The 56694-nt window shown below is 64.9% G+C and carries 53 protein-coding genes and 1 pseudogene (2 of these 54 running past the window's edge); 28 read left to right on the top strand and 26 right to left on the bottom strand.

What is annotated here, in order from left to right; all coding sequences use genetic code 11:
• The 4 genes in view from ruvB to ruvA are tightly spaced (at most 43 nt apart) and all read right to left on the bottom strand, a layout consistent with a single transcriptional unit that may run on beyond the window.
• On the bottom strand, positions 1–595 hold the 5' portion of the coding sequence (ruvB, locus tag DM806_RS23065; RefSeq protein ID WP_179045499.1) for a Holliday junction branch migration DNA helicase RuvB. 425 nt of this gene lie to the left of the window's left edge; only the first 595 of its 1020 coding nucleotides appear in the window; the start codon lies at positions 593–595; the stop codon falls past the left edge of the window.
• On the bottom strand, positions 592–897 hold the full coding sequence (locus DM806_RS23060; protein ID WP_179045498.1) for a type II toxin-antitoxin system RelE/ParE family toxin: 306 nt from the start codon (positions 895–897) through the stop codon (positions 592–594). The genes ruvB and DM806_RS23060 overlap by 4 nt, the downstream gene beginning before the upstream one ends.
• A complete protein-coding gene (locus tag DM806_RS23055) occupies positions 890–1135 on the bottom strand; it encodes a type II toxin-antitoxin system ParD family antitoxin (RefSeq protein WP_179045497.1) in 246 nt (81 codons plus the stop codon). Before DM806_RS23055 ends, DM806_RS23060 begins: the two co-directional genes overlap by 8 nt.
• A 43-nt stretch (positions 1136–1178) precedes the next feature.
• Positions 1179–1787 (bottom strand): Holliday junction branch migration protein RuvA, encoded by a 609-nt coding sequence (gene ruvA / locus DM806_RS23050; protein WP_179045496.1) that lies wholly within the window; start codon positions 1785–1787, stop codon positions 1179–1181.
• Positions 1788–1992: 205 nt separating this feature from the next.
• On the opposite strand from ruvA, the gene DM806_RS23045 reads away from it, so the two are divergent.
• Complete coding sequence (locus DM806_RS23045) at positions 1993–2568, top strand: peptidase S14 (RefSeq protein WP_179045495.1); 576 nt, start codon at positions 1993–1995, stop codon at positions 2566–2568.
• 96 nt (positions 2569–2664) lie between these two features.
• On the opposite strand, the gene DM806_RS23040 is transcribed toward DM806_RS23045, so the two are convergent.
• Complete coding sequence (locus DM806_RS23040; protein ID WP_179045494.1) at positions 2665–3384, bottom strand: hypothetical protein; 720 nt, start codon at positions 3382–3384, stop codon at positions 2665–2667.
• A 253-nt stretch (positions 3385–3637) separates the two neighbouring features.
• Between DM806_RS23040 and DM806_RS23035 the strand changes: the two genes are divergently transcribed.
• The 6 genes from DM806_RS23035 (at position 3638) to DM806_RS23010 (ending at position 11068) form a co-directional block, all read left to right on the top strand.
• Complete coding sequence (locus tag DM806_RS23035; RefSeq protein WP_179045493.1) at positions 3638–4087, top strand: DUF3576 domain-containing protein; 450 nt, start codon at positions 3638–3640, stop codon at positions 4085–4087.
• A gap of 98 nt (positions 4088–4185) precedes the next feature.
• On the top strand, positions 4186–6723 hold the full coding sequence (gene leuS / locus DM806_RS23030) for a leucine--tRNA ligase (protein WP_179045492.1): 2538 nt from the start codon (positions 4186–4188) through the stop codon (positions 6721–6723).
• 60 nt (positions 6724–6783) lie between these two features.
• Positions 6784–7284 (top strand): LPS assembly lipoprotein LptE, encoded by a 501-nt coding sequence (gene lptE, locus DM806_RS23025; protein ID WP_179045491.1) that lies wholly within the window; start codon positions 6784–6786, stop codon positions 7282–7284.
• The gene (holA, locus tag DM806_RS23020) at positions 7281–8321 is read left to right on the top strand and encodes a DNA polymerase III subunit delta (protein ID WP_179045490.1); all 1041 of its coding nucleotides are present in this window, start codon (positions 7281–7283) and stop codon (positions 8319–8321) included. Before lptE ends, holA begins: the two co-directional genes overlap by 4 nt.
• A gap of 31 nt (positions 8322–8352) precedes the next feature.
• Positions 8353–8757: a peptide-methionine (R)-S-oxide reductase MsrB gene (msrB, locus tag DM806_RS23015; RefSeq protein WP_179045489.1), complete on the top strand. Its 405-nt coding sequence runs from the start codon at positions 8353–8355 to the stop codon at positions 8755–8757.
• A 208-nt stretch (positions 8758–8965) separates the two neighbouring features.
• A complete protein-coding gene (locus DM806_RS23010; protein WP_179045488.1) occupies positions 8966–11068 on the top strand; it encodes a transglycosylase domain-containing protein in 2103 nt (700 codons plus the stop codon).
• Between the two features lie 16 nt (positions 11069–11084).
• Here the strand turns inward: DM806_RS23010 and DM806_RS23005 are convergent, their stop codons facing one another.
• Entirely contained in the window at positions 11085–12077 is a 993-nt protein-coding gene (locus DM806_RS23005) for a retroviral-like aspartic protease family protein (protein ID WP_179045487.1), read from the bottom strand.
• A gap of 265 nt (positions 12078–12342) precedes the next feature.
• Between DM806_RS23005 and rho the strand changes: the two genes are divergently transcribed.
• Positions 12343–13599, top strand: coding sequence for a transcription termination factor Rho (rho, locus tag DM806_RS23000; protein WP_179045486.1), 1257 nt, complete (start codon positions 12343–12345; stop codon positions 13597–13599).
• Between the two features lie 115 nt (positions 13600–13714).
• Complete coding sequence (locus DM806_RS22995; RefSeq protein ID WP_179045485.1) at positions 13715–14437, top strand: YjbE family putative metal transport protein; 723 nt, start codon at positions 13715–13717, stop codon at positions 14435–14437.
• Between the two features lie 19 nt (positions 14438–14456).
• Here the strand turns inward: DM806_RS22995 and DM806_RS22990 are convergent, their stop codons facing one another.
• The 3 genes from DM806_RS22990 to DM806_RS22980 form a co-directional block, all read right to left on the bottom strand.
• On the bottom strand, positions 14457–15476 hold the full coding sequence (locus DM806_RS22990) for a phytanoyl-CoA dioxygenase family protein (RefSeq protein ID WP_179045484.1): 1020 nt from the start codon (positions 15474–15476) through the stop codon (positions 14457–14459).
• A gap of 67 nt (positions 15477–15543) precedes the next feature.
• Positions 15544–16512, bottom strand: a complete 969-nt coding sequence (locus tag DM806_RS22985; RefSeq protein WP_218647619.1) for a quinone oxidoreductase family protein — start codon at positions 16510–16512, stop codon at positions 15544–15546.
• Positions 16512–17213, bottom strand: a complete 702-nt coding sequence (locus DM806_RS22980) for a dienelactone hydrolase family protein (protein WP_179045483.1) — start codon at positions 17211–17213, stop codon at positions 16512–16514. The genes DM806_RS22985 and DM806_RS22980 overlap by 1 nt, the downstream gene beginning before the upstream one ends.
• 156 nt (positions 17214–17369) lie before the next feature.
• Between DM806_RS22980 and DM806_RS22975 the strand changes: the two genes are divergently transcribed.
• The 7 genes from DM806_RS22975 to pepN all read left to right on the top strand — a co-directional run bounded on the left by DM806_RS22975 (position 17370) and on the right by pepN (position 25888).
• Positions 17370–17624, top strand: a complete 255-nt coding sequence (locus DM806_RS22975) for a DUF6489 family protein (RefSeq protein ID WP_179045482.1) — start codon at positions 17370–17372, stop codon at positions 17622–17624.
• Between the two features lie 5 nt (positions 17625–17629).
• Positions 17630–18928 (top strand): tRNA uridine-5-carboxymethylaminomethyl(34) synthesis GTPase MnmE, encoded by a 1299-nt coding sequence (gene mnmE / locus DM806_RS22970; RefSeq protein WP_179045481.1) that lies wholly within the window; start codon positions 17630–17632, stop codon positions 18926–18928.
• Positions 18929–18986: 58 nt separating this feature from the next.
• Positions 18987–20837 carry a tRNA uridine-5-carboxymethylaminomethyl(34) synthesis enzyme MnmG gene (gene mnmG / locus DM806_RS22965; protein WP_179045480.1) on the top strand — a complete coding sequence of 617 codons (1851 nt, stop codon included), beginning with the start codon at positions 18987–18989 and terminating at the stop codon, positions 20835–20837.
• Positions 20834–21478, top strand: a complete 645-nt coding sequence (gene rsmG, locus DM806_RS22960) for a 16S rRNA (guanine(527)-N(7))-methyltransferase RsmG (RefSeq protein WP_179045479.1) — start codon at positions 20834–20836, stop codon at positions 21476–21478. Before mnmG ends, rsmG begins: the two co-directional genes overlap by 4 nt.
• Positions 21475–22257: a ParA family protein gene (locus DM806_RS22955; protein ID WP_179045478.1), complete on the top strand. Its 783-nt coding sequence runs from the start codon at positions 21475–21477 to the stop codon at positions 22255–22257. The genes rsmG and DM806_RS22955 overlap by 4 nt, the downstream gene beginning before the upstream one ends.
• Positions 22254–23186 carry a ParB/RepB/Spo0J family partition protein gene (locus DM806_RS22950; RefSeq protein WP_179045477.1) on the top strand — a complete coding sequence of 311 codons (933 nt, stop codon included), beginning with the start codon at positions 22254–22256 and terminating at the stop codon, positions 23184–23186. Before DM806_RS22955 ends, DM806_RS22950 begins: the two co-directional genes overlap by 4 nt.
• 101 nt (positions 23187–23287) lie before the next feature.
• Positions 23288–25888: an aminopeptidase N gene (pepN, locus tag DM806_RS22945; RefSeq protein WP_179045476.1), complete on the top strand. Its 2601-nt coding sequence runs from the start codon at positions 23288–23290 to the stop codon at positions 25886–25888.
• A gap of 57 nt (positions 25889–25945) precedes the next feature.
• On the opposite strand, the gene DM806_RS22940 is transcribed toward pepN, so the two are convergent.
• From DM806_RS22940 to DM806_RS22925, 4 genes are read right to left on the bottom strand one after another with little or no spacing between them, the layout of a single operon-like run.
• Entirely contained in the window at positions 25946–26557 is a 612-nt protein-coding gene (locus DM806_RS22940) for an ABC-type transport auxiliary lipoprotein family protein (protein WP_179045475.1), read from the bottom strand.
• Between the two features lie 47 nt (positions 26558–26604).
• On the bottom strand, positions 26605–27567 hold the full coding sequence (locus DM806_RS22935; RefSeq protein ID WP_179045474.1) for an MlaD family protein: 963 nt from the start codon (positions 27565–27567) through the stop codon (positions 26605–26607).
• A 3-nt stretch (positions 27568–27570) separates the two neighbouring features.
• The gene (locus DM806_RS22930; protein WP_179045473.1) at positions 27571–28443 is read right to left on the bottom strand and encodes an ABC transporter ATP-binding protein; all 873 of its coding nucleotides are present in this window, start codon (positions 28441–28443) and stop codon (positions 27571–27573) included.
• The gene (locus DM806_RS22925) at positions 28443–29552 is read right to left on the bottom strand and encodes an MlaE family lipid ABC transporter permease subunit (RefSeq protein ID WP_179045472.1); all 1110 of its coding nucleotides are present in this window, start codon (positions 29550–29552) and stop codon (positions 28443–28445) included. Before DM806_RS22925 ends, DM806_RS22930 begins: the two co-directional genes overlap by 1 nt.
• A gap of 98 nt (positions 29553–29650) precedes the next feature.
• Here DM806_RS22925 and DM806_RS22920 point away from each other — a divergent pair, with 98 nt between their 5' ends.
• Positions 29651–30328, top strand: coding sequence for an HAD family hydrolase (locus DM806_RS22920; protein ID WP_179045471.1), 678 nt, complete (start codon positions 29651–29653; stop codon positions 30326–30328).
• Here DM806_RS22920 and DM806_RS22915 read toward each other — a convergent pair.
• The 3 genes from DM806_RS22915 to DM806_RS22905 form a co-directional block, all read right to left on the bottom strand.
• A complete protein-coding gene (locus DM806_RS22915; protein ID WP_179045470.1) occupies positions 30325–31257 on the bottom strand; it encodes a 2-hydroxyacid dehydrogenase in 933 nt (310 codons plus the stop codon). The two genes, DM806_RS22920 and DM806_RS22915, sit on opposite strands and share 4 nt — an antisense overlap.
• Positions 31254–32579 (bottom strand): cystathionine gamma-synthase family protein, encoded by a 1326-nt coding sequence (locus tag DM806_RS22910; RefSeq protein WP_179045469.1) that lies wholly within the window; start codon positions 32577–32579, stop codon positions 31254–31256. The genes DM806_RS22915 and DM806_RS22910 overlap by 4 nt, the downstream gene beginning before the upstream one ends.
• A gap of 142 nt (positions 32580–32721) precedes the next feature.
• A complete protein-coding gene (locus tag DM806_RS22905) occupies positions 32722–32928 on the bottom strand; it encodes a hypothetical protein (protein WP_179045468.1) in 207 nt (68 codons plus the stop codon).
• A 123-nt stretch (positions 32929–33051) separates the two neighbouring features.
• Between DM806_RS22905 and DM806_RS22900 the strand changes: the two genes are divergently transcribed.
• Positions 33052–35463 (top strand): ligase-associated DNA damage response DEXH box helicase, encoded by a 2412-nt coding sequence (locus DM806_RS22900; protein ID WP_179045602.1) that lies wholly within the window; start codon positions 33052–33054, stop codon positions 35461–35463.
• 520 nt (positions 35464–35983) lie between these two features.
• Here DM806_RS22900 and DM806_RS22895 read toward each other — a convergent pair.
• The 3 genes and pseudogenes from DM806_RS22895 to gyrB form a co-directional block, all read right to left on the bottom strand.
• Positions 35984–36487 carry a COG3650 family protein gene (locus DM806_RS22895; protein WP_372859736.1) on the bottom strand — a complete coding sequence of 168 codons (504 nt, stop codon included), beginning with the start codon at positions 36485–36487 and terminating at the stop codon, positions 35984–35986.
• An 8-nt stretch (positions 36488–36495) separates the two neighbouring features.
• Positions 36496–37061 (bottom strand): annotated as a pseudogene (locus DM806_RS22890) (DNA-3-methyladenine glycosylase I).
• Between the two features lie 3 nt (positions 37062–37064).
• Positions 37065–39587: a DNA topoisomerase (ATP-hydrolyzing) subunit B gene (gyrB, locus tag DM806_RS22885; protein ID WP_179045467.1), complete on the bottom strand. Its 2523-nt coding sequence runs from the start codon at positions 39585–39587 to the stop codon at positions 37065–37067.
• An 86-nt stretch (positions 39588–39673) separates the two neighbouring features.
• On the opposite strand from gyrB, the gene DM806_RS22880 reads away from it, so the two are divergent.
• Positions 39674–40168, top strand: coding sequence for a hypothetical protein (locus DM806_RS22880; RefSeq protein ID WP_179045466.1), 495 nt, complete (start codon positions 39674–39676; stop codon positions 40166–40168).
• 3 nt (positions 40169–40171) lie between these two features.
• Here the strand turns inward: DM806_RS22880 and DM806_RS22875 are convergent, their stop codons facing one another.
• Both DM806_RS22875 and yczE read right to left on the bottom strand, forming a co-directional pair.
• Positions 40172–40312, bottom strand: a complete 141-nt coding sequence (locus DM806_RS22875; protein WP_179045451.1) for a hypothetical protein — start codon at positions 40310–40312, stop codon at positions 40172–40174.
• Positions 40313–40399: 87 nt separating this feature from the next.
• Positions 40400–41002, bottom strand: a complete 603-nt coding sequence (yczE, locus tag DM806_RS22870) for a membrane protein YczE (RefSeq protein ID WP_179045465.1) — start codon at positions 41000–41002, stop codon at positions 40400–40402.
• An 89-nt stretch (positions 41003–41091) separates the two neighbouring features.
• Here yczE and yczR point away from each other — a divergent pair, with 89 nt between their 5' ends.
• Positions 41092–42555 carry a MocR-like transcription factor YczR gene (gene yczR / locus DM806_RS22865; RefSeq protein WP_179045464.1) on the top strand — a complete coding sequence of 488 codons (1464 nt, stop codon included), beginning with the start codon at positions 41092–41094 and terminating at the stop codon, positions 42553–42555.
• A 101-nt stretch (positions 42556–42656) separates the two neighbouring features.
• Here yczR and ppa read toward each other — a convergent pair whose 3' ends face one another.
• Positions 42657–43199, bottom strand: coding sequence for an inorganic diphosphatase (gene ppa / locus DM806_RS22860; protein WP_179045463.1), 543 nt, complete (start codon positions 43197–43199; stop codon positions 42657–42659).
• Between the two features lie 37 nt (positions 43200–43236).
• Complete coding sequence (locus DM806_RS22855) at positions 43237–45156, bottom strand: M61 family metallopeptidase (protein ID WP_179045462.1); 1920 nt, start codon at positions 45154–45156, stop codon at positions 43237–43239.
• A 225-nt stretch (positions 45157–45381) separates the two neighbouring features.
• On the opposite strand from DM806_RS22855, the gene DM806_RS22850 reads away from it, so the two are divergent.
• From DM806_RS22850 to DM806_RS22820, 7 genes are all read left to right on the top strand, one after another.
• Positions 45382–46731 carry an alginate export family protein gene (locus DM806_RS22850; RefSeq protein WP_372859723.1) on the top strand — a complete coding sequence of 450 codons (1350 nt, stop codon included), beginning with the start codon at positions 45382–45384 and terminating at the stop codon, positions 46729–46731.
• A gap of 60 nt (positions 46732–46791) precedes the next feature.
• Complete coding sequence (hisS, locus tag DM806_RS22845) at positions 46792–48144, top strand: histidine--tRNA ligase (protein WP_179045460.1); 1353 nt, start codon at positions 46792–46794, stop codon at positions 48142–48144.
• The gene (gene prfA / locus DM806_RS22840) at positions 48144–49229 is read left to right on the top strand and encodes a peptide chain release factor 1 (protein ID WP_372859722.1); all 1086 of its coding nucleotides are present in this window, start codon (positions 48144–48146) and stop codon (positions 49227–49229) included. Before hisS ends, prfA begins: the two co-directional genes overlap by 1 nt.
• 2 nt (positions 49230–49231) lie before the next feature.
• Positions 49232–50047 carry a peptide chain release factor N(5)-glutamine methyltransferase gene (gene prmC, locus DM806_RS22835; RefSeq protein WP_372859734.1) on the top strand — a complete coding sequence of 272 codons (816 nt, stop codon included), beginning with the start codon at positions 49232–49234 and terminating at the stop codon, positions 50045–50047.
• Positions 50048–50357: 310 nt separating this feature from the next.
• Entirely contained in the window at positions 50358–51266 is a 909-nt protein-coding gene (locus tag DM806_RS22830; protein ID WP_179045458.1) for a DUF4167 domain-containing protein, read from the top strand.
• Positions 51267–51384: 118 nt separating this feature from the next.
• Positions 51385–52800 (top strand): DUF4139 domain-containing protein, encoded by a 1416-nt coding sequence (locus tag DM806_RS22825; protein ID WP_179045457.1) that lies wholly within the window; start codon positions 51385–51387, stop codon positions 52798–52800.
• Positions 52801–52814: 14 nt separating this feature from the next.
• On the top strand, positions 52815–54368 hold the full coding sequence (locus tag DM806_RS22820) for a DUF4139 domain-containing protein (protein WP_179045456.1): 1554 nt from the start codon (positions 52815–52817) through the stop codon (positions 54366–54368).
• 4 nt (positions 54369–54372) lie between these two features.
• Here the strand turns inward: DM806_RS22820 and DM806_RS22815 are convergent, their stop codons facing one another.
• Together DM806_RS22815 and DM806_RS22810 are read right to left on the bottom strand one after the other, a co-directional pair.
• Positions 54373–54750 carry an acyl-CoA thioesterase gene (locus tag DM806_RS22815; protein ID WP_179045455.1) on the bottom strand — a complete coding sequence of 126 codons (378 nt, stop codon included), beginning with the start codon at positions 54748–54750 and terminating at the stop codon, positions 54373–54375.
• Complete coding sequence (locus DM806_RS22810) at positions 54740–55039, bottom strand: hypothetical protein (RefSeq protein ID WP_179045454.1); 300 nt, start codon at positions 55037–55039, stop codon at positions 54740–54742. Before DM806_RS22810 ends, DM806_RS22815 begins: the two co-directional genes overlap by 11 nt.
• A 76-nt stretch (positions 55040–55115) precedes the next feature.
• Here DM806_RS22810 and DM806_RS22805 point away from each other — a divergent pair, with 76 nt between their 5' ends.
• Positions 55116–55544, top strand: coding sequence for a CBS domain-containing protein (locus DM806_RS22805; protein WP_179045453.1), 429 nt, complete (start codon positions 55116–55118; stop codon positions 55542–55544).
• Positions 55545–55557: 13 nt separating this feature from the next.
• Here DM806_RS22805 and DM806_RS22800 read toward each other — a convergent pair whose 3' ends face one another.
• Positions 55558–56694, bottom strand: the 3' portion of a protein-coding gene (locus DM806_RS22800) for a lipopolysaccharide biosynthesis protein (RefSeq protein WP_179045452.1). The gene runs 351 nt beyond the window's last position; 1137 of the gene's 1488 nt are visible here — the last part of the coding sequence; the start codon falls outside the window, past its right edge; the stop codon is at positions 55558–55560.

Here is a 56694-nt window from a genome sequence, read left to right as displayed (position 1 = left end):
GGTCGAGCAGCCGCGCGGCGCGGCGGACGACCAGTTCCAGTTCCTCGACCGTGTAGAATTGCAGCCGCACCGGGATGCCGAACCGGTCCCGCAGCGGTGTAGTGAGCAGCCCCTGCCGCGTCGTCGCGCCAACGAGCGTGAAGCGGGGCAGGTCGATGCGGACCGAGCGCGCCGACGGCCCTTCGCCGATCATCAGGTCGAGCGCTCGGTCCTCCATAGCGGGATAGAGCACTTCCTCGACCGCCGGATTGAGGCGATGAATCTCATCGACGAAGAGGACGTCGCCCTCATCGAGATTGGTGAGCAGCGCGGCGAGGTCGCCCGACTTGGCGATGACGGGGCCGGACGTGGCGCGGAAGCCGACGCCCATTTCCTTGGCGACGATCTGCGCCAGCGTGGTCTTGCCCAGGCCCGGTGGGCCGAAGAAAAGCACATGGTCGAGCGCATCGCCGCGCGACTTCGCCGCCTGGATGAAGATACGCAGATTCTCGCGCGCCGCCTGCTGGCCGACGAACTCGTCCAGCGACTTGGGGCGCAGCGCGGCGTCGACATCTTCTGGACGGCGCGCGGGGGTGAGCAGGCGGTCGTCGGTCATGAATGGTGTCTCATCACGCCGACAGCGTCCATCGCTGAATGCAGGATGCGCACGATCAAAATGTCTTTCTCGCCAATATGATGATAGAAAATCCGATGCGGTCGATGAGAAAATACCCGGATGCCTTCGCCATAATCGGGCCTTGCTTCACCCGCGGCGGGGTGTGCGCGCAATAGCGTAAAAACGCGTTCGAAACCCAGCATATGCGCCCGAACGACCTCTGGGCCGAAACTTTCCAGACCCCTGTCCTGAATGTCATTGAGATCCTGTCGTGCGGCGACTGTAAGTCTGATCCTAGGCATCAGGCAGACGCGCCATGATCTCTCTCAAGACATCCTCCGGTTCCGCATCGATCACGCCCGAGGCAAAGCCTTCCTCGATCTTTGCGCGAACCCATTGCCGGTCCTCTTCGGCCGCCTCCTGATCACGGCGGATCAAGTCGCGAATATAGTCCGCAGCATCGGCGTAACGGCCCTGCGCCAGTCGGACGTCAACCCATTGTTCAAGCGCCGGGGGCATGGGAATGTTCAGATTTGCCATTATCAAAGCTTAGCCCTTTCGCCATCGCAATCCAATGCGCAGCTCACTTCGCCGCCTTCCGCAGCGCAAGCCGCACCAGTTCATCAAGGCTGGCGCCTTCGCCCAGTTCCTCTTCGGCGGCGGCCACGGCGCTGCTGGCTTCGGCGGGCTTGAAGCCGAGATTCTGCAGGGCGGAGAGCGCGTCGGCGCCGAAGCTGCCGGCGGGGAGCGTCACGCCGCCGCTTATGCCGATGGCACCGCCGCCGGCGACCGCGCCGATCTTGTCCTTGAGTTCGTTGACGATGCGCTGGGCGAGCTTGGGGCCGACACCGTTCGCGCGCGCGACCATCGCCTTGTCGCCGGCGGCGATGGCGCGGTGCAGGTCGTGCGGCTCCAGCGCGGACAGGATCGCCAGCGCCACGCGCGACCCGACGCCCTGCACATGGGTGAGCAGCCGGTACCAGTCGCGTTCGTCCGCACGGGCGAAGCCGACGAGGCGGATGGCGTCGTCCGATACCAGCATTTCGGTGTGGATCGTCACCGCTTCGCCCACCGGGCCGAGCGCCGCGAGCGTTCGGGAAGAGGCGCCCACAAGATAGCCGACGCCGCCCACATCGATGATGGCATGGTCGATGCCGGTGCTGTCGAGCCGCCCCTTGAGTTTCGCGATCATCTGTCCTGCCCTTTGGCGACCTGCTCTTTGGTCATGATCTGTTCTTTACAGCCTGTTGCGCGGCGCGCCAGTCAAAAGCGTAAGCTGTTGCGCCATGCGCAAGCCAGACGCGTAAGCTGTTGCGCCATGCGCTTGCCGAACGGGCGGCACCTTTTGCGGGCTGGGGCGTAGTGCAGCGACGTCGTGCAGAAACGAGGATGGCTTGATGTTGATGACTGCCCCCATGCTTTCGCCCAAGGATTTCGAATTTCCCGCCATCATGCTGTCGGGCATCGTCGATCATGGCATGTATCTGCATTTCAAGAACTGCCTGTCGACCGCGCCGCAACAGGGGCTGGTGGTGGTGGAAATCTCCACCCTGGGCGGCGACCCGGAGATCGCCCGGCTGATGGGGGAGGATATCCGCTTCCATTCCGAACTCTATCCGGAAAGACGACTGGTGTTCATGGGACGGACGGCGGTCTATTCGGCCGGCGCAACCTTCATGAGCTTCTTCGCGACGGAGAATCGCTATCTGACGCGCGGCACGCGGCTGATGATCCATGAGCGGATCATCACCAAGGCGATCCAGCTGGCCGGACCGCTGTCAACCTGCATCGCGACGCTCAAGGCCACGCTGAACGAGATCGAATCCTCGATCGCGATCCAGAATGAGGGGTTTGAGAATCTGATCCTGGGTTCGCAGGTGACGATGGCGGAGCTTTTGCAGAAGGCGCCGGAGAATTGGTATCTGGAAGCCAGTGAGGCCCAGGCTTTGGGGCTGATAGCGGCGGTGTTGTAAGAGCGTCCGCCCGCGCATCATTGATCAATACGGCAAAGGTCAGGCCTGCGCGTCATGCGCGCAGGCTCGATCTACCAGTTCAGCCTGGAGGCTGAATCAGAATTTGAAGATGGTGCCGAGATAGACGGCCTGGCTGTCCTGCCGGTCGTCGGTCATCGGGGTCAGGCGACCCGCGACATTATTATTGTAGCGCAAGCCCGCCGTCACATTGAGGTTACGGGTCAGCGAATAGGAACTGGCGAGATCCAGCGAATAATCCTTGTCCGCCGACGGATTGCGGACGGTCGCTGCGGGATCGCGGCGGCTTTCGATCAGCACCTTGGTGCTGAAACGGTCCTTCTTGCCGTCATCCAGCGAGAAATTCTTGGAATCGACCATCGTTTCGACCGGCACCGGGTCCAGCGCCTTGCGGCCCACCGCTTCGGGCAGGGCGAACTTGCGCCAATTGTGCGCGCCATTGAGGCTGAACGCCATCGGCTTGATGTCGACCGGATCGGCTGCCGGGTTGGTGAGGCGTTCTGCCGCACGGACCATGATGGTGATCGAGCGCTGGCCGCTCATCGACCCGCTGGTCGGCGTAAAGCGGAAGCCCTGACGGCTGGCCGACGCGGCGATCTTCGCATAGGCGGCCGCGAGCTGCGGATCCTTGGTCGTCGGCGTGAAGGAGGAGATGCTGCCCAGCGCGCCGAGCGACACGCGGGAATCGAGATGCGCAGCCGTAAAGCCGGCTGCAGCGCCGAACGCGGGAGACAACAGGAAGCCGGCCACGGCAACCGCCGCGCCCGCCACTGTCAAATATCCCCTGTTCACACGCATGATTCGAATCTCGTCCCCGATTTATATCTTTGGTAACGCTCTACACCCGCAAAGCCACCACTGACTAGAGGGAGGACTCCCTTTTTGTCGGAGCTGTTGCACGGAATACACATGACCGACCGGCCCGTTCCGACGGACGGAGCGGCGGGATCGCGATGGGCCGATCCGTTGCACGGTTGCGCCCCCTTGCCCATTATCGCCCGAGCACTATAGAAGCGGGCTGATTTTCGTCTTCCTAGCTAGGACATGCCTGATGGTCCGCCGCCTTTCCGCTTCTGTTTCCACCGGTCTTCTGCTGGCCGCGCTCCTGCCGCTTGCCGCCTGCGGGGGCGGTTCCAAGGAGCGTCCGAAGGCGGATATCGCCGCGTCGAAGGTGACGACGATCGGCGTCAACGCCTATCTGTGGCGCGCCAGCCTCGACACGCTGTCCTTCATGCCGATGGTGCAGACGGATTCGAACGGCGGCGTCATCGTGACCGACTGGTACACCAATCCGAATACGCCGACCGAACGGATGAAGCTGACCGTATCGATCCTCGACCAGGATCTGCGCGCCGACGCGCTGCGCGTCGCGGCCAGCCGCCAGGTCAACCAGAATGGCCAGTGGGTCGACGCGCCTGTCAAGGCCGCAACGACGCAGAAGCTGGAAGAGATCATCCTCACCAAGGCGCGCGACCTGCGTCGCATGGCGATCTCCGGCTAAGTCCTTCCCTTTCGGGGCGTTGGTAACGTCCTGTTTTCGCACCATATGGGGCTGGGCTTGTGAAAAGCCCAGCCCGATCGCATTTGTAAGGAATAGACATGCAGAGGCGCTTCAACCCGCTGGAGGCCGACGCCCGCTGGCAGGCGACCTGGGATAAGCAGCAGAGCTTCAAGGCCGACGATTCTTCCTCCAAGCCGCGTTCCTATGTGCTGGAGATGTTCCCCTATCCGTCGGGGCGTATCCATATCGGCCATGTCCGCAATTACTCGATGGGCGACGTGCTGGCGCGCTTCCGCCGGATGACCGGCCATGAAGTGCTGCATCCGATGGGCTGGGACGCGTTCGGCATGCCGGCCGAAAATGCGGCGATGGAAAAGAAGGTCCATCCCGGCAGCTGGACCCGCGACAATATCGCCAACATGCGTGCGCAGCTCAAGAAGCTGGGCTTCGCGATCGACTGGAGCCGCGAACTCGCGACCTGCGAGCCGGACTATTATGGCCATGAACAGGCTTTGTTCCTAGACATGCTGGAAGCCGGGCTGGTCTATCGCAAGGAATCAGCGGTCAACTGGGATCCGGTCGACATGACCGTGCTGGCGAACGAGCAGGTGATCGACGGGCGCGGCTGGCGTTCGGGCGCGCTGGTCGAGAAGCGCAAGCTTTCCCAGTGGTTCCTCAAGATCACCCAGTTCGCCGACGACCTGCTGGAAGGGCTGGGAACGCTCGACCAGTGGCCTGATAAGGTGCGGACCATGCAGGAGAATTGGATCGGCAAGTCGGTCGGCCTGCAGTTCCATTTCAAGCCGGTTGCGCCGTTCGACAGCGAGATCGAAGTCTATTCGACCCGCCCGGACACGATCTTCGGGGCGAGCTTCGTCGCGATCGCGGCCGACCATCCGGTCGCGCAGGCGGTGGCGGCGAACAACCCGGACGCGGCCGCCTTCATCGAGAAGTGCAAGGAAGGCGGCACCACCGCCGCCGAGCTGGAGACGGCCGAGAAGCTGGGCTTCGACACCGGTCTCACCGTCGCGCACCCGTTCGATCCCGACTGGCATCTGCCGGTCTTCATCGCCAATTTCGTGCTGATGGACTATGGCACCGGCGCGGTCATGGGCGTGCCGGGCCATGACCAGCGCGACCTCGATTTTGCGCGCAAATATATGTTGCCGGTCGAACGCGTCGTCGCGCTGGAAGGCGAGGCCGACAAGCCGATCCATGACGAAGCCTATACCGGCCCCGGCCATCTGGTGAACTCGCGCTTCCTCGACGGCATGGCCGTGGAAGAGGCGAAGGCCGCCGTCATCGCACGCGCCGAATCCGAAGGCTGGGGCGCGGGCAAGACCGTGTTCCGCCTGCGCGACTGGGGTGTGTCGCGCCAGCGTTACTGGGGCACGCCGATCCCGGTGATCCATTGCGAGGCCTGCGGCCCGGTTGGCGTGCCAAAGGACCAGTTGCCCGTCGTGCTACCCGAGGATGTCAGCTTCGACATTCCCGGCAATCCGCTCGATCGTCATCCGAGCTGGAAGCATGTCGACTGCCCGTCCTGCGGCAAGCCGGCGGTGCGCGAGACCGACACGCTCGATACCTTCGCGGATTCGAGCTGGTATTTTATCCGTTTCGCCAGCCAGCCCAAGGACAAGCCGTTCGATCGCGCCACGGTCGAGCAATGGCTGCCGGTCGGCCAATATATTGGCGGCGTGGAACATGCGATCCTGCATCTTCTCTACGCCCGCTTCTGGACCCGCGCGCTCCAGCATATGGGGCAGCTGGACTTTGCCGAGCCGTTCACCGGCCTGTTCACGCAGGGCATGGTGACGCATGAGACGTATCGCGCGATCCGTCATGACGGCCCGGGTGGAAAAGTCTGGCACTGGGCCTCGCCTTCTGACTTGGTCAAAAAGGATGGCCAGCTTTTTGAACGTGGGTCGAACTTGCCGGTCGAAGTCGGCCGCGTCGAGAAAATGTCCAAGTCCAAGAAGAATGTCGTCGATCCCGATGACATCATCGCCCAATATGGCGCGGACGCGGTGCGCTGGTTCATGCTGTCCGACAGCCCACCGGAACGCGACCTGCCCTGGACCGAGGCGGGGATCGAGGGCAGCTGGCGCTTCGTCAACCGCGTCTGGCGCCTGTTCGGCGAGGCGGATGCAAGTGCCGAGGGTCAGGACAAGGCGCTGGACCGCAAGCTGCACCAGACCATCGATGGCGTCGCCAAGGATGTCGAGGCGCTGGGCTTCAACAAGGCCGTCGCCAAGATCTACGAACTGGTGAACGCGATCGAAAAGGCCAAGCCCTCCGCCTCGCGCACCGCCGCGATCCGTGCGCTCGCGCTGCTGGTCGCGCCGATGACGCCGCATTTGGCCGAAGAGGGCTGGGCCGAGATGGCGCAGGACGGTCTTATCGCCGACGCCGCCTGGCCGGCGGTCGATCCGGCGTTGCTGGTCGATGACGAAGTCACCATCGCCTGCCAGGTGATGGGCAAGCTGCGCGACACCATCACCGTGCCCAAGGGGACGCCCAAGGACGAGCTGGAAAAGCTGGCCCTTGCCGCGCCCAATGTGGTCCGTATCCTAGACGGCGCGACGCCGAAGAAGGTCATCGTGGTGCCGGATCGTCTGGTGAATCTGGTGATCTAAATCGAACCACGTCGTTCCCGCGCTTTCGCGGGAACGACGGAGGGTCTAAGGGTTCAGATTATGAAGCGCATCCTTCCCCTCCTCGCCGTTCCACTCCTGCTCACCGCCTGCGGGCTGCGCCCGGTCTATGGCGGGGGCGGGCATGGCGCGGCGGCGCAGGCGCTCGGCAATGTCGAGGTCGCGCCGATCGAGGGCAAGGGCGGCTGGCTGGTGCGCAACGCGCTCAATGACCGGCTCGCCGCGATGCAGGGCGGCAGCGGCCCGCGCTACCGGCTGGTGGTCAAGCTGGACGACAATATCGCCGGCTTCGGCCTTCGTTCCGACGCCGCCATCACGCGCGAGCGGCGGACGCTGCGCGCGCGCTACCAGCTGATTGATGAAGCGACCGGCGCGCAGATACTGGACGACACCGCCGGATCGGACGCGGGCATCGACGTGACGTCGAGCGAATATGCGACGATAGCGGCCGAAGATACCGCGCTGGAACGGCTGTCGCAGACGGTGGCGGACCAGATCGTGACCCGGCTGGCGCTTTTCTCGCGCAAGGCGGCCACTCCTTGAAGGCCAATCGCGGCCAGATCGAAAAGGCGCTCGACGCGCCAGGTCAGGGGGCTTCGGCCGACATCCGCTTCTTCCTGCTCTACGGTCCCGACGAGGCTGGGAGCCAGGCGCTGGCGAAGCGGCTGGAACGGGCGATGGGGCCGCAGGCCGAACGGATCGACCTGGACGGATCGACGCTCAAGGACGACCCCGCGCGGCTCGCCGATGAAGCGGCGTCCATCTCCATGTTCGGCGATCGGCGCTGGATACGCATCAACGGCATGGGCGAGGAATCGGTGCCGGCGCTGAACGCGCTGCTGGAAGCGGAGGCGGCGGGCAATCCGGTGATCGCGGTCGCCGGCGCGCTCAAGGCCACGTCCAAGCTGGTCAAGCTGGCCCTCGACCATAAGGCGACGATGGCGTTCATTTCCTACCAGCCCGATGCGCGGGAATCGGAGCAGATCGCGATCGCCATCGCGCGCGAAAGCGGGCTGCGCCTGCCGACTGACCTCGCCCGCCGGATCGTCGACCTCGCCAATGGCGACCGGGCGTTGATGGCGGGAGAGGTGGAGAAGCTGGTTCTCTATCTGGACGCGGCGCCCGACCGCCCGACAGAGGCGACGGCCGAAGCGCTGGACGCACTTTCCGCCGACAATCCCGATACGGAGATCGCGCCGCTGGTCAATGCGGTGCTGGGCGGCGACCTCAAGGTCATGCATCGCGAGCTGACCAGCCTGAGCGAAACCGGCGCGGCCATGGCCTCGGTCATCCGGCCGTTGCTGACCCGTGCCATGCTGATTGCCAATATCCGCGAGGCGTTCGACGCCAGCGGACGGCTGGAGGGTGCCGTCGAATCGGCCGGCAAGGCAGTGTTCTGGAAAGAGAAGGGGCTGGTGTCGCGGCAGGTGCGGCTGTGGGATTCGGGCGGCATCGCGCGCGTGGTCCAGCGGCTGCTGGAGGCCGAGCGGGCCAGCCGCGGGGGCAGAGGACTGGGCGACCTGATGGTGCGCCACGAACTTCTGGCGATTGCGCGACAGGCGGCGCGCGAGCGGGCTTGATCGACCTGTCAGACAGCGCCATATTGCGGCCATGGAGAAGCTGATCCTCACCGACGCCGAATGGCGCGACCGCCTTTCCCCGGAACAATTTCATGTGCTGCGGGAGGCGGGCACGGAACGCGCCTTTACCGGCAAATATAACAGCAACAAGGCCGATGGCGTCTATTTTTGCGCCGGTTGCGGGGCGGAACTGTTCGACGCCGAGGAAAAATATGACAGCGGATCGGGCTGGCCCAGCTTCACCGCGCCGGTGGACATCGACGCGGTCGAGGAGATTCGCGACAACAGCCATGGCATGATCCGTACCGAGGTGCGCTGCGCCAGTTGCGAAGGGCATCTGGGTCATGTCTTTCCCGACGGGCCGGGGGTCAATGGCCTGCGTTACTGCATGAACAGCGCCAGCCTGGATTTCAAATCGCGCGACGACGCCAAATAGCCGCCTGCATGGCTCTCGCCATCGTTCGGACGGGCTGGATCGACGCTGGAATACGCCTTTCCGCGCGGGCCGGGCGATTGGCGGGAAGGTAGGCGTTCATCGCCGGTAAACCGCCAATCCCCATGACGCCGCGACGGTCTTTTTCCGCGCCGGGTGCATGATTTGCGCTGGCCGACGCGCGGATTAGCGCCTATTCGGGGCGGCACAAATGGCAGGATCAAGCAAGAGCAAAGGCGCGCAGCGTAGCCGCGCAAGGATATGGCTGACGCGGGGGCTGAAGATCGGTCTGGCGGCGGCTGTGGCAGGCATATTGGCGGTGGTGGTCGCGGTGGTGATCGCGATGCAGTCGCTGCCCGACTATGACAGTCTGAAATCCTCCCCCAACGGCCAGATGATCCGCGTCCATGCCGCGGACGGTCGCGTCATCGTGTCTCTGGGGCCGAGCTTCGGCCAGTGGCTGAGCTATGACCGCATCCCGCAGGTCATGGTCGACGCCATGGTATCGACCGAGGACAAGCGTTTCTATCTCCATCCCGGCGTCGATCCGATCGGCATGGTGCGAGCGGCCTGGGTTGCGGTGGAGCGACGCGGGCAAGGGCGGCGCTGGCAGGGCGCATCGACCATCACCCAGCAGGTGACGCGCAATATCTTCCTCAACAACAGCTACAGCTTCGGCCGGAAAATCCGTGAAATGGTGCTGGCGCTGGCGCTGGAGCGGAAATTCTCCAAGCGGCAGATCCTCGAACTCTATCTCAACAAGGTGTATTTCGGCGGTGGCGCCTATGGCATCGACGCGGCCAGCCGGAAGTTCTTCGGTCATCCCGCCACGTCGCTCGATCTGCCCGAGGCCGCGATTATCGCCGGTCTGGTCAAGGCGCCGTCCAGCTATTCGCCCACCGCCGATGCCGACGCCGCGATCGGCCGCGCCGGCGTGGTGCTGGACCTGATGCAGGAAAATGGCGCGATCTCCGCTTCCGACCATGCCAGTGCCAATCTGGCCGGCGTGCGTATGGCGCCTGAGCCGCCGCAGAACAGCGTGCGCTACTTCACCGACTGGGCGCTGCCCCAGCTCGACCTGTTGATCGACGAACCCAATGAGCCGCTGGAGGTCTATACCACCATCGACCTCGGCATGCAGAATGCCGCGACCGCATCGATCAAGGCCAATGTCCCGGCGGGCACGCAGGGTGCGCTGGTTAGCCTGGATCGCGACGGCGCGGTGCGGGCGATGGTCGGCGGTCTCGACTATGTGACGTCCAACTATAATCGCGCCACGACTGCAACGCGCCAGCCGGGGTCGGCCTGGAAAATCTTCGTCTATATGGCGGCGCTGGAGGCGGGCTATACGCCCGATACGGGCGTCACCGACGAGCCGGTGACGATCAACGGCTGGAGCCCGCGCAACAGCAACGGCAAGTTCGCCGGCGACATCGATATCCGCACCGCCTTCGCCTATTCGATCAACACGGTCGCGGCGAAGCTGGGCGTGGAGGTCGGATTCCCGACCGTCGCCGACATGGCGCGCCGCTTCGGTGTCACCACGCCGATCAACACCCATCCCTCGATGGTGCTGGGCACGTCGGACGTCCGCCTGCTCGATATGACCCGTGCCTTCGCCTCGATCGCGCGCAAGGGCATCGCGGTGACGCCCTATGGCATCACCAAGGTGACGACCGCAGACGGGCGCCTGCTCTACCAGCATCAGGACGATACCAGCCGCGTGCTGGTCGCCCCCTGGGTTGCGGCCGGCATGACGGACCTGATGCAGACCGCCGTGTCCACCGGCACTGGGAAGGCGGCGCAGATCGGCCGTCCGGTCGCGGGCAAGACCGGCACCACCAACAGCGGCAAGGATGGCTGGTTCCTGGGCTTCTCAAGCGGCATCACCACCGGCGTCTGGGTCGGGCGCGACGATGCCAAGGCGGTGCCCGCGCTCTATGGCGGCCGGGCGCCCGCACGTGCCTTTGCCGACTATATGAAGGTGGCGGTCGCCAAGCGCCCGGTCGAGCAGTTCGAGACCGAGGTGACTCTGCCCGAATGGCAGCTGGAGCCGGATGCGGAGGCCTATTATGGCCAGCCGGATAATGGCATGGGCGCGGACGGCGGCATGATGGTTGACGAGAATGGCCTGCCGATCGAGCGTCCCCGGACGCAGGCGCCGGGGGCCGATCCGGACGACCAGCAGATGGAAGTCGATCCCGAGGACCGGCCCTCGCCGCCGCGTCTCGACCAGCAATGGATCGACAATGTGCTGGGCCGCGATCGCCAGCGCCAGCAGCAGCCGGCGACCCGGCCGACGCCGAACCAGTGACGAACGGGCAGGGGACTTACCCCTTTGCCCGGTCGTTCGCCGCGAAACGCATCTGCTCTACCGCGCTCGCATCGGGCAGCAGAAAATCGACCTTCCCTCGGCCGAAATCGATCGCTACCCGATCGAAGATCTTAAGCGCGCTGATCCCCAGCATCAGCGCGGGCTTGTCCTCCATGCCCAATTCCTTGAACGGGCTGGCGTCGGCGAAGAGCACCGGCACTTCGGTCAGGTTGACCCGGCCCATTCGCACCGACTTGATCTTCCCCACCTGACCGACCAGCGTGCCGCCGGTGACGCTGGTCAGCGTCGCGGTGAGCAGGTTGGGTGCGCGTTTCTTGCGGACCAGCTTGTCGCGCAGCGCCAGATTGCCGATGCTGAAATTGGTGCCGGTGTCGAGCATGATGTTGACCCGCATGCCGTTGACGTCGGAATCGAGCAGGATCAGCTGACCGCGCTTGCGGCGCGCCTCCACCACGATCGTGTCGGGATCGACCGACAGGCGACGGCTCGACCCGCTATTGGCGATCTCCATCCGTCCGGTACGGAAATTGAGCGTCACCCGCTTGGCGTGCAGGCTGTCCAGCCCCAGCAGCCCCGGTGCGCCGAGATGCTCTCCCTCCAGCACCGGCGCCTCGATATCGGTGAGGGTGCTGCCGGCGAAACCCAGCCGCGGCACGGCGACCGTGTGGGTTTCCGACCGGCCGGTCATGCTCAGGATGATGACGTTGGCGCGCGGCGCGAGCGCCAGCTTCTGCGCCAGGTCGCGGGCGATCACGGTGCGCTGCGATCCGGTGTCGATGATGAAGTTCCACGGCCCCTTGCCGTCGATCGAGATCGGAATGGTCACGCGATCGTCCAGCGATGGTCCGGTATGGACCACGGCTGGCGGAACGTCGGGATCGAGGACCGAAGCGGTGGGGGCGGGCGCATCCTGCGCGGCAAGGGCCGGGGCGCCGATCGCGAGCGCGATCCCCAGCAAGGCCCTGATCGAAACGGGGAGCCGTCCCATAGCCGCATCCTCTCTATATTGTCCCTCGCTTATATCATGGAGGGCGGCCGTCGCGCCAGCGCCACCGCTTGCCATCCATGTCCCAGGAAGCGTGATTTTCCGTCGGAATCAGGCCTCATCCTGCCTTGACGAGACGGCCAACGGATCGCTACACGCGAGATGCTACATCCTCGCCCGTCCGGAGCGAGGATTCCCGGCCATTCTGTCGGGCTATCTCCTTCCTTTCCGGCCCATTTTCTCACCACCGCATCGGACCGACTCGCAAATGCATCTCAAGGACCTCAAGAAGACAGTTCCCGCCGACCTCGTCACCATGGCCGAAGAACTGGGCGTTGAAGGCGCATCGACCCTGCGCAAGCAGGATCTGATGTTCGCGATCCTCAAGGCCGAGGCGGAAAATGGCGAGCAGATCATGGGCGAGGGCACGATCGAGGTGCTGCCCGACGGCTTCGGCTTCCTGCGCAGCCCCGAAGCGAATTTCCTGGCCGGTCCCGACGACATCTATGTCTCGCCCAATCAGGTCCGCAAGTTCGGCCTGCGTACCGGCGACACGGTGGAAGGCGAAATCCGCGCGCCCAAGGACGGCGAGCGCTACTTCGCCCTGACCAAGCTCAACCGGGTGAATTTCGACGATCCCGATGTCGTCCGTCACCGCGTCAATTTCGACAATCTGACGCCGCTCTATCCGGACGAAAAACTGCGGCTCGATACGCTCGACCCGACCGTCAAGGACAAGTCGGCCCGCGTCATCGACATCGTCAGCCCGCAGGGCAAGGGCCAGCGCACGCTGATCGTCGCGCCGCCTCGCGTCGGCAAGACGGTGATGCTGCAGAACATCGCCAAGGCGATCACCGACAATCATCCCGAAGTCTTCCTGATCGTGCTGCTGATCGACGAGCGCCCGGAAGAAGTCACCGACATGCAGCGCAGCGTGAAGGGCGAGGTCGTCTCCTCCACCTTCGACGAGCCGGCCACGCGCCACGTCCAGGTCGCCGAAATGGTGATCGAGAAGGCCAAGCGCCTGGTCGAACACAAGAAGGATGTGGTGATCCTGCTCGATTCGATCACCCGCCTCGGCCGCGCTTACAACACCGTCGTTCCCTCGTCGGGCAAGGTGCTGACCGGCGGCGTCGACGCCAACGCGCTCCAGCGGCCGAAGCGCTTCTTCGGCGCTGCGCGTAACATCGAGGAGGGCGGTTCGCTCTCCATTATCGCGACCGCGCTGATCGACACGGGCAGCCGCATGGACGAAGTCATCTTCGAAGAGTTCAAGGGCACCGGCAACTCGGAAATCGTGCTCGATCGCAAGGTCGCGGACAAGCGCATCTTCCCGGCGCTGGACGTCGGCAAGTCGGGCACCCGCAAGGAAGAGCTGCTGGTCGAGAAGCCGACGCTCAGCAAGATGTGGGTGCTGCGCCGCATCCTCATGCAGATGGGTACGGTCGACGCGATGGAATTCCTGCTCGACAAGATGAAGGATTCCAAGACCAACGAGGATTTCTTCGCGACCATGAACCAGTAAGGCGCGGGGCGGTCGCCAGGATCGCCCGCCGACCCGCATATATTTTGCCGCGAGAGCCGGGCCATGTATATGGTCCGGCTTTCTCCATTCTTACAGACAGGGACGTTAGGCCGCCATGTTCGACCTCATCGCCACCGCCGCCTCGGCCGCTCAGGGACTCGGCTCCCCGGCCGACATCTGGCAGCATATCGTCAACGACTTCAGCAATATCGGATCGCCGAGCGCGCTGGCTGCCTTCGGTCAGGTGCTGATGATCGATATCCTGCTGGCCGGCGACAATGCCATCGTCGTCGGCGCGCTGGCGGCGGGACTGCCCGCAGCGCAGCGGCAGAAGGTGATCCTGATCGGCATCATCGCCGCGCTGGTGCTGCGGATCGCCTTCGCGCTGGTGGTCAGCCAGCTGATGCAGATCGTCGGGCTGATCCTGGCGGGCGGCCTGCTGCTGCTCTGGGTCAGCTGGAAGATGTGGCGCGAACTGCATCCCAAGCGGGGCGGGGATACGCCGCATGATCCCAGCGACGACGATGTGTCGGGCCTGCGCCCGGCCAAGAGCTTCGCCGGCGCCGCCTGGGCTGTGGCCCTCGCCGACGTGTCGATGAGCCTCGACAATGTCCTCGCCGTCGCCGGCGCTGCACGGGATCATCCGGGCATCCTGATCATCGGCCTGATCCTGTCGGTCGCGCTGATGGGCATCGCGGCGAACATCATCGCCAAATATATCGAGCGTTTCCGCTGGATCGCCTATCTGGGCCTGGCCGTCATCATCTATGTCGCGATCAAGATGATCTATGATGGTTTCGTCGACCATCAGGTCGGCATTCTGACGCTCTTCAACTGATTTTTCGGTCGGCGGGCGCTCAGTCGTCCGCCGGCCCCTTGCGCCCTACGGGGCGCCAGGATTGCGGCATGATGCCGGCCATCCTGTCTCCGAGCCACCAGCGCAGCGCTACGCGCCGCTCGGCGATGCCGGGCAGGCTCCAAATGTCCCATCCCGTGAGCGGCCGATAGGGGTTGCGCCGGCCATAGGCCCAAAGCTCAATCCGCGTGGCCGGCAGGCTTGCCATGGTGCGGGCGTGAAAGCCGAACGTGTCGGCGACGATCAGCGTGTTGGCGGGTACGGCAAAGCGCGTGGGCTGGGGCAGGCCCAGCCCTGCCAACTCCCCCGGCTCGATGCGAAAGGAGCCGCGCGCCGACAGGCGGCAATCGCCATCGCGGACATGCAGGCTGCGCTCCCGTTCCCAGGCGATGCGTTCCGGCGTCAGGCGATGCGATCCGCGCACATAGGCGAAGGGGCCGCTTTCCAGGGGGACGTCCTCCAGGAAAAGCCAGGCCTTCATCGCCGGGTGGAAAGTGTCGGCATGAAGGCGTGTCTGAGGGTCGGGCGCCGCCGCATGGCGGAGGGGCAGGATCGACTGAATATAGAGCAGCGGCTCGATATCGAAGCCGGCAACATAGCGGGCCAGCGCCCGCCAGCGCCTATCCTTTTGAAATTGCTTGAAAGCAGGAATGGCAAGGCGCGCGGTCGGATCGATCGCCAGTCGGCGGGTGATGGTGTCGCCCTGCACGGTTTCGCGGGCCGGTCCGCGATGGGCCAGGATTTGCTGGCGCAGGGCGGCGAAGGTGTCGGCGGGCAGGAAGTTCCGAATCTCGACCACGCCGTCCCGGTCGAACATCGCCCGATCGTCGGGCCGGACCGCCGCCGTCAGTTTCGCGCGCCGCCATGCGGTCATGCCATGCGCCAGACGGAGGCGGGCGACATGCAGGCCCATCGCATTCAGTCGCGTCGACCCGATCAGCGGATTGTCGAGGAAGGACTTCGCCCCGGTGAAAAGCTGGGCGAACCAAATGGGGGCAAGGAGGGGCGCCAGCGCTTTCATGCGCGCCTGCCTTGCCACCGACCGATCTGAGCGTCGAGCAAATCTTGCCCGGCGGCCGGTCAACCGTTCAGGGAATGAGGACGGATGCGCCCTGCGTCCGCCGTGCTTCCAGCGCCTCGTGCGCCTCGGCCGCGTCGGCGAGGGCGAAGCGCTGGCCGATCTGCGCCGTCACAACGCCGCGCTGCATCCGGTCGAACAGGCGGCCGGCGGTATGCGCCAGTTCCTCTGCCGTCGCGATATAATCGAAGAGCGTCGGGCGCGAGACATAGAGCGATCCGCCACGGCTGAGGTCGAGCAGGCTGACGGGCGGCACCGCGCCCGACGCATTGCCATAGCTGACCATTAGACCGCGTCGCTTGAGGCTGGCGAGCGAGGCGGTCCAGCTATCCTTGCCGACGCCATCATAGACGACATCGACGCCCCGGCCATCGGTCAGCGCGCGAACCGTGCCGGCGAGATCGTCGAAAGCGTCGTGCAGGCTATGGTCGGCCTGGACGGCCGCGGCTTTCTCCGCCGATCCGCTATGGGCGATGACGATCACCCCCTTGTCGCGCAGCCAGGGGACCAGGATCGAGCCGACCCCGCCCGCCGCTGCATGGACCAGTGCCACCTGGCCCGCTGACAGGTCGATCATGTCTTCGGCGAGATAGCAGGCGGTCATGCCCTTGAGCATCATCGCCGCCGCAGCCTCGCTCGACACGCCGTCCGGAATGCGGACGGCCCGGTCTGCGGGCACGATCCGGTGGGTCGCATAGGCGCCAAGGCCGCTGGCGCAGCCCACCCGATCGCCCACGGCAAAGCCAGCGACGTCGGCGCCGACCGCGACGATACGGCCAGCACCCTCCGACCCCAGGGGGGTGGGAAGCGGGGCGGGGTAGAGACCGGTCCGATAATAGGTGTCGATGAAGTTGAGGCCGACGGCTTCCTGTTCGACCAGCAATTCGCCTTCACCCGGCTGGCCCGGATCGAAGTCCTCGCGGACAATCACCTCCGGACCGCCATGACTGCGGGCCACCATCCGCCACGCGCCGGACATCAGGCGAGGGACTCCGCGAAGAAGTCGGCAGTGCGCCGGTCGGCCAGTTGAGCGGCATCCTCGACACGGCGATTGCCCATCTCCGCCGCGAAGCCATGGTCGAGCCCTTCATAGTCATGCAGCGTCACATGGCGATTGTCCTTCAGCCCGTCGTGCATTGCCTTCTGCGTTTCGGGCGGGACAAATCCGTCTTTGGTCGGGATATGCAGCATGGTCGGCTTGCCTATGGCATGTTGTTCACCCAGCAAGCCGTCGATGCCCACGCCATAATAGCCGACGAAAGCGTCGCCGTCGGTGCGGCAGGCGGACATGAAGACAAGCCGTCCGCCCATGCAATAGCCGACCAGGCCGACCTTGCCATCGGCACCGACCGCCGAACGGGCGGCCTTGATGGTGGCTTCGATATCGCGAATGGCCTGGTCCTGGTTCAGCTTCTGCATATGGCCAATAGCGGCCTGGAAATCTTCCGGCACGTCGGCGTCCAGCTCGACATGGGCCTGCTCGCGCCAGAACAGGTCGGGCGCATAGGCGAGATAGCCCGCCTTGGCCCAACTGTCGCACTTGCGGCGAATACCTTCATTGACCCCGAAAATCTCCTGGATGACGATGATCGCCGCAGTGGCCTTCCCCTCCGGCTCGGCCACATAGGTGTCGAACTGGGCGTCGCCTTCCAATGTCTTTACAGGAGTGAAACTGCCCATGCCGATATCCTTTCCGCGGTGGAGATTTGACGCCCATATTGGCTGATCCGGCGGGACGCGCAACCTCCCACCGCGTTTAAAAATTTGCTTCGGCGGGCCGATTTGCGGCATGAGGACGCAACGCGATACGATGCGCCAACAGGGAAGGGCAGGGACATGAAAGTAACCGTCGATGTGGACTGCACGCCTGCCGAAGCGCGAGCCTTTTTGGGCTTGCCGGACGTCAGCCCCATTCATGACAAATATATCCGGACAATGCTCGATAGCTTCGACGGGATCGGCAGTGCGGAACAAATGGAGACGCTGTTCAAGAGCTTTTCGCCGCTCGGGGATGCGGGCATGCGGCTGTTCCAGCAGATGATGAATGTCGGCCTGGCCGGCATGGGCGGCGGCAAGGACGAGAAGAAATAAGGATCGTGTCCGAAGGCCAGCAGGACACAATTTTCGCCCTGTCGAGCGGCACGCCGCCGGCGGGGATCGCCGTCATCCGGATAAGTGGCGCCGGCGCAGGACAGGCACTCGCCGCAATGGCGCGCCGACTGCCACCACCGCGGATGGCGAGCCTCGCCTTGTTGCGCGACCCGCGTGACGGTAGCCCGCTCGACCGTGCGCTGTTGCTGTGGCTGCCTGGCCCCAACAGCGTCACCGGCGAGGATATGGCGGAGTTGCATTGCCATGGCGGGCGGGCCGTGGTGGCGGCGGTCGAGGATGCGCTGGGGGCGATGCCTGACCTGCGCCGGGCGCAGCCGGGCGAGTTTACCCGTCGCGCCTTTGCCCATGGTCGCATGGACCTGAACGCCGTCGAGGGACTGTCCGATCTGCTCGCCGCCGAAACGCAAAGCCAGCGCCGCGCCGCGCTGTTGATGGCGGAGGGGCATTTTTCCCACCGAATCGAGGGCTGGCGCGGGAGCCTGCTCGACCTGTCGGCCATGGCGGAAGCGGCGCTCGATTTTTCCGACGAGGATGATGTACCCGATGCCGCGATCGAGGCGCGGATCGGGGAGGGCATTGCTGCGATCGCCCGCGACGTCGCGGCGATCGTTGCCGCCCCGGCTGCCGAGCGGCTGCGTGATGGTGTGCGGGTGGTGCTGGCCGGGCCGCCCAATGCCGGCAAATCAACCCTGCTCAATGCGCTGGTAGGACGTGACGCCGCGATCGTATCCGACATTGCCGGCACGACCCGAGACCGGATCGAGGTGCCCGCCGCGATCGGGGGGACCGCTTTCCTGTTCACGGACACGGCGGGCCTGCGTGACGAGACGGGCGATGCGATCGAGGCGATCGGTATCGACCGTGCACGGGCGGCGCTGGACGCAGCCGACATCATCCTGTGGCTGGGCGATGCGGCTGACCTGCCGCGCGCGGATGCGATCCTGATCGCGGCCCAGAGCGACCGGGACTGGGGCGTGGCCGCGCGGCCGGGCCTTCGGCTTTCGGCCCGCAGTGGCGAGGGAATGGAGGCGCTGCTCGTCCTGTTGTGCGAGCGAGCCGCCGCGTTGCTGCCGGGGGAGGGGGATTATGCACTTCATGCCCGACAGCGACAGCGAGTTGGACAATTGCATGACCATCTCGCCGCCGCCGGGATGACGCAGGATCTGCTTGTTATCGCCGAAGAATTGCGACTTGCCCGGAGCGCCATCGACGCACTGACCGGACAGGCCGGAACCGAGGATATGCTGGATCGCCTCTTTTCGGGCTTCTGCATCGGTAAATGATCATGTTCCACGTGGAACGCTTTTGACCGAGGCGCCCTGAATCTGATAAGGGCGCTGCATGCGAACAAGCTATGATGTGATCGTGGTCGGCGGCGGCCATGCCGGCTGTGAGGCGGCTGCGGCTGCGGCGCGCAAGGGCGCGTCCGTGGCGCTGCTCACTTTCGACCGGCAGACGGTCGGCGCCATGTCCTGCAATCCGGCGATCGGCGGATTGGGCAAGGGGCATCTGGTGCGCGAGGTCGATGCCCTTGATGGCCTGATCGCGCGCGCCGCCGATGCGGCAGCAATCCATTATCGGATGCTCAACAGCAGCAAAGGTGCTGCGGTACAGGGGCCGCGGATCCAGGCCGACCGCAAACGCTATCGTGCCGCCATCCATGCGATGCTCGATGTCCAGTCCGGCCTGGAGATTGTCGAAGGGGAAGCGGCGACGCTCATGCTGGACGGCGAGGCCGTAGCCGGGGTTGCGCTGGCCGATGGCCGCATGCTTTCCGCCCCGTCTGTCGTGCTGGCGACGGGCACCTTCCTAGGCGGCAAGCTGTTTCGCGGCGACGAGCGTGAGGCGGGCGGTCGTATCGGGGAGCGTGCCGCAACGGACCTCGGCCTGCAGTTGCGCGACCTTGGCCTGCCCATTGCGCTGCTCAAGACCGGCACGCCGCCACGTCTTGACGGGCGGACCATCGATTGGGCACGACTTGAGATCCAGCCGTCCGATGCGGAGGGCTGGACCATGTCTTCCCTTTCTTCGGGGCGCGCATTGCCGCAACTCGCCTGCGCCATCACACGGACCAATGATCGCACCCATCAGATCATCCGCGATGGCCTGGGCCGCTCACCTTTGTTCAGCGGCGCAATCGAAGGGCGCGGGCCGCGCTACTGCCCGTCGATCGAGGATAAGATACTCCGTTTCGGCGATCGTGACGGGCACCAGATTTTTCTCGAACCCGAAGGGCTGGACGATCATCTCGTCTATCCCAACGGCATCAGCACCTCACTGCCGACCGATGTGCAGGCAGCGATGGTCCGATCGATGGCTGGTCTGGAGCAGGCCGACATTGTCGTGCCTGGCTATGCGGTCGAATATGATCATGTCGATCCGCGCGCGCTCGACGCCTCGCTGGAGGTCCGAGCGGTCCCCGGTCTTTTCTGCGCGGGACAGATTAATGGCACCACCGGCTATGAAGAGGCTGCCGCTCAGGGTCTTGTCGCCGGCGCCAATGCCGCCGCCCGGGCGCGCGGTGACGCGCCGATGATCCTTGATCGCGCCAGCAGTTATATGGGCGTGATGATTGACGATCTGGTCTTGCAGGGCGTGACCGAGCCATATCGCATGCTGACCGCGCGGGCCGAATATCGTCTTCGCCTGCGCGCCGACAATGCGGAGACCCGACTGGGGCCGATTGCCATCGCTCATGGTCTTGCCGGCGGCGTCCGCCGATCGAGACTGTCGGGCCGTACTGCTATGCGGGCGACGATCGAAGCCGAGCTTGCCAGACCCATGACCGCGAGCGAGATGGCGCGGGTGGGGGCGGCGGTGCGTCAGGATGGCGCGCGGCGCAGCCTGTTCGACTGGGCGCGCTTTCCCGAAGTCGATAAGGATTTGCTGCTTGATCTCGCTCCGGCCCTGCGTCAGGCGCCGGCCGACCTGCGCGCCGAAATTTTGGAGGATGCCCATTACGCCCCTTATCTCCAGCGGCAGGATGCCGAGATCGCAGAACTGCGTCGCAATGAACGTGTCCTTATTCCCACGACGTTCGACTTTCGCGCGATCGGCGGGCTGTCGACCGAGATGATCGAGAAGCTTGAAGCGGCGCGCCCCGACACGCTGGCTGCCGCGGGGCGGATCCGGGGGATCACCCCCGCCGCGCTCGCCGCCATCCTCGTCCACGTGCGGCGGGAGGCTGCGTGACCGAAGAGGAAGCGCGCGCCTGGCTGGAGGCGCAATTCGACGTTTCACGTGAAACATGGGCGCGATTGGAACGCTATGTCGCGATCCTGTTGTCGGCCATGGATGAGCAGAATCTGATCGCGGAATCGACGCGCCCCCATGTCTGGGCGCGGCATATCGTCGACTCCGCCCAGTTGATCGGTCATGCGGTCAAGGCGGGAGAGGGGGAATGGATCGACCTCGGTTCGGGCGCCGGCCTGCCGGGCATCGTCGTCGCCTGCCTATCCGACCGGCCAATGCTGATGGTCGAATCTCGGCGCAAGCGCATCGACTTTCTGAACGACGTGATTGCTGAGCTGGGCCTGACTCATGCGCGTATATTCGGGGGGCGGGTTGAAACCGTGCCGGCCACGCAAGCGGCTGTCATCAGCGCGCGGGCCTATGCGCCGTTGCCCAAATTATTGGCGTCGGCGTTGCACCTGTCCGATAAAAAGACGCTGTGGGTTCTGCCAAAGGGACGAAATGCGCAAAATGAACTGGAGGCATTGCGTCCGGCATGGCAAGGTGTGTTCCACGTGGAACCGAGCGTGACCGATGCCGAAAGCGCCATCATCGTCGCGCAGTCCGTTCTACCCGCCGGCAAAAGGAAGCATCGCCCATGATCCGTATCGCCATTGCCAACCAGAAGGGTGGGGTGGGCAAGACCACGACCGCGATCAACCTCGCGACGGGACTGGCTGCCACCGGCCTTCGGGTGTTGCTGGTCGACCTTGACCCGCAGGGTAATGCGTCCACGGGTCTGGGCGTGGGGCAGGGCGAACGCGCCCAATCCAGCTATGACCTGCTGGTAGGCAATTGCGCGCTGGATGATGCGATCGTCACCACGCGCGTTCCCAAGCTCGACCTCGTCCCCGCCACGCAGGATTTGTCGGGCGCGGAAATCGAACTGATCGACTATGAAGAACGGACCCATCGGCTGGAGCGGGTGCTGTCCGAGGCGCAGCCGGGTCGTTGGGACATCTGCCTGATCGATTGTCCGCCGTCGCTCGGTTTGTTGACGATCAATGCCATGGTTGGCGCGCAATATCTGCTCGTCCCGCTCCAGTGCGAGTTTTTCGCACTGGAAGGTCTGTCGCAACTGCTTCATACGGTCGAGCGTATTCGCGGTCGCTTCAACCCCGGCCTGTCGATCATGGGCGTGGCGCTGACCATGTATGACCGCCGCAATCGCCTGACTGATCAGGTCGCCGACGATGTGCGCGCCTGCCTAGGCGACCTGGTCTTCTCGACCGTGATCCCGCGCAACGTGCGTCTGTCCGAAGCGCCCAGCCACGGTGTGCCCGCCCTGATCTACGATTTCCGCTGCTCGGGATCGGAAGCCTATATGCGCCTTGCGCGCGAACTGATTGCCCGCTTGCCCCGACAGGAGGTTGCTGCTTGAGCGACGAAACGACCGATAAGCCGAAGATCGCCAAGCGTCCCCAGGGTCTCGGCCGCGGCCTTTCCGCCTTGCTGGGCGATGTCTCGCGCGAGGAGCCAATTGCGCCCGCCGCTGCGCCCGTTGCCAATGGCAAGTCGGTGCAGAGCATCGAAGTCGCGTTGATCCATCCGCACCCCGAACAGCCGCGCCGCCATTTCGACGAGGGCGCGTTGCAGGAACTGGCGGATAGCATCGCCAAGCGCGGCGTCATTCAGCCGATCATCGTCCGTCCCCATGGCGGCGGTTTCCAGATCATCGCCGGCGAGCGCCGGTGGCGGGCCGCGCAGCGCGCCCAGATGCACCGCATCCCTGCCATCGTCCGCGACTTCGACGAGCAGGAGACGCTGGAGATCGCGCTGATAGAGAATATCCAGCGTGAAGATCTCAACCCGATCGAAGAGGCGGAAGCCTATCGCAAGCTGATCGCGGAATTCCATCATAGCCAGGAAGCGCTGGGCCGCATCGTCGGCAAGTCGCGCAGCCATGTCGCCAACCTGATGCGCCTGCTCGAATTGCCCCAGTCGGTGCAGCAACAGGTGATGCACAGCAGGATCAGCATGGGGCATGCCCGCGCGCTGATCGGCGCGCCCGATTGCGAACGTCTGGCACAACAGGTTGAAGAAAAAGGGCTTTCCGTTCGCGATACCGAACAGCTGGTGCGCAAGGTCAAAACCGGCGTCGACGCGCCCACCGCTCGCCGCAACCACGCCGGCTCGGCGGAGAAAGACCCGGACATCGCTGCGCTGGAGCAGCATCTGGCCGATATATTGGGCCTGAAGGTGGATATCGCCCATGATGGCGCGTCGACCGGTGGCCTGCTGTCGATGCGCTATTCCAACCTCGATCAACTCGACATGCTGTGCCAGCGTCTGTCGGGAGAGCGAATCTGATATGGCCATTGTCTAGAGGGATTGGCGGCTATCTCGCGAATCTCTCGACCTGGCTCTAAAGCCCGCTGGTGTTTTCGTCGGCCGCTCCTTAGGTTGTGGGGATGGCCGACATGCTCTCAACCACCGCCGCCGCTCCTGCCGTCATCCGCCGCGCCGACTATCGCGCGCCCGACTGGCTGGTTCCCGACATTGCGCTCGATTTTGATCTCGATCCGGCGCTGACAAAAGTCCACGCAACGCTGTCCGTCAGTCGCAACGGCGATCATGATCGGCCGCTGCGTCTCGATGGCGACGGCCTGATCCCGCTGGAGGTCAAGGTCGATGGCCGTGTGCTGGGTCAGCAAGAGTGGCATCTGGAAGCGGGCGCGCTGATCATTGCGTTGCCGGGCGGCGCGCACAGCGTCGAAACGCTGGTGGAGCTTGCGCCAGAGAGCAATAGCAAGCTGATGGGCCTCTATGGCAGCGGCGGCCTGCTTTGCACCCAGTGCGAGGCGGAGGGCTTTCGCCGCATCACCTTCTTCCCCGATCGGCCCGATGTGCTGTCGCGCTACAGCGTCCATATGGTTGCCGACAAGGCACGCTTTCCGGTGTTGCTGGCCAATGGCGATCCGATCGAGCAGGGCGATCTGGCTGATGGCCGTCACTGGGCGCGCTGGAGCGATCCCTTCCCCAAGCCCTGCTATCTGTTCGCGCTGGTGGCAGGCGATCTGGCCTGCAACGCGGATCGCTTCGTGACGATGAGCGGGCGGGAGGTGCAACTGGGCATCTGGGTTAAAGAAGCCGATCTGCCGCGCACCGCCCATGCGATGAAGGCGCTCAAGGACAGCATGGCCTGGGACGAGCGGGTCTATGGCCGCGAATATGATCTGGACGTGTTCAACATCGTCGCCGTCGCTGACTTCAATTTCGGCGCGATGGAGAATAAGGGCCTCAACATCTTCAATTCGCGCTATATTCTGGCTGACCCGGAAACCGCGACCGACATCGACTATGATGGCGTCGAGGGCGTGGTGGCGCATGAATATTTTCATAACTGGTCGGGCAATCGCGTTACTTGCCGCGACTGGTTCCAGCTGTCGTTGAAGGAAGGCTTCACCGTCTTCCGCGACCAGAATTTCTCCGCCGACATGGGCAGCCATGCGGTCAAGCGGATCGAGGATGTCCGTATCCTGCGCGCCGCCCAGTTTCAGGAGGATTCAGGACCGCTCGCTCATCCGGTCCGACCTGAATCCTATATGGAAATCAGTAACTTCTATACTGCAACCATCTATAATAAGGGCGCGGAGGTCATCCGCATGATGGCCCTGATGCTGGGGCCGGAACGCTTCCGTGCCGGCACCGACCTCTATTTCGACCGGCATGACGGAGAGGCCGCGACCTGCGAGGATTTCGTCCTGGCGATGGAGGCGGGTGGTCAGATCGACCTCGGCCAGTTCCGTCGCTGGTATGAGCAGGCCGGTACGCCCCATGTCCGTGCCCTGCTGTCGCATGACCCGGTCAGCCGCAACGTCGAACTGACGCTGGAACAGAGCGTTCCCGCCACGCCTGGCCAGTCCGACAAGCTGCCTATGGCGATCCCGCTGCGCATCGCCCTGTTCGATCCCGCGACGGCGAGCCACCATGGCGATGCGTTGCTGATGCTGACGGAGCCGAAGCAGAGCTTCACCTTCAGCGGCTTCGCCAGCGCGCCGATATTATCGATCAACCGCGGTTTTTCCGCACCGGTCATCGTCGAGACGAACCGTAGTCAGGCCGATCTGGCTTTCCTGTCGGCGCATGATGACGATCCCTTCGCCCGTTATGAGGCGATGCAGCAGCTCATGGTCAATGTACTGATCGGCACCATTGGCGGGCAGGATGTGGACGACGCGGCGGTGATCGACGCGGTCCGCACGACGCTGACCGACCCGGCGCTCGACCCGGCCTTCGTCGCGGAGGCGATCCGCCTGCCCAGCGAAGCCTATCTGGGCGACCAGATGAAGATCGTCGATCCCGACGCGATCCATACGGCACGCGACGCCCTGCAACGCAAGATCGGCGTCGCCCTGGAGCCGCTCTGGCGCGACGTCCATGCGAAAACGAAGGCGAACGCCTTCTCGCTGTCGTCCACCGCCAAGGGCGCGCGCAAGCTGCGCAATGCCGCGCTTCATTATCTGGTGGCGTCGGGCGCGCAGGATGGCTCTGCCATCGCCTTCGCCCAGTTCAGCGAGGCGGATAACATGACCGAGCGCCAGGCGGCGCTGGGCACGCTGGCGAACGGGACCAGCGCGGAACGGGTGGCGGCGCTCGACATCTTCTACAACCGCTATTCGGCCGATGCGCTCACGCTGGACAAATGGTTCCAGACGCAGGCTTTCTCTTTCTATCCCGATGCGGTGGAACAGATTGAGGAACTGGGCAGGCACAAGGATTTCACCCTGGCCAACCCCAACCGCGTGCGATCGCTCTACGGCGCCTTTGCGGGCAACCAATGGGCCTTCCATCACAGGTCGGGCAAAGGATATAGGCTGGTTGCCGATTGCATCATCGCGCTCGACAAGCTCAACCCGCAGACGGCGGCGCGTCTGGTGCCGCCGCTGGGGCGCTGGAAGCGATTCGATGAAAAGCGGGCCGCGCTGATGCGTGCCGAATTGCAGCGCATCCTGGCCGAGCCGGGCCTGTCCAAGGATGTGACAGAGCAGGCGAGCAAGAGCCTGGAATAAACAGGCGCGCTCTGTCCGGCATGTCGGGAAAGGCTCTCCCGACATGCCCGGACGATATTATTCCTTCACCGCCGTGACCCAGGCGGCGACATCGGTCGCCACCTTGTTTGCGGCCATGTTGAGGGGCATCCCGATCGTGTTTGCATCGATCTTGCCGCTGATCGGAGCGCTTGCGGTAAAGCGCTGACGCGCAAGCGCCACGCCGGCCGGGGTGGTCAACACCGCATCATAGGTGACGATCGCGCTATGACTGGCTTCATCGACGGTGAAAGCCACCAGTTCGCCCGAAAGCCGCTGTCCGCCATCGCCCGAAAACTGGCCCGAATCGAGCACCACCCGATCGGTCGTCGCGGAGATGGTCTCGGCCAGCAGCCGGCGGAACAGATGCCGCGGCGTGTCGGCCCACTGCACCTTTGTCACATAGGCGACCGAGGTCGGCGCGGTTTGCACCGGCACGCGGATCGTATCCAGCATCTTGGGGGCTTCGGGATCGGCAACGATGAGGGTCCGACCACCGCCAGCGACGCGCGCGGCGCCTGCCGGCACCTTCTGGGCGGCGTCCAGCGTCAGCAACTGCACCGGCGGCTTCGCGCCAATGGACACGCAGCCCGAGAGCAGGACGGCGGCGGCGAGCGCGACCATCGCGCTGCGGGGTTTCGCGTGGATCATGGTCCGCTTCCCTTTCATCTTATGGTCCGGCATCTTATGGTCCGCCTTCATGGCTTATAGTCCGGCAGCTTGGGCGATCCGACCAGCGATCCGGCGCCCTGCTGGTCGAGCTTCTCGGCGACGCCGCGGAAGGCCCGCGACATTTCGCGCAGGTCGCGCACCAGCTGGTTGACCTCCGGCATGGTCTGGGTGCTGAAGGCGTGGACGCCCGGCTGCGCCTCGCCGATCGTCTTGTCGAGCGTGTCGATGCTGCGGGTGGCGGACTGCACGGTCTTGCGCAGGTCGCCCATCAACGGCTTGCCTTCCTCGTTCAGCAGTTGGTCCGTGGTTGCGGCCAGCTTGCCGATCTGCTCGACGGCGACACCCGTGCGTTGCACGGCGATACGCGCCTCGGCCAGGGTGGCGGCGATTTCGGGGCTGCGATCGGCCAGGGCGCCCGACACCCGCTCGACATTGGCGAGGATGCCCGCGATCGATTGCTGATTCTTGTCGTTGAGCAATTCGGTCAGCCGTTCGGTCAGGGTCGACAGACGCTCCAGCAGCTGCGGCGCATTGTTGAGCAATTCGCCCAGCGCACCCGGCTTGGTGGGGATGACCGGAACGCCGTCGGGGCAGGCCGCCATGGGATTTTCCGCCGGGCAGATAATCGGCGGCGCGCCCTTGACCGCGCCATCCAGCACGATCTCGCTGACGCCGGTAAAGCCGACGCCGGAAATCGTCGCGGTCGTGCCCTGAAGCACGGGGGTGCCGTCTTTCACGGAAATGCGGACCTTCACGAAGCTCGGGTCGCGCTTCCACAATTCGATCTTCTCGACCTGGCCCGACGGCACGCCCGAATAATTGACGCTCGATCCCTTGGCGAGGCCGTTGACCGACTGTTTGAAGAAGATGTCATATTCCTTGTTGTCGCCTTGTGACAGGCGAGAGAACCAGAAGGCCGCGATCATGACCGCGGCCAGCAACAGCAGCGTGACCGTGCCGACCAGCACATGATTGGAGCGGGTTTCCATATCCTATTGCCTTCCGTCCGTCGGCTTGTTCGCCGCCTTGCCCTTTTCGCGCTCGACGGCCGCCGTGGCGGCCCGGCCGCGCGGGCCGTTGAAATATTCCTGAATCCAGGGATGATCGAGCGCCAGCAGTTCCGCGATCGTGCCCACCGCGATCACCTTCTTGTCCGCCAGCACTGCGACCCGGTCGCAGATCGAATAAAGCGTGTCGAGGTCGTGGGTGATGAGGAAGACGGTGAGGCCCAGCGTCTGTTGCAGCTTGCGCGTCTGATCGTCGAACGCCGCCGCGCCGATCGGGTCGAGACCGGCGGTCGGTTCGTCCAGAAACAGCAGGTCCGGGTCCAGCGCCAGCGCGCGGGCCAGGCCGGCGCGCTTCTTCATGCCGCCCGACAGTTCGGACGGATATTTGGGACCGGCCTCGGTCGGCAGGCCGGTGAGGCGGATCTTGTAGGCGGCGATCTCGTCGCGCAGCTGCGGTCCGATATTGGGATAATATTCGCGGATCGGCACTTCTACATTCTCCGCCACGGTCAGGGTCGAGAAGAGCGCGCCGCCCTGGAACAGCACGCCCCAGCGCTTGCGGATCGCCAGCGCCTCGTCATCCAGCCGGCCGATCATCGATTCGCCGAAGACGCAGACTTCACCCTCGTCCGGGGTCTGGAGACCGATGATGGAGCGCATCAGCACCGACTTTCCGGTACCCGAGCCGCCGACCACGCCCAATATCTCACCCTTGCGCACGTCGAGGTCGAGATGTTCGTGCACGACCTGATCGCCGAAGCTGTTCTTCAGGCCGCGTACCTTGATGGCGATATCCGAGGTTTCCACCGCTTCCTCGATGCGGCGATCCTCCGCTTCCTGGATTTCCTCTTCGCTCATCAGTTCCAGCCCACCCAGGTAAAGAAGACCGCGAAGAAGGCGTCGATGACGATGACGAGGAAGATCGCCTGCACCACCGCGGCGGTCGTCCGCATGCCGACTTCCTCGGCATTGGCCTTCACCTGCATGCCTTGGAAACAGCCCGACAGCGCGATGATAATGCCGAAGACGGGGGCCTTGATCAGGCCGACCCACAAGTCGGTGATCGGCACGACTTCGCGCAGGCGCTGGACGAAGGTGATGGGTGGGATTTCCAGCGCCACCCAGCAGAGGAAGCCGCCGCCGATGACGGCGACGATCGAGCTGTAGAAGCCGAGCAGCGGCATCATCACCACGACGGCCAGCGTGCGGGGCAGCACCAGCGCTTCCATCGGCGACACGCCGATGGTGCGCATCGCGTCGACCTCCTCGGTCAGTTTCATCGTGCCCAACTGCGCGGCGAAGGCGGACCCGGATCGGCCCGCGACCATGATCGCGGTCATCAGCACCCCCAGTTCGCGGAAGGTGAGGCGGCCGACCAGATTGATCGTCAGCATCTCCATGCCGAACTGGCGCAGCTGCACCGAACCCTGCTGGGCGATGACGATGCCGATCAGGAAGCTCATCAGGCCGATGATGCCGAGCGCGGAGACGCCCACCACCTCGAAGCGCTGGATGACGGCGTTCCACCGGAAACGGCCGGGATGGCGGATCAGGCTCCAGCTCGCAACCAGCGTGGCGCCGAAGAAGCCGAGCAGGCCGAGCAGGGTCGCGCCGGAATTGCAGACTGCCTCGCCAATCTGGCCGACGACGCGGCGTAGCGGATGGACTTTGTCGGGGCGGATCGGCACCGGTTCGTCCAGCTGGCCCACGGCAGCAATGAGGCGACAGGCATCCTCATCGCCGCCAACGACTTCCGCGCCCAGACGCTTGGCTGTGCGATGCACCGTCCAGGCGCCGATCGTGTCGATATGGTCAACCTGAGACAGGTCGATGGCGTTCACCGGCCCTTGCAAGCCATCCAGGCGAGCAGGCAGGTCGTGGAGGCACGCAATGGCCAGGTTTCCCGAAAGCCGAATTACCGTGCCACCGTCGCCCGTTTCTTCTGCGAGGTCAGCGGCTTTGTTCATCAAGGCGGTTTAGTGGTCCATTATCGGTTGCACGGCAAGCCGAAACGGCCCATCCGCAAGCCAGAACGAAGGGCGGACAGAAAAGTTTCGGAAACGGCATGACGCACTACAGGTTGGCGATCTACGACATGGACCGCACGGTGACTTTCAGCGGCACCTATACAGGGTTTCTCATCCATGTGGCGCAGCGGATGGCGCCATGGCGATTGCTGCTGCTTCCCTGCGTCATCCTGCTGATGCTGGCCTATGTGCTAAAGCTCATCACGCGCCAGCGGCTCAAGGAACTGAACCAGGCGCTGATGATCGGCCATAATGTCGAGCGGGCGAAACTGATGCCGCATATCGAAAGCTATGCCGACAAGGTGGTGGCGACGAACCTGCGACAGGGCGCGGTGGCGCAGATCGCCAGGGATCGGGCGGACGGCTATCGGCTGGTGCTCGCGACAGCCTCCTACCGTCTCTATGTCGAGCCGATCGCGCGGCGGCTGGGCTTCGACGCGGTGATCGCGACCGATCATCTGAGCCAGGATCTGCGCTATGTCCGCGCGAAGATCGCGGGCGAGAATTGCTACGACACGGGCAAGCTACGGATGATAAAGGCCTGGATGGCGGCCGAGGCGATCGACCGCAGCCAGGCGCATATCCGCGCCTATTCCGACCATGTGTCGGACGCGCCGATGCTGGAATTCGCCGACATTCCCTTCGCTTCCAATCCGCACAAGCCGCTGGCGAAGCTGGCGGCGGAGCGTGGCTGGACGCGGGTGGACTGGAACTAACGGACTGGCGCGGGCAACGGCGCGCCCGCAAAATGGGCGGCGAGGTTCGCCCGCAGCATCTGCACCATGCGCCCTACCGCGTCCTGCGTCGCGCCGCCGGTATGGGGCGTCAGCACGACATTGGGCACATCCGTCCAGCGCGCAGGATCGGTCGGTTCGGGATCGAACACGTCTAGAGCCGCGCCGCCCAGCCGTCCGGCTTTCAGGGCATCGATCAACGCGACTTCATCGACCAGTTGCCCCCGCGCGACATTGACCAGCAGGCCCGCCGGACCCAGCGCATCGAGGATGGTGGCGCAGATCAGGCCGCGATTTGCCTCGTCCGCGCGCGCGGCGACCAGCAAGATGTCGCTGTCCTGCGCCAGCGCCGTCAGGCTCTCCGCGCGCGGCCAGGGGAGGGCGGGCTTGTCGCGCGGTCCCCACCAGCCGATCCGCATCTTCATCGCCTGCGCGCGTTCCGCCACGGCGATGCCGATCGCGCCCATGCCGACGATGCCCAGCCGCGCGCCGCCCATCGACCGGGTGAGGGTCTTGGCGTTGGCGGTCCACCGCCCCGCGCGCAGATGGCGGTCGCCTTCGACGATCCAGCGCCGATGGGCCAGCATCAGGCCGATGGCATGGTCGGCCACATCGTCGGCATTGGCATTGCCGGCATGGGCGACCGCAATGCCGCGCGACCGGGCAAGGTCCAGGTCGACCCCGTCATAGCCCACGGTGAAGCAGGCGATCAGGCTGAGGCGCGGCATGGCGGTGATCAGCGCCGGATCGAGCCGATACTCCCCGGCCGTCACCAGCACCTGCGCCTTATCCAGCCGATCGCGCCCGGCCTCTTCCCAGAGCGGCATGACGTCATAGTCCGCCGCCAGCACGCCCAGCAGCGGCGCCAAGTGCGGCTGGGCAATCAGTATGACCGGGCGCGCCTCGCTCATCCGATCTGCCGTAGCGCCTGGGCGAAATCGGCGATCAGATCGTCCGCATCCTCGCAGCCGATCGAGATCCGCACCATATTGTCGCTGATCGCGAGCGCCTTCTTGCGCTCGGCGGGCACCGACAGATGGGTCATCGCGGCGGGATGGCTTGCCAGCGTCTCGGTCCCGCCCAGGCTGACCGCGAGCTTCGCGATCTTGAGCGCGTCGAGAAAGGCGAAGGCCTCCGCCTCGCCGCCTTTCAGGTAGAGCGAAAAGGTCGATCCCGCGCCGGTGCAGTGGCGGCGATAGATATCGGCCTGCCGCTCCGTCTCGGGGAAGCCGAGATAGACGACCTTCTCCACCTGCGGCTGGTCCTTGAGCCAAGTGCAGACCTTCTCCGCATTCTCGCCCGCGCGGCTCATCCGCAATTCCAGCGTCTCCAGGCTGCGCAGCAGCATCCAGGCGCTGTGCGGGTCGAGGATGGTGCCGATCGTGTTGCGCATCAGGCGGATGCTGTTGATCAGCGCGTTGGACCCCAGCACGCCGCCCGCGACCAGATCGCTATGCCCGCCGGCATATTTGGTGAGGCTGTAGATGACGAGATCCGCGCCATGGGTGATCGGCTTGTGCCAGAGCGGGCCGAGGAAGGTATTGTCGATCGCGACCGGCGGGACATGCTGCTCGCCCGCGAAGAGCGAGTCGCGCCGCGCGACAACCGCCTCCAGATCGACCAGCACGTTGGTCGGATTGGCCGGGCTTTCCAGATAGATCATCGCGACCCGGCCCAGCCCCCTGGCCTTTTCGATCACCGCGCCAATCTCTTCCTCGGTCGCGGCGGCGGGAAAATCGAGCCATTGCACGCCGAACCGGCCAAGGATGCGCCCGATCAGCGATTCGGTTGCGGCATAGAGCGGCGCGCTATGGACGATCACGTCGCCCGGCTGGACCAGCGCGAGCAGGGTGGTGGCGATCGCCGACATGCCGCTGGAAAAGAGCAGCGCGTCCTCCGCCTCTTCCCAGACGGAAAGGCGATCCTCGCAGATTTCCTGATTGGGACCGTTGAAGCGGGAATAGACCAGCCCTTCCGCCCCGCCGGGGCGGATGCCGGTCACGCCCTCGAAATGGCGCTTGCCCGCGGCGGCGCTTTCGAAGGCGAAGGTGGAGGTCAGGAAGATAGGCGGCTTGAGCGATCCTTCCGACAGAGTCGGATCATAGCCATGGCCCATCATCAGCGTCGCCGGCTTCAACCTGCGGCCGTCAATCTCCATGATGGGCGCCTTGGGGCGGCGGCGGTTGCGCGTCGGTTCGACGCCGGTCAGCTCGGCTTCAGTTTCGCCGGACATGTCATTCTCCTGCTTGTTGCGACGTCTTGGGCGCCGCTGTCATGGGCAGGAGTGTAACGCAGGACCCGGGGAAGGGGCCAGAAGAATGAGCAAGATTATTTCTTCCGGCTATATGATTATTCCGAAGAGCCGTTGCTGCCACTCAGGCGACAAGGCCTTCTTCATCCTCGATATGCACGGGCGCTTCGGCCGGATTGTGGGCCTGGGGCGGATGGACCTGCGCGACATGGAGCGCCTCTGCATAGAGGCTGCACCAATTGGCCCAGAAGCTGAAAGGCGCGAACCAGACATCGAACAGGGTTGTCGGTATCGTGCCCGGAATGAGGGGGTGTTCATGAGTTTCGGTCATAGGCCGATCTCCTCTCCATATCTGCCATTTCTACCATGATCGGGCAGTCGGCGCCATGGCATGAACCCCATCCGGTGCACGGCGGGCCGTGACAGGGGGATATGGGCACCCTACATCGATCCGATGCCATCTAGCCTTCCCGCCATCGTCGACAGCTGGTTCGCCGCGCGCGGCTGGCGGCCGCGACGGCACCAGATGGAAATGCTGGCGGCGGCCGAAGCGGGCGACCATGCCCTGCTGGTCGCCCCGACCGGGGCGGGCAAGACGCTGGCGGGCTTCCTGCCCACGCTCGCCGACCTGATTCGCGATCCGGTGGAGGGGCTGCACACCCTCTATGTCTCGCCGCTCAAGGCGCTGGCGGTGGACGTGCGCCGCAATCTGCTGACCCCGATCGAGGAAATGGGGCTGCCGATCCGGGTGGAGACGCGCACCGGCGACACGCCCTCGGACCGCAAGGCACGCCAGCGCGCCCGGCCGCCGCAGATCCTGCTCACCACCCCCGAATCGCTGTCGCTGCTGCTCAGCTATCCCGACGCGGCGCTGATGTTCGCGGACCTCAGGACCGTGATCGTCGACGAGGTCCATGCCTTCGCGACCCAGAAACGCGGCGACCTGCTCAACCTGTCCATGGCGCGGTTGCAGGCGATCAACCCCGCGCTGCGTCGCGTGGCGCTGTCCGCGACAGTCGCCGATGTCGACGCCTATCGCGCCTGGCTGGCGCCCGATGGCGATATTGACGCCGTGACGCCGGTGCTGGGTGAGCAGGGGGCTGACCCCCATGTCGCGATCCTGATCCCGGAGGGGCGCGTTCCCTGGTCGGGTCATTCGGGAAAATATGCCGCGAAACAGGTGATGGCGGAGATCGAGTCGCGCCAGACGACTTTGGTCTTTTGCAACACGCGCGGCCTTGCCGAACTCATCTTTCAGGAACTCTGGTCCGCCAACGACGCCAACCTGCCGATCGCCATCCATCATGGCAGCCTGTCGATCGAGGCCCGGCGCAAGGTCGAATCGGCGATGGCGGCGGGCAGGCTGCGCGCGCTGGTGGCGACGGCCTCGCTGGACCTCGGCGTCGACTGGGGCAATGTCGACTGCGTGATCCAGATGGGCGCGCCCAAGGGCAGCTCACGCCTGCTCCAGCGGATCGGCCGCGCCAATCACCGGCTCGACATGGCGTCGGAAGCGATCCTGATCCCCGGCAACCGCTTCGAATATCTGGAGGCGCGCGCCGCGCTCGACGCGGTCGAGGCAGGGGAGCGCGATGCCGACGATTTCCGCCCCGGCAGCCTCGACGTGCTGGCGCAACATGTGATGGGCCTCGCCTGCGCCGGGTCTTTTCGCGCCGGGGAACTGCTGGAGGAGGTGCGGTCCGCCACGCCCTATAGTGCGCTGACGGCGGAAGCGTTCGACAATGTGCTGCATTTCATCGAGGGCGGCGGTTACGCGCTGCGCGCCTATGACCGCTTCAAGCGGCTGACACAGGAGCCAGACGGAACCTGGCGGGTGTCGCATCCCCGCTTCATCCAGCAGCATCGCCTGAACGCCGGCATCATCGTCGATCAGCCTGCGCTAGCGGTGCGCTTCGCCAACGGCCGCAAGCTCGGCACGGTGGAGGAGGGGTTCGCCGCTTCGATGCGGCCGGGCGACAGTTTTTTCTTCTCCGGCATGGCGCTGGAGGTGGTGCGGATGGATACGACCGACCTTGTCGTCCGCGCCACGTCGAAACAGGCGCGCATTCCCAGCTGGGGCGGCACCCGCATGGCGATGTCCACGCGCCTCGCCGACCGGGTGCGCCACTTCCTGGCCGAACCGGACGAATGGCACCGCTTCCCGGCCGATGTGCGCGAATGGCTGGAGATGCAGAAGCTGCGCTCCGCCCTGCCGCAGCCGGGGCAGTTGATGATCGAGACTTTCCCGCATGAGGGTCGCCATTATCTCGTCTGCTACAGTTTCGAGGGCTGGAACGCGCACCAGTCGCTGGGCATGCTGCTGACCCGGCGCATGGAAAGCCAGGGGCTGATGCCGCTCGGCTTCGTGTCCAACGATTATGCGCTGGCGGTCTATGGGATGAAGCCCGTCACCGATCCTAAAAGCCTCTTTTCCGCCGATATTCTCGACCATGAATTTGTCGACTGGGTCGAGCAGTCGAGCCTGCTGAAGCGCGCCTTCCGCGACGTCGCGGTGATTTCCGGCCTGATCGAGCGGCAGCATCCCGGCAAGCGCAAGACCGGACGGCAGGTCACTTTCTCCACCGACCTCATCTACGACGTGTTGCGCAAATATCAGCCCGATCACCTGCTGCTCAAGGCCGCCTGGGCCGACGCCCGCGCGCGCATGACCGATGTCGGGCGGCTGGGCGACCTGATCGACCGGGCCGCCAACACGATGCTGCATATCGATCTGGACCGGGTCAGCCCGCTCGCCGTGCCGGTGCTGATCCTGATCGGCCGCGAGCATGTGGCGCAAACGGCGGCCGAAGATGCGCTGCTGATGGAGGCCGAAGCGCTGGTCGCGGAGGCGATGCGGGCGGACTAGGCGGCGAGGATGACAGATCGGTCAGCCTGGAAGCGACCAGAAGTTACCGTTCAGAAGCCGGGTGAGGTCGCCCATTTGCGGACGATCACCGCTCGCCACCGTCGTGAACCTTTATCACTCGACCAAAACCAACTAGGTGCGGCCCTTCTTGTACGCGCCATTCGCGCCCGACGTAGATTTGCCCTGTTAGTCCGGGCCACCACCACAAAGCTATTGGCACTGTGATCGTTTCTCCAGGGTTCATCGCGAGGCCTTCGGGAAGCTCGATGAAACCGGCTGTCATCACAGCGTCATCCGGGCCGAAGAAATTGTGATTAGGTCGGTAGCTCCCGTAGATTGGATTGGTCCTGCCTCCCTCGTTCGTAGGCAGCAGTTGCACCTCAGCGATCACATGAACAAAGTCCCTCGACATGCCAGCTGCATATCACGGGAACGGAAACTAATCACACGTTACTGCTCTTAAGCCGACTTTCCGCAAACCACCCATATCCGCCGATGGCGCACCGGCGAAGCAGGCTGTTCAATGCGCGTAACCCCCGTCGTCGCGTTCGCCGCCGCAGCCCTTGAGCGTGCCTTCGCCAAAAGCGATCTGCACCCGGTCGGACCAGATCGTGTCGCTCATGCCGTCGCTGCACGGGCCTTGGGTTGCGGTCATCGCAAAGCCGTCGCCCAGATAGCGGATCGCCCTGTCATCGGCGTTGCGGCTGATGGCGTAGCGGATCGGCGGCTTGTCCGGCCGTTCCAGCGTCGCGGTCGATCCGCGCACCGTCACGGCCCAGAACGGCTCGGTGCCGATAGCGCGATAATCGGGTGGGGCAGGGCGGGGCGATGTTTCACGTGAAACCAGAGGCTTGGGCAGAGGGGCGTCAGGCTCGGCGAGATTGTCCATTTCGCTGTCGGAATTGACGACGGCGTCGTTGATCGGCGCGATCACCGCATTCGCCGCCAGCATCGACTGATTGTCAGCCGCCGGCGCCTTTTCTCCACCGCATGCGCCCAGCAGCGCCAGCGACAGCAGGGCCAGCCCAGCCCTCACGCGCCAACCTCACTCCGCCGGAAGCAAGGCACAGCATGGTCGTTCACCATGCCGATCGCCTGCATCCAGGCATAGACGATGGTTGGCCCGACGAACTTGAAGCCGCGTTTCTTGAGATGGAAATCGCTTCCGACAGATCGGTCTTCGCCGGGAAATGCACGCCGTCATTGCGGATCGGCGTGCCATCGACAAAAGCCCAGACATAGGCGGCGAAATCCTCGCCGCGCTCGCGCATCTCGCAGAAGATCTGCGCCCCGCGGATGGTCGCCTCGATCTTCGCCCGCGCCCGGACGATACCGGGATCGGCCATCAGCCGATCGACATCGTCAGGGCCGAAGGCCGCTACTTTGTCCGGGTCGAAACCGGCAAAGGCGGCGCGGAAACCCTCGCGCTTGCGCAATATGGTTATCCAGGACAGGCCCGCCTGGAACCCTTCCAGCATCAGCGTTTCCCAGAGCATACGCGGATCGCGCTCGGGAACACCCCATTCCTCGTCATGATAGGCGCGGTAGAACGCGTCCGCGCCCACCCAGGCGCACCGCATCGGTTCCGCGCCCGTCATGGTTCACACGTCCAGATTGGCGACGTTCAGGGCATTGTCCTGAATGAAATCTCGACGATGCTCGACCACGTCGCCCATCAGCTGGGAGAAAATCTCGTCGGCGATGTCGGCCTGCTCCACCTCGACGCGCAGCATCGACCGATTGTCCGGGTCCAGCGTGGTTTCCCACAGCTGCTCCGCATTCATTTCGCCCAGCCCTTTATAGCGCTGGATTGACAGCCCCTTGCGCCCGGCGGTCAGGATCGCGTCGAGCAGTTCGCTTGGGGACGTCACGACCACGCCCTTCGCCGGGGCGGCCGGCAGGTCGTCCGCACCCGCTTCCTCTGCCGCCTGGGCGGCCTTGACCGTCACCAACCGGCCGGAACTCCTGTAGCTGGCCGATTCCTCGCTGGCGATGGCGTGCAGCTTGCGCGCTTCGGCCGAACCGATGAAGCCGCCCTCGATCACATGGTGATCGGTGACGCCGCGCCACAGCCGTTCGAAATGGAAGCCACCTTCCTCGGCGATGCGGCCCGACCAGCGGCCTTCCACATCATGGGCATCCATCCAGGCGACGGTCGCGGTCAGCCGCTGCGCCTGCGCGTCGGTCGACAATTCGGGATCGAGCGCGCCATTGAGGCTGAGCGCCTCGATGATCGCGGGATTGTAGCGGCGCGGGACATAGCGCATCACCGCGCGCATCCGCCGGCCATGTTCGATCAGGTTGCGCAGGTCGTCGCCGCTGCGCGCGCCGCCGGCGGTTTCCAGCACCATCGAATCGACGCCATTGTCGACCAGATATTGCTCCAGCGCCGCTTCGTTCTTCAGATAGACCTCGGACCGGCCGCGCGTCGCCTTGTAGAGCGGCGGCTGGGCGATATAGAGATGCCCTGCCTCGATGATCTGCGGCATCTGGCGGTAGAAGAAGGTCAGCAGCAGCGTGCGGATATGCGCGCCATCGACGTCGGCGTCGGTCATGATGACGATCTTGTGGTAGCGCAGCTTTTCCAGATTGAAATCGTCGCGGATGCCGGTGCCCATCGCCTGGATCAGCGTGCCGACTTCCTTGGACGACAGCATCCGGTCGAACCGCGCGCGCTCGACGTTCAGAATCTTGCCCTTCAAGGGCAAGATCGCCTGATTATGCCGGTTGCGGCCCTGCTTGGCGGACCCGCCCGCCGAGTCACCCTCGACCAGGAAGAGTTCGGACTTGGCCGGGTCGCGTTCCTGACAGTCGGCCAGCTTGCCGGGCAGCGAGGCGATGTCCATCGCACCCTTGCGCCGGGTCAGTTCGCGGGCCTTCTTCGCGGCCTCGCGGGCGGCGGCGGCGTCGATCACCTTCTGGACGATCATCTTGCCGTGGGCGGGATTTTCCTCCAGCCACTCGGCCATCTTGTCGGCCATCAGGCTTTCGAGCGGCTGGCGCACCTCCGACGAAACCAGCTTGTCCTTGGTCTGCGACGAGAATTTGGGATCGGGCAGCTTGACCGACACGATCGCGGTCAGACCTTCGCGCATATCCTCGCCGGTAAGGCTCACCTTCTCCTTCTTCAGCGCGCCCGACTTTTCCGCATAGCTATTGAGCGTGCGGGTCAGCGCCGCGCGGAAGGCGGCGAGGTGGGTGCCGCCGTCGCGCTGCGGGATGTTGTTGGTGAAGCAGAGGACGTTTTCGTAATAGCTGTCGTTCCACTCCAGCGCGACGTCGATGGTGACGTCGTCGCGGGTGCCCGAAATCGCGATCGGATCGGGCATCAGCGCATTCTTGCTGCGGTCGAGATATTTGACGAAGGCCGCGATGCCGCCTTCGTAGAACAGCTCGACTTCCTTCTTCTCCTCATGCCGCGCATCGACCAGGAACAGGCGCACGCCGCTGTTGAGGAAAGCCAACTCTCGATAGCGATGCTCCAGCTTGTCGAAGTCGTATTCGGTGTGGTTCTTGAACGTCGCGCCGTCGCCCGGCGCCTTCTCCAGCGAAGCGAGGAAGGTGACGCGGGTGCCCTTCTTGAGAGTGCCGTCTTCCTTGGCGGGCGCCTTGCCGATCACCTTGAGCGGCGCAGTCGCGTCGCCATAGGCAAAGCGCATATAATGCTCCTCGCCGTCGCGCCAGATATTGAGGTCCAGCCATTCGGACAAAGCGTTGACGACCGAGACGCCCACACCGTGGAGGCCGCCCGACACCTTATAGGCATTGTCGTCGCTGGTATTTTCGAACTTCCCGCCCGCGTGTAGCTGGGTCATGATGACCTCGGCCGCCGACACGCCTTCTTCCTTGTGGATGCCGGTCGGGATGCCGCGGCCATTATCCTCGACGCTGACCGACCCATCGGGGTTCAGCGTGATGACGATCCGGTCGCAATGACCCGCCAGCGCCTCGTCGATCGCATTGTCGCTGACCTCGAACACCATGTGATGCAGGCCGCTGCCATCGTCGGTGTCGCCGATATACATGCCGGGCCGCTTGCGCACGGCGTCCAGCCCTTTCAGCACCTTGATGCTGTCGGCGCCATATTCATTGCTGTTGGGGGAGTTGACGGGTTCTTCGCTCATGCCGAGCATATAGGGAAAGGCGCGCTGAAACTAAAGCGAAACATGGCGTCTTTCGCCGGGGGGCGGGGCGGTCTATCACGCTTTCCATGCGCGCCGTCCCTGCCCTGCTATTGCCCTTGCTGTTGCTCCCCGCCGCCTGCTCGAAGAGCAACGACGTCTATGAGGAGTTGCCCAACAGTTCGCTGGCCGGCGCCCCGCGCGAGGATGTGCCCGAAAGCCGCATGGATGCGCCGGTCGCGCGGCCTGTCATCATCGGGGAAGATGGTCCTCGTCTCGATGCCTGCGGCACTTTGGGACAGGTCACGCGCAGTGGATCGGCCGGCCTGCCGCTGCGCGCGGCGCCGTTCAGCGATGCGAAGGCACTGGCACAACTGGCGGAGGGGCAACGCGCCTATGTCTGCACCCGCAGGATCGACCAGAAATGGCTGGGCGTAGTGGTGCTGCCCGCCCCGCCTGCCGGCAATGCGACCCCACCGGCCGATTGCGGCGTCGCGTCCCCCGTGGAACGCAAACAGGCCTATGACGGCCCCTGTGCCAGCGGCTGGGTGGCGAGCGCCTATGTGCGGCTGATCGCGGGATGACGGTCATTCGATGCCGGTGAAGACCAGCTTCTGCACGCGCCGGCCGCTATTCACCTCGGTTGCATAGATATTGCCGGCGCTGTCGATATCGATGCTGTGCAGCCAGGTGAATTGCCCCGCCTGCCGCCCGACCAGCCCGGTCAATGGCCAGGCAATGCATTTTCAAGGAAAAAGGACCGGCCGGCGGGCCTATTTGCGCCGGCCGGTCAGGGGGCCTCGGAAACTGGCAGATCAGGCGCTGGCCTGTCGTTCCGTGTCGGCGATCCGGAAGAAGGGCAGGGCGTGGTGGACGATCCAGCCGATGGTCGCCGCGTAGAGCAGCGTCCCGATGCCGACCGTACCGCCCAACGTCCAACCGATCGCCAACACGCCGATCTCGATCCCAGTCCGCACCCATTTGACCGGCCATCCGGTGCGGCGGCACAGGCCGGTCATCAGGCCATCGCGCGGCCCCGGACCAAGCCCTGCACCGATATAGGCGCCGCCCGCTATGCCGTTGAGCACGATCCCCGCCACCAGCCAGACGGCGCGCATGGCATAACCCTCCGGCGTCGGCAGGATCATCAGCGACAGGTCCACCGCCGTCCCGATCACCACGATATTGGCGACCGTGCCGATCCCCGGTCGCTGCCGCAGCGGCCACCAGAGCAGCAGCACGATCGCGCCGATCAGGTTGACCGTCATGCCGAAGCTGAGGCCGAGCCGGGGGCTAAGTCCCTGATGCAGCACATCCCACGGGTCGAGGCCCAGATTGGCGCGCAGCAGCAGCGCCATGGCGAAGCCATAGAGGCACAGGCCCCAGAAAAGTTGGAAAAGGCGGCGTTGCATCATCATGGCAGGCTTCTTCTGTCCAACTGGCCTTTTCCAAAAGGACCAATATTGCCTAAATGGCCTGTAACGATGGCCTGAACGGAACGAGTCCCATGTCCACTTCGCTGCTGCGTCCGCCCTCCCTGCTTCGCCTGCTCGGTGCATGGCGCGCGCAGGACAGTGCCGAGCCGGCCTATCGCCAACTGGCGCAGGCGCTGCGAATGCTGGTGCTGGACGGGCGGGTGGGCCTCAATGTCCGCCTGCCGGGCGAGCGTGAACTGGCCGCGGCGCTGGGCCTGTCGCGCACTACCGTCGCCGCCGCCTTCGACCGGCTCCGCGACGAGGGCTTCCTCGAAAGCCGGCAGGGTTCGGGCAGCGTCACGCGCCTGCCCGCAGGCCATGTCGAGGCGCCGCAAGACGAGCGGGATTTCAGCAGCGGCGGCAATATCCTCAACTGGACCCATGCCGCGCTGCCCGCCGCGCCCGGCGTCGGCCGCGCCTATGCCCATGCGGTGGAGGCGCTGCCCGCCTATCTTGGCGATCTCGGCTATGATCCGCTCGGCCTGATGGTGCTGCGCCGGGCGATCGCCGCCCATTATGAGCGGCGCGGTTGCCCGACATCGCCCGACCAGATCATGGTGACGAACGGCGCGCAGCAGGGATTCTCGCTGCTGCTCAAATGGCTGGCGGGGCCGGGCGACCGGGTGGTGATCGACCATCCCACCTATCATAACGCGATCCAGGCCCTGCAGCGCGCCCATGTCGTGCCGGTGCCGGTCGGCCTGCCGACGCAGGGCTGGGATATTGACGCCATGGAGGCGGCCTTCCGCCAGACGTCCCCGCGCTTCGCCTATGTCATCGCCGATTTCCACAATCCCACTGGACGCAGCATGGACCCGGGCACCCGCCGCGCGCTGGTCGCGGCGGCGACGCGCAGCCATACGCCGCTGATCGTCGACGAGACGATGGTGGCGATGGGCCTCGACTTCGCCCCGCCGCCGCCGGTCGCGATGCATGATCCGTCAGGCCGGCAGGTCATCACCCTGGGATCGGCGAGCAAGATCTTCTGGGGCGGCCTGCGCGTCGGCTGGATTCGCGCCGATGCGCAGACGGTCGCCGCGCTGGGCCGACTGCGCACGACGATGGACATGGCCAGTCCCGTGGTCGAGCAGATCGCGGTTGCGCAACTGGTCGATGCCGATGTCGGCCTGGGCGCGCGGGCGGATATCCTGCGTGGACGGCGCGACCATCTGCTGGGGCTGATCGCGCGGCGTCTGCCGCATTGGCGGGTCGAGGCGCCAGCCGGCGGCCTGTCGCTCTGGGCCGAACTGCCCCGCGCCGAAGCGACCGCGCTTGCCGCGTTGGCCGAAAGTCTGGGCGTCCGTATCGCCGCCGGTCCGCGCTTCGGCGTCGGCGGCGCGTTCGAGCGTTTCCTGCGCCTGCCCTTCACCCTCGACGAAGGGCAACTGGAGGCGGGGATCGAGCGGCTGGTGGAGGCCGACGCCCGGCTTCACGCCCGCATGCCCAAGGCGCGCGATTCGCTCGCCATGGCGCTGGAGGCGGATCGGTTGATTTGAGTTTCCGGCAAGATGCGCGGAAGAGCGCATCTTGCGAACTCAACAAAAAAGCCGCGCGGATCGCTCCACGCGGCCTTTTTTGTTCGATCAGAGGGTCGGCCTTAGGCCGCCTTCTTCCCTGCCTGATAGCGTTCGATCGCCTCCAGGGTGATGCGCTTGGCGTCTTCCGCGCCGCCCCAGGTGCCGATCCGCACCCACTTGGTCTTTTCCAGATCCTTATAGTGGGTGAAGAAATGCTCGATCTGCTCCATCACGATGCCGGGCAGATCGTCCTTCTCACCGACGTTCGAATAATAGGGGAAGGTCTTGTCGTCGGGTACACAGACCAGCTTCTCGTCGCCGCCGGCTTCGTCTTCCAGGTTCAGCACGGCAATCGGGCGCGCGCGCACGACCGAGCCGGGAACGAAGGGCGAGCGGGCGATGACCAGCGCGTCGAGCGGATCGCCGTCGGGCGACAGCGTGTGCGGCACGAAGCCGTAATTGGCGGGGTAGCGCATCGGCGTGTGCAGGATGCGGTCCACGAACAGCGCGCCCGACGCCTTGTCGAACTCATATTTCACCGGTTCGCCGCCAACGGGAACTTCGATGATGACGTTCAGGCTGTTGGGCGGATCGTCGCCGACAGGGATCAGTTCGATATTCATGGCTATGCCTTTATCTTCGCGTTGCTGTGCGGGTGAGTCATGTTCTCGGTTTCAGCAGCTTGTCGAGGCTGCCTTCACCCTCTCCTGTCTTTTCGAGGCGCGGATAGCGCAGGCCGCCCGAATAATCGAGAGTCAAAGTGCGGTAGTATTTATCCTGCTTCAGGATGATCTGGATCGGTGTCTTGGCCTTGATCGCGGCTTTCCAGACGTCGCCGGAAAATTCGTCGCCATTGACCGCCACGATCTTCGCGCCGGTGACAAGGCCGGCCTTGAACGCGACGCTGTCCCAGATGACGCCGCTTACTTCGCCGTCATTCTTGACGATCGCGCCGATGCCGAAACTCTGGTCGACCATCTTCTGCGCGCCCTCGGCGGCCTTGGTGATGGCGCCCGGCTCCTCGCCATAGACCAGCTTGTAGCCACCCAGGATGAAGCCGCCCTTGGGCGTTTCCCTGGTCGGCGAATCGACATATTTCTGGAAGAAGCCCGCCCAGTCATAGGGTGCGATGTCGTTCAGCGTCCTGATGACGTCGCCGCGATTATAGACGACCTGACCCCAATCGCCCGGATTGATGCCGAAAAAGGCCTTGGCGAAATCATCGAGGCCCTTCTTGCCGCGCGTCGCCTTGGCAATGATCGCGTCGGCCTCCAGCCAGATCATCAGGCCTTCATTGTAATAATCCTCGGACCGCTGCCAGCTGGTCCAGCCCTTGGGGCGGCGCGCGGAGATGATCGGGTCGAGGGTGGTGTCCTCCATCGGACGCCACTGGCGGCCGACCGCCGTGTCCAGCTTGGCCGCGATCTGGGCATAGGCGTCCAGCGTTTCCTGCTTGCTGAACATGCCCGAGCGCGCGCCCAGCACATAGCCCCAGAATTGCGTCTGCCCTTCATAGACCCACAGCAGATTATCCTGCATCGGGACGTTGAAATCGGGCGTCCACAACAGGTCGGGGCGGCGGAACTTGCCGTCCCAGCTATGGGTGAATTCATGCGGCAGCAGGTTGCGGTCCAGTAGCGCTTCGCCCGAATCCCATTTCTTGAAATAGCCCGGCTCGACCTGATTTTCGGACGAACGATGATGTTCGAGACCGATGCCGCCCATCTCGTCGGTGATGGCGAGCAGGAAGTCATAATGGTTGAAATGATAAGCGCCGAACAGCGAGCCGGCCTCGGCCACCAGCTTTTTATGCTTGGCGATCTGCTCGGGCTTATAGTCGAGTTCGTCGGCGTCGTCAGCGACGATATTCAGCGTGACGTTGCTGCCGAGGTCCACCGGCTTGAAATAGCGGCCGGCAAAGACCGGCGAATCCTGCAACGCCTCATAGTCGATCGTCTCATAGGCGACGCGGTCGCCCGCCTTCGTGCCGCGCAGCGCGGTCGCGGCCTGCCAGCCGGCGGGATAGGTGACGGTCGCCTGGACCGGGATCTGGCGGGTATAATAGCCCGCCGGATAGAGCGAGACGCTTTCCCACTGAATATTTAGCATCTTGGGCGTCACGACGACGCGGCCCTGATTGGGCTGGGTGGCGGACAGGAACTGGAATTGCGCGACGACTTCGGTCGCGCCCTGCGGCACGTCGAGGTTGAAGGCATAGACGTTCAGCGGATCGCGCTTCCACGGCACGCTCTGGCCGTTGGCGGTGAAGGTGACGCCGGTCAGCTTCTCGATCTGGCCGCGCGGCGCGTGATTGCCGGGCAGCCAGGCGGGCATCAGCAGGGTCAGCGGACCGGCGGCGGTGACCGGGATGCTTTCCTTGACGCGGAAGATGCGTTGGGTCGTGTCGGTGGCGTCGACCTCCAGCCGGATGGTGCCGCCGGGATAGGGGACATCCTTGGGCGCGGGCGTCGTGTCGCTGACGGGGAGGGCGGTCGGCTTGGACCGGATGGCGTCCTGCGCGGCAAGGGGGCTGGCTATCGCACTGGAAAGGCAAAGGGCGGCAGCAAGGCTGCGGATCATGAATGTCTCCGAAAAGGATGACGGGCCGGATGGCCCGGATGGGCGCAAACATGGCGGCATGGACGGCCCGCGTCCACCCCTGCACGCGGATCGATGCGAAAGCGCTTGATCGGCATCGGGCATTTGGCCATGATTTTCCGCATCGGGATCAGGGCCTTCCCGATCAGCGCTCCGCGCCAAAGGCTGTCTCATAGACCCGCTGTCGAGCGGAGCATGGAGCCGTGTGTGGATCGATTTTGCCCTGTCCTGCCTTCCGTCCTGTCTTCCGCGTTGTTGTTCGCCTGCGTGTCTCCCGCCCTTGCGCAGGAAGACGGTTTCACCCTCTCCGGCAATGTCCGCATCCGTTACGAAGCACTGGACGGGCAGGCGCGCGCCGGGCTGGATGACCGGATCGACCTGACCAGCCTGCGCACCATCCTCGCCGCCGACTATCGCGCCGGTCCGATCCATCTGGGCGCGGAACTGTGGGACAGTCGCGCCTGGGGCGGTCATCCGGGGGAGGGGATCGGCACGGGCGAGGTTAACACGCTGGAGCCGGTGCAGGCCTATGTCGCGGCCGACCTGGGGCCGCTCCTTGGGCGCGGCAGCAAGACGTCGGTCCAAATCGGCCGCTTCCTGCTCAATCTCGGTTCGCGCCGGCTGGTGGCGGCGGACGATTATCGCAACACCACAAACGGCTATAGCGGCGCGCGGATCGATATCGCGACCGCGCGCGGGGGATCGGCGAGCCTCATCTATGTCCTGCCGCAGATGCGCCGCCCCGATGATGAGGTGTCGGTGCTGGACAATGATGGCGGGTTCGACCGGGAGAGTTTCGACCTGCGGCTCTGGGGCGGCTATGCCGCGCAGAAGCTTTCGCGCCGCACCATGATCGAACTGGGCTATTTCGGCCTGGCGGAACGCGACGCGCCGGGGCGCCCGACCCGCAACCGCCATCTGCACAGCATGAGCTTGCGCCTGATCCGCGATCCCGCGCCCGCGCGCCTGGACTATGAGGTGGAGGGCATCTGGCAGATGGGGCGGGTGCGGACGGACACCGCACCGGCGGCGGCCTCGCTCGATGTCGCCGCCTGGTTCTTTCATGCCGATGCCGGCTACAGCTTTCCCGGCGCATGGAAGGTGCGGCTGTCGGCCGAAGTCGATTATGCGAGCGGGGATCGGCGCGGCGGCAGCTATGGTCGGTTCGACACGCTGTTCGGCATGCGCCGCGCGGATTTCGTGCCGGCTGGGATCTTCGCTCAGACCGGGCGCGCCAATATCCTGACCCCCGGCCTGCGCATCGAAATGGCGCCGGGTAAGCGGATCGACCTGTTCGCCAACTGGCATTCGATGTGGCTAGCGTCCCGAACAGATGCCTTTTCGACCACGGGCGTGCGCGATCCATCGGGCCGCTCGGGGCGCTTCGCCGGTCATATGGTCGACAGCCGCCTGCGCTGGTGGGCGGTGCCCAAGAAGTTGCGGGCCGAACTCAATGCGAGCTGGCTCGGCAAGGGGCGTTTCCTGCATTATGCGCCCAACGCGCCGCGCAGCGGCGACGCGCGCTATATCTCCCTGGCGCTGACCGCGAGTTTCTGAGGCTCATGCCTGAAAAAGCGCGTTTCCTTGGGCGACAATTGCCGTTAAAGGCGCTGCCCCATGGCAAAGATCGAAACGCCGCGTCCGGTGCGCGGCACGCAGGACATGCTGGGCGGCACCACGGAAGCGTTCCAGGAACGTTTCGCGCATGTGGTCGCGACCTTCGACCGGGTGCGCAAACTCTACGGCTTCCAGCGGGTCGAAGTGCCGGTGTTCGAATCCACCGCCGTCTTCGCGCGGTCGCTGGGCGAAAGCACTGACGTCGTCTCCAAGGAGATGTACACGTTCGAGGATCGCGGCGGCGACAGCATCACCTTGCGCCCCGAATTCACCGCCGGCATCAGCCGCGCCTACATCACCGAGGGCTGGCAGCAATATGCGCCCTTGAAGGTCGCGACGCATGGCCCGCTGTTCCGCTACGAGCGCCCACAAAAGGGCCGCTTCCGCCAGTTCCACCAGCTCGATGCCGAAATTCTGGGCGCAGGCGAACCGGGGGCGGACGTCGAATTGCTGGTGCTGGCCGACCAGTTGCTCAAGGAGTTGGGTGTATCTGAGGGCGTGACGCTCAACCTCAACACGCTGGGCGACGGGCCGAGCCGCGACGCCTGGCGCGCGGCGCTGATCGCCCATTTCGAGGCGCATCGCGACCAGCTGTCGGAAGAGAGCCTCGATCGGCTCCAGCGCAACCCGCTGCGCATCCTCGACAGCAAGGACCCGCGCGACCGCCCGGTCGCCGACAGCGCGCCCGACATCGACGCCTATCTGACCGATGAGGCGCGCAGCTTCTTCGAAAAGGTGACGAGCGGCCTCGACGCGGCGGGCGTGGCGTGGGAACGCAATGCCCGGCTGGTGCGCGGCCTCGATTATTATCGCCACACCGCGTTCGAGTTCATCACCGACCGGCTCGGCGCGCAGGGCACGGTGCTGGGCGGCGGTCGTTATGACGGCCTGATCGAGAATCTGGGTGGTCCCTCGACCCCGGCGGTCGGCTGGGCGGCGGGGATCGAGCGGCTGGCGATGCTGGTGGATATGCCGGAAATCGAGAAGCCCGATGTCGTGGTCATTCCTATGGGTGACGCTGCCGAGCGCGCGGCGACGGGTTTCATTGCCGATCTTCGTCGGGCTGGCATCGCCAGCGACATGGGTTTCCGCGGCAATATGAAGAAGCGGATGCAGCGGGCTAATGCTTCTGGCGCTCGATACGCGATGATCGTCGGAGACGAGGAATTGGGTCGCGGCGTCGTGACGATCAAGAATTTGGCCTCCGGTGAACAGGGAGCAATGTCGATCAACTGGATACCGCAGGGCGTGTTTGATCTCCTCTTTGAGGACATTAGCTGCGAGGAACTTGGAGAGATTGCTCCGCCGTTGGTGGAGCGCCTTGCATCATCCGAGGAAACGAAAAGCGCCTGATGCACATCTCCGCCGAACGCATCGCGCAGATCGAGGCGCGCCGGGATGAGGTGCAGGCGTCGATGACGCGCAGCGACCTTGCGCCCGATGCGTTCGTGCGGCTGTCCAAGGAATATGCCGAGATCGAGCCGGTGGCGAAGGCGGCGCGCGAACTGCGCCGGCTGCGGCAGGAATTGTCGGCGCTCGAAACCATGACCGGCGGCGAGGAAGCCGATCCCCTGATGCGCGAAATGGCGCAGGAGGAGATGCAGCTTCTGAAAAGCCAGCTTCCTGACGCGGAGCGGACGCTGGCCTTGCAGCTTTTGCCCAGGGACTCTGCCGACGCCCGGCCCGCCATGCTGGAAATCCGCGCCGGTACGGGTGGGGACGAAGCCGCGCTCTTCGCCGGCGACCTGTTCCGCATGTATCAGCGCTATGCCGACACGCAGGGCTGGAAGATGGAGATGATCTCCGCCAATGCCTCCGAACAGGGTGGCTTCAAGGAAGTCGTCGCCAGCATCAACGGCACCGGCGTCTTCGCCAAGCTGAAATTCGAAAGCGGCGTCCATCGCGTCCAGCGCGTACCCGTCACCGAAAGCGGCGGGCGCATCCACACCAGCGCCGCGACCGTCGCTGTCCTCCCGGAACCGGAGGAAGTGGATGTCCAGATCGCCGACAGCGACCTTAAGATCGACATCTATCGTGCATCGGGCGCGGGTGGCCAGCATGTCAACACGACGGACTCCGCCGTGCGCATCACCCACTTACCGAGCGGCATCGTCGTCACCCAGCAGGACGAGCGGTCGCAGCACAAGAACAAGGCGAAGGCGATGCAGGTGCTGCGTGCGCGCCTCTATGAAGCCGAGCGCGAGCGCACCCAGAGCGAGCAGGCCGGCGCGCGCAAGGCGATGGTGGGATCGGGCGACCGTTCCGAACGCATCCGCACCTATAATTTCCCGCAGGGCCGCGTCACCGACCACCGCATCAACCTGACGCTGCACCGCCTGCCCGAAATCCTCGAAGGGCCGGGTCTGTCCGAAGTCATCGACGCGCTGGTCGCGGAAGATGAGGCCGCCCGCCTGGCGCAGCTGGACGGGGTGGGGTGACGATTCCCGACACGCTGCGCGCGGCGACTGTCCAACTCGCTGTCGGCAGCGACACGCCGCGCCTCGACGCGGAACTGCTGATGGCCCATGCGCTGGGCCTGTCGCGCCCCGACATGTTGCTGCGCCAGCGCGATCTGGACGTGCCCGCTGACTTTGCCGCGTTGTTGCAGCGCCGCCTGTCGGGCGAGCCGATCGCCCATATCACCGGTATCCGCGATTTCTGGACGATCAGCCTCATGGTAACGCCTGATGTGCTGATCCCGCGCCCCGACAGCGAGACGCTGATCGAGGCGGCGATCGACCATTTTCGTGGCGATGTTCCAACGACCGTTCTCGACCTCGGCACCGGGTCCGGCGCACTGCTTCTGGCGGCGCTGGCGGAGTGGCCGCAGGCGCAAGGACTCGGCATCGATGCCTCTCCCGCCGCGCTCGCCGTCGCGCACGGCAATGCGGCGCGGCTCGGGCTGGCGGATCGTGCGGCTTTCCAACTCGGCGACTGGGGCGAGGGGGTGGCTGGCCCCTTCGACCTGCTGCTCATCAACCCGCCCTATATCGCCCGCGATGAACCGCTCTCCGGCGACGTGCTGCACGATCCGGCCAGCGCCCTGTTTGCCGGCGTGGATGGCCTCGACGATTATCGCCGGATCGCTCCGAACCTGCCGCGTCTGATCGCGCAGGGAGGGATGGCGGCGATCGAGATCGGCTACGACCAGCGGGACAGCGTGTCGGCGCTGCTGGTCGAACAGGGGCTCGAGGTGCGCGTCCGTCGCGATCTGGCAGGCCATGACCGCTGTCTCATCGCGATCCATCCATCGTGAACAACCCTTGATTTACCATCGGACAAGCGAAAATTGCTTGGTTTCTTGGCGGAAAGCCACTACATCAGCGGTAGGGACGGCTCTATCTTGTGACATGGTCGCTTAGATCATTGATAGAAAAGGCCGTTTTCCCGCTCCTTAAAGTCATGACGGCGCTCGCTGCGCAGGCGCCGCTGGCAGCTGGGGTTGGTCCGGGAAAGGACCATGCCTGGCGGAGCCGTATCCGGCCTGAAATTCGGGCCGTGCTTGGGGATGGCGACTGAACAGTGTTTTCAGTGAAGTTTGGCATAGCGAACGCAAGGATCATATCTTGATCAATAATCGGCAGGCCGGTCGCCGCAATCGCGGCCGGAACAATAACAACGGACGCCCCAACGGCAATAATCGGGGTGGTGGCGACAATGGCAACCGCATCGATAACCGCTCGCGCGGCAACGCGGCCCAGCTTCTTGAGAAATACAAGAATATGGCCCGCGACGCGCAGATGGCCGGCGACCGGGTGAACGCCGAATATTATCTGCAGTTCGCCGATCATTATTTCCGCGTGCTCGCCGACAATCGCGCCCGCCAGGAAGAGCAGCAGCAGCGTTTCCGCCCCCGCGACGAGAATTTCGACGAGGATGGCGAGGAATTTGATGCGGGCTTCGACGGCGGTGACGATTTCCGCAGCGAGCAGCAGCCCTCCTATGACCGCGCGCCGCGCGATCAGGCCCGTGACCAGGACCGTCGTTATGAACGCGGCCCGGACCGGAGCGAGGAATCGCGTGACAATCGTGGCGCCCGCGACAATCGGGAGGGGCGTGACGTCCGCGAACATTCCCGCGATCAGGCCCGCGATCAGGAAGCACGCGAAGGCCGTGACGGCCGGAACAACCGCCGTGATCGCAACAGCAACCGTCGCGATCGTTTCGCCGCCGATGAACAGGCGCCCGTGCAGCATGAAATGGGCATGGAAGGCCCGGTCGGCAGCCCCGCCGCCGTACCCGCGCCGCAGCCGGTAGCCGAAGCGACGCCCGCGCCGGAGGCCGAAGCGCCCCGTCCGCGTCGCGGTCGCCCGCGCAAGGTCGCGGCGCCTGCCGAGGCCGAAGCTTTCGACGCTGCCGTCCTGCCGCCCTCGATCGCGCGCGCCGACAATGACGCCGAACCGGCGGCTGAGGAAGCGCCCAAGAAGCGCACCCGTCGTCCCCGTGCGGCGGCTGCGACCGAAGCCGCCGAATAAGCGCTTCGACGTCAGAGATTGAAGGGACGATGCCCGGCGCATCGTCCCTTTTTTCATGCCCGCTTTCCAAGCGCTTCGCGATCCGGCACAAGGCTCTCATCCTGCTGGAGAGATGCCGATGAAAGCCGTGCGCCTGCTGCCCCTGCTGCTGACAACTCTTTCCCTTTCGGCGCAGGCGCAGGACGCTGCTGATCCGACCGGCGCCACCGCGCAGGGCGATGTCGCCGTCACCATCTACAATAACGGCCAGTCGCTGGTGCAGGATGACCGGCAACTCCCGGTCAATCAGGGCCGCAACCGCATCGAATTTCCCGATGTGTCCGCGCGCATCCGGCCCGAGACGGTGAACCTGTCGGGGCCGGGCCTGTCCATCATCGAGCAGAATTTCGACTATGATCTCCTGTCCCCCGACAAGCTGATGGACAAGGCGGTGGGGCAGGAAGTGACTCTGCTGCGCACCAATCCCGCCACCGGCGCCGAAACGCGCGAACGCGCCAAGATTCTCGCGGCCAATGGCGGCATCGTCCTCCAGATCGGCAGCCGGATCGAGGTGCTGCGCGACGACGGGCTGCCGGTCCGCGTCATCTTCGACCGGGTGCCGCCCAATCTGCGCGCTCGTCCGACCCTGTCGGTGACGGTCGAATCGGCGCGCGGCGGCACGGTGCCGGCGCGGCTGTCCTATCTGACGCCCAATCTCGGCTGGACGGCGGACTATGTCGCCCTGTTCGACGCGGCGAAAGGCGCGATGGACATGCAGGGCTGGGTCACGCTCACCAACAATACGGGCACCAGCTTCACCAACGCGAAGACCATCCTCGTCGCGGGCAATCCTGCCAATGGTGGCGGACGGCGCAACTGGTGGCAGTCGTCCAGCGGCGCGATCGACCAGGCCGGTACCGAAAGCGGCGCGCGCGAACGGCTGGGCGACTATTATCTCTATCCGCTGGCCCAGCGCACCACGATCGCCAATGCCCAGCAAAAGCAGGTGAGTTTCCTCGATGTAAAAGGCGCGCCAGCTCGCGCCACCTATGAATATGTCAATGGCTGGCTCGGCAGTTCGGCCGAACCGATGAGCGCGTCGAGCGTGCTCAAATTCTCCACCGCCAAGCAGGGCGGCCTTGGCGACCAGCTGCCCGCCGGCACGATCCGCGTCTATATGCGCGACGCGCGCGGCGATCCGCAGTTCATCGGCGAGAACAGCATCGACCATACGCCGATGGGGTCTTCGATGGCGCTGCGCACCGGCGAAGCCTTCGACGTCAAAATACGTCCGACCGTCGAGCAGCGCACAAAAAAGGGCAGTTCGCGCTGGGAAACCCGGATGCGCTACACGCTCACCAATGCCCGGCCCGAAGCGGTGACGATCGACCTGGCGCAACAGGGCCTGTGGGGCGACACCCGCGTCACCGCGCAAAGCCTTGGCGGTCAGGCGATCGAGGGCAAGCGCGTCTCGGCCGATCGGATGGAATGGAGCGTGCCGGTGCCGGCCAATGGATCGGTCGATCTCAGCGTCACCTTCGATTCGCGCTATTGAGGCGGACGGCGTCGATGCCGCGCGTCCTGCTCCTGCTGCTTGTCGCCTGGGCCTGCGTCGCACCGGCGTGTGCGGGCACGATCGTTTCGACCAGGGCCGATGCGGTGTCCGTCACCGTCTACCGCGAACCCGGTCGCGCCAAGGGGGCGATCGACCGTAATTGGCCGGGCGGCTATGCGCTCATCACCGAAACGCGGACGGTCGATCTGCCTCAGGGCGAATCGACGGTGCGCTTCGAAGGCGTGGCCGAAGGCCTGATGCCTGAAACGGCGTTGCTGTCCGGCATGCCGCGCGGCGTGCGGGAGAAGAATCGCGATGCCCGCCTGCTGTCGCCGGCCGGACTGGTCGACGCCTATCTGAAGCGTAGCGTCACCCTGCGCCGCACCGACCGCAAGACCGGGAAAGTGACCGAGCAGGACGCGATCATCAGCGCCGGGCCGACCGGTGGCGTCATTGTCCATACCGCGCAGGGCTATGAGGCGCTGGGGTGCAGCGGCCTGCCCGAACGCATGCTCTATCCCCGCGCGCCGGCGGACCTGTCGCCGCGCCCGACCCTGTCCGTGATCGCGACCAGCGACCGCGCCACCCGCGCGACCCTGCAACTCACCTATCTGGCCGAAGGCTTCGACTGGGCCGCCAATTATGTCGCGGACATGAAGCCCGACGGCCGGACGCTCGACCTGATGGCCTGGCTGACCGTCGCCAATGGCGGCGTCACCGGTTTTCCGGACGCCCGGCTGAGCGTCATCGCGGGCCAGCCCAACAAGCGCGCCCGCGCACCGCAGCCGCGTCCGACGGGCGGGCCGCTGCACCTTGCCTGCTGGCCGATGGACATTACCAGCACGCATCCGCGCTGGGACCTGTTTCCCATCGATATGCCCGCGCTCATGATGGAAATGGAAGGCGCGCAGGACATCGTCGTCACAAGCATGCGGCGTACAGAACGCGTTGCGCTTGCCGCTCCCGCCGCGCCCCCTCCTCCGCCACCGCCTCCCCCGCCGCCGGAGGATGTCGGCGACCTGAAATTGTATCGCCTGCCCGTCGCCGTCGATATCTCGGCCAAGTCCCAGAAGCAGGCGGCGCTGCTGCGCCAGGCGGATGTGAAGGTGGAACGTCTCTACGCGGCCACCGTCCTTTCCGCGACCGATGGATCGCAGCCGATGACATTGCGGTTGCGGATGCAGAATCGGAAGGAAGATAATCTCGGCCTCGCCATGCCATCGGGGCAGGTCGCAGTGTTCGAGGATGTGGACGGCATGCGCCTGCTTGCGGGCGAAGCGGATGTCGCCGACAAGGCGGAGGGCGAGCGGGTCGATTATGATCTGGAAGCGAGCGCGGATGTCCGGTTCGCTGTCCATATCCTCTCCCAATCGCGCAAGAGCCGGCGCTGGACGGTCACGCTCAGCAACGCCCGGCCCTTCGATGTCATCGCCGAAGTCACCATCCCGCACGACATCGATCCCCGGCCGGTCGGCATGGAAAGGCGCGGCAATGCGTGGATCTGGCGCGCGACGGTGCCCGCCAACGGCACGCTGGATTATGTCTATGGAGAGCGGCTGGCCCGCTGACCGATCAGCTTTCGGGCAGCGGCGTTGGCCGGTAATTCGCATCGAGTGCGACGAAGGTATAGACGCCGTTCGTCAGTTCCACTTCCTCCTGAGCGGCGCCGCGCATCGCGACCACATCGATCCGAATCGCGACTGACGTGCGTCCGCGCCGTTCCTCGCGCGCATAGATGGACACGACATCGCCCAGCAGGATCGGCGTGATGAACTTCATGCTCTCGATCGCCACGGTGGCGACCGCGCCCTGCGCGATCCGGTGCGCGACGATTCCGCCGGCAATGTCCATCTGGCTCAGCACCCAGCCGCCGAAAATATGGCCGTTGGCATTGATATCCGCCAATCGCGGCATCACGCGCAGCACCACTTCGCCTCGTTCAATCGTCAATCTGCACCTCGTCCTTCAACCGGTCGATCACCTGTTCGTCATGCCCCGTCCCGTGCGACAGGAAGGCGAGCGCCATCAGACCGGTTCCCAGCATGAAGGTCAACCAGACCCCCAATATGGTTGCGATCGCCATGTGGAGCGGCAGCGTGCCGGTCCACCAATAAAGGAAGAGCAAGGCCGCCACGACGCACAGTGCGCCCGCCAGTGCCATCCACCCCATGATGCGGCGGAACCTGGCCCAGGCAGTGGCTGCGATCTGCGGATCGTCGAGCGCTTCCTTGCGTGTCATCCCTTTTCAATGGGCTGCAAAAGTGGGATCATCAAGCGCCTGAATATAATGAATTCAGGCGAAAAGGAGAGCGACCATGAGCATCGCGACGATTTTGCAGGGGAAGGGACGCGAGGTTATTCATGTGAAACCGACCGATAGCGTTTTGTCGGCGGTGAAGTTGCTGGCGGACAAGCGTATCGGCTGCTTGCCGGTGGTCGAAGACGGCGCCGTGCTCGGCATATTTTCCGAACGCGACCTGCTTTATCGGGTCGCCAGCGACGGTGCGGACGCGCTCAATCACACGGTGGGGGAAGTGATGACCGCGCCGGCCATCACCATCGACGACCAGACGCCGGTGCTGCATGGCTTGTCGCTGATGACCAAGCGGCGTGTCCGCCATCTGCCCGTCGTCATCGACGGGAAGCTGGCGGGGCTGATTTCGATCGGCGATCTCGTGAAGTTCCGCATCGACACGATCGAATCGGAAGCGGCGTCGCTGCGCGACTATATCCAGACGGCATGATTCGCGCGCCGGTTCAGGCGGTGGCCTGGGCCGGCGGCCTCCGCCGCACCAGTAACTCGACCAGTTCCTTAAACGTGCTGCGCGCGCAAAGCAGCAACGCGCCAAGATAGGCGAGTCCGCCGATCGGCGCCAATATCCCCAGCCGGATAGGGGCAGGGAGGGGCGGCAGCAGCATATTCGCGGCGATCACGGCCCCGGCCATCAACACGGAACAGCCAAGACCAGGCGCGGCCGCGCGGATCAGGTCCGCGAATCGCAGTCCCATCGGACCACCGGCGAGCCGCGCGGTGATCGCCGTCAGCACCGGGAAGGCGGCAAGCCAGGCCCAGGCCAGACCGATCGCACCGAACTTTATGCCGATCAGGAAAGCGGCGGGCATCAGCACGGCCCCCGCAGCGGCAACGCGCGCGGTCGTGCCGGGACGGCCCAGCGCATTGCTGACAGGAGCGAACATCACCTGCACCGTCATGAAGGGCATGGCGAGCGCGAGAATCGCCACGAAGGGCGCCATTTCCAGCCACTTCGTCCCGAACAGGGTCTCGACCAGCGGTTCGGCCGTCACCGCCATGCCCAGATAGATGGGACAGGTGAGGAGCAACAGCAGCTTGACCGCCTTGCAGAAGGACCAGGAAACCCGCCGGACATCCTGCTGCATCCGGGCATAAGCGGGAAAGGCGACGTCGTTCAGCGGCGGCACGAATTTGCTGACGAAAATCTGGGTCAGGAACAGGGCTTCGGCATAAAGCCCCAGCTGGTGCGGCTCCAGCACGCGGCCGCCGATGAAGATGTCCGCCTGGCTCTGGACGATCCAGAATAGCTGTCCGCCCAGCAGGGACGCGCCATAGGCCACCATCGCCCCGGTGCCGCGGAAATCGAAGCTCGGAATCGGCCTGAAACCGGTGGCGATCACATAGCCCGCCGCCTTGACCCAGAATCCGACGATCGGCGCCCAGACCAGCGTCCATACTCCCCAACCCGACAGGGCGCCGATCAGCGCCATCGCGGCCGACCCGGCGGCGGCGATCAGGTTGACCAGCGCGGGCCGCCTGAAATCCAGCGCGCGGCCCATGATCGCCTCGGGAATCGAGATGAAGGGCGTGGACAGATAGAGCAGCGCCTGCACCCGCAGCAGGTCGGCGACCATCGGTTG

This window comes from Sphingobium lactosutens (genome assembly GCF_013393185.1).
Classification (GTDB): domain Bacteria; phylum Pseudomonadota; class Alphaproteobacteria; order Sphingomonadales; family Sphingomonadaceae; genus Sphingobium; species Sphingobium lactosutens_A.
The sequence above is the reverse complement of the archived record's forward strand: the minus strand, read 5'-3'. Positions and strand labels throughout refer to the sequence as shown.

Coding starts and splice junctions, on each gene's coding strand:
- DM806_RS23060 (WP_179045498.1), bottom strand. CDS start 897: ATGCCTAGGATCAGACTTACAGTCGCCGCACGACAGGATCTCAATGAC.
- DM806_RS23055 (WP_179045497.1), bottom strand. CDS start 1,135: ATGGCAAATCTGAACATTCCCATGCCCCCGGCGCTTGAACAATGGGTT.
- ruvA (WP_179045496.1), bottom strand. CDS start 1,787: ATGATCGCGAAACTCAAGGGGCGGCTCGACAGCACCGGCATCGACCAT.
- DM806_RS23045 (WP_179045495.1), top strand. CDS start 1,993: ATGTTGATGACTGCCCCCATGCTTTCGCCCAAGGATTTCGAATTTCCC.
- DM806_RS23040 (WP_179045494.1), bottom strand. CDS start 3,384: ATGCGTGTGAACAGGGGATATTTGACAGTGGCGGGCGCGGCGGTTGCC.
- DM806_RS23035 (WP_179045493.1), top strand. CDS start 3,638: ATGGTCCGCCGCCTTTCCGCTTCTGTTTCCACCGGTCTTCTGCTGGCC.
- leuS (WP_179045492.1), top strand. CDS start 4,186: ATGCAGAGGCGCTTCAACCCGCTGGAGGCCGACGCCCGCTGGCAGGCG.
- lptE (WP_179045491.1), top strand. CDS start 6,784: ATGAAGCGCATCCTTCCCCTCCTCGCCGTTCCACTCCTGCTCACCGCC.
- msrB (WP_179045489.1), top strand. CDS start 8,353: ATGGAGAAGCTGATCCTCACCGACGCCGAATGGCGCGACCGCCTTTCC.
- DM806_RS23010 (WP_179045488.1), top strand. CDS start 8,966: ATGGCAGGATCAAGCAAGAGCAAAGGCGCGCAGCGTAGCCGCGCAAGG.
- DM806_RS23005 (WP_179045487.1), bottom strand. CDS start 12,077: ATGGGACGGCTCCCCGTTTCGATCAGGGCCTTGCTGGGGATCGCGCTC.
- rho (WP_179045486.1), top strand. CDS start 12,343: ATGCATCTCAAGGACCTCAAGAAGACAGTTCCCGCCGACCTCGTCACC.
- DM806_RS22995 (WP_179045485.1), top strand. CDS start 13,715: ATGTTCGACCTCATCGCCACCGCCGCCTCGGCCGCTCAGGGACTCGGC.
- DM806_RS22990 (WP_179045484.1), bottom strand. CDS start 15,476: ATGAAAGCGCTGGCGCCCCTCCTTGCCCCCATTTGGTTCGCCCAGCTT.
- DM806_RS22985 (WP_218647619.1), bottom strand. CDS start 16,512: ATGTCCGGCGCGTGGCGGATGGTGGCCCGCAGTCATGGCGGTCCGGAG.
- DM806_RS22980 (WP_179045483.1), bottom strand. CDS start 17,213: ATGGGCAGTTTCACTCCTGTAAAGACATTGGAAGGCGACGCCCAGTTC.
- DM806_RS22975 (WP_179045482.1), top strand. CDS start 17,370: ATGAAAGTAACCGTCGATGTGGACTGCACGCCTGCCGAAGCGCGAGCC.
- mnmG (WP_179045480.1), top strand. CDS start 18,987: ATGCGAACAAGCTATGATGTGATCGTGGTCGGCGGCGGCCATGCCGGC.
- DM806_RS22955 (WP_179045478.1), top strand. CDS start 21,475: ATGATCCGTATCGCCATTGCCAACCAGAAGGGTGGGGTGGGCAAGACC.
- pepN (WP_179045476.1), top strand. CDS start 23,288: ATGGCCGACATGCTCTCAACCACCGCCGCCGCTCCTGCCGTCATCCGC.
- DM806_RS22940 (WP_179045475.1), bottom strand. CDS start 26,557: ATGATCCACGCGAAACCCCGCAGCGCGATGGTCGCGCTCGCCGCCGCC.
- DM806_RS22935 (WP_179045474.1), bottom strand. CDS start 27,567: ATGGAAACCCGCTCCAATCATGTGCTGGTCGGCACGGTCACGCTGCTG.
- DM806_RS22930 (WP_179045473.1), bottom strand. CDS start 28,443: ATGAGCGAAGAGGAAATCCAGGAAGCGGAGGATCGCCGCATCGAGGAA.
- DM806_RS22925 (WP_179045472.1), bottom strand. CDS start 29,552: ATGAACAAAGCCGCTGACCTCGCAGAAGAAACGGGCGACGGTGGCACG.
- DM806_RS22920 (WP_179045471.1), top strand. CDS start 29,651: ATGACGCACTACAGGTTGGCGATCTACGACATGGACCGCACGGTGACT.
- DM806_RS22915 (WP_179045470.1), bottom strand. CDS start 31,257: ATGAGCGAGGCGCGCCCGGTCATACTGATTGCCCAGCCGCACTTGGCG.
- DM806_RS22910 (WP_179045469.1), bottom strand. CDS start 32,579: ATGTCCGGCGAAACTGAAGCCGAGCTGACCGGCGTCGAACCGACGCGC.
- DM806_RS22905 (WP_179045468.1), bottom strand. CDS start 32,928: ATGACCGAAACTCATGAACACCCCCTCATTCCGGGCACGATACCGACA.
- DM806_RS22900 (WP_179045602.1), top strand. CDS start 33,052: ATGCCATCTAGCCTTCCCGCCATCGTCGACAGCTGGTTCGCCGCGCGC.
- gyrB (WP_179045467.1), bottom strand. CDS start 39,587: ATGAGCGAAGAACCCGTCAACTCCCCCAACAGCAATGAATATGGCGCC.
- DM806_RS22880 (WP_179045466.1), top strand. CDS start 39,674: ATGCGCGCCGTCCCTGCCCTGCTATTGCCCTTGCTGTTGCTCCCCGCC.
- yczE (WP_179045465.1), bottom strand. CDS start 41,002: ATGATGATGCAACGCCGCCTTTTCCAACTTTTCTGGGGCCTGTGCCTC.
- yczR (WP_179045464.1), top strand. CDS start 41,092: ATGTCCACTTCGCTGCTGCGTCCGCCCTCCCTGCTTCGCCTGCTCGGT.
- ppa (WP_179045463.1), bottom strand. CDS start 43,199: ATGAATATCGAACTGATCCCTGTCGGCGACGATCCGCCCAACAGCCTG.
- DM806_RS22855 (WP_179045462.1), bottom strand. CDS start 45,156: ATGATCCGCAGCCTTGCTGCCGCCCTTTGCCTTTCCAGTGCGATAGCC.
- hisS (WP_179045460.1), top strand. CDS start 46,792: ATGGCAAAGATCGAAACGCCGCGTCCGGTGCGCGGCACGCAGGACATG.
- prfA (WP_372859722.1), top strand. CDS start 48,144: ATGCACATCTCCGCCGAACGCATCGCGCAGATCGAGGCGCGCCGGGAT.
- DM806_RS22825 (WP_179045457.1), top strand. CDS start 51,385: ATGAAAGCCGTGCGCCTGCTGCCCCTGCTGCTGACAACTCTTTCCCTT.
- DM806_RS22820 (WP_179045456.1), top strand. CDS start 52,815: ATGCCGCGCGTCCTGCTCCTGCTGCTTGTCGCCTGGGCCTGCGTCGCA.
- DM806_RS22810 (WP_179045454.1), bottom strand. CDS start 55,039: ATGACACGCAAGGAAGCGCTCGACGATCCGCAGATCGCAGCCACTGCC.
- DM806_RS22805 (WP_179045453.1), top strand. CDS start 55,116: ATGAGCATCGCGACGATTTTGCAGGGGAAGGGACGCGAGGTTATTCAT.